The sequence below is a fragment of the Microcoleus sp. Pol1C5 genome (assembly GCF_036701115.1).
In the GTDB taxonomy this organism is placed as follows: Bacteria; Cyanobacteriota; Cyanobacteriia; order Cyanobacteriales; family Microcoleaceae; genus Microcoleus.
Window position 1 is genome coordinate 1 of sequence record NZ_JAUBQE010000031.1, and the last position, 57360, is coordinate 57360.

General features: G+C 46.0%; 56 protein-coding genes and 1 riboswitch (1 of these 57 only partly in view). Of the genes, 28 read left to right on the plus strand and 28 right to left on the minus strand.

From position 1 onward, the window contains the following. Nucleotides 1-150 precede the first annotated feature (150 nt). Both QUA23_RS17940 and hpsJ-B read right to left on the minus strand, forming a co-directional pair. Nucleotides 151-1068, minus strand: coding sequence for a glycosyltransferase family 2 protein (locus tag QUA23_RS17940; RefSeq protein WP_333077435.1), 918 nt, complete (start codon nt 1066-1068; stop codon nt 151-153). Between the two features lie 86 nt (nt 1069-1154). Further along, entirely contained in the window at nt 1155-1985 is an 831-nt protein-coding gene (hpsJ-B, locus tag QUA23_RS17945; protein ID WP_333077436.1) for a hormogonium polysaccharide biosynthesis protein HpsJ, read from the minus strand. 788 nt (nt 1986-2773) lie between these two features. On the opposite strand from hpsJ-B, the gene rfaE2 reads away from it, so the two are divergent. The 7 genes from rfaE2 (at nt 2774) to QUA23_RS17980 (ending at nt 10199) form a co-directional block, all read left to right on the plus strand. Next, nucleotides 2774-3277, plus strand: coding sequence for a D-glycero-beta-D-manno-heptose 1-phosphate adenylyltransferase (gene rfaE2 / locus QUA23_RS17950; protein ID WP_333077437.1), 504 nt, complete (start codon nt 2774-2776; stop codon nt 3275-3277). Nucleotides 3278-3419: 142 nt separating this feature from the next. Next, a complete protein-coding gene (locus QUA23_RS17955; protein ID WP_333040028.1) occupies nt 3420-4289 on the plus strand; it encodes an STAS domain-containing protein in 870 nt (289 codons plus the stop codon). Nucleotides 4290-4344: 55 nt separating this feature from the next. After that, nucleotides 4345-4722: an STAS domain-containing protein gene (locus tag QUA23_RS17960; RefSeq protein WP_333077438.1), complete on the plus strand. Its 378-nt coding sequence runs from the start codon at nt 4345-4347 to the stop codon at nt 4720-4722. Between the two features lie 264 nt (nt 4723-4986). Further along, nucleotides 4987-5385 carry an anti-sigma regulatory factor gene (locus tag QUA23_RS17965; RefSeq protein ID WP_333077439.1) on the plus strand — a complete coding sequence of 133 codons (399 nt, stop codon included), beginning with the start codon at nt 4987-4989 and terminating at the stop codon, nt 5383-5385. A gap of 210 nt (nt 5386-5595) precedes the next feature. Beyond that, complete coding sequence (locus QUA23_RS17970) at nt 5596-6615, plus strand: ATP-binding SpoIIE family protein phosphatase (protein WP_333077441.1); 1020 nt, start codon at nt 5596-5598, stop codon at nt 6613-6615. Beyond that, nucleotides 6612-8150 (plus strand): ATP-binding protein, encoded by a 1539-nt coding sequence (locus QUA23_RS17975; protein WP_333077442.1) that lies wholly within the window; start codon nt 6612-6614, stop codon nt 8148-8150. Before QUA23_RS17970 ends, QUA23_RS17975 begins: the two co-directional genes overlap by 4 nt. Nucleotides 8151-8726: 576 nt before the next feature. Then, the gene (locus QUA23_RS17980) at nt 8727-10199 is read left to right on the plus strand and encodes an MBOAT family protein (RefSeq protein ID WP_333077443.1); all 1473 of its coding nucleotides are present in this window, start codon (nt 8727-8729) and stop codon (nt 10197-10199) included. Between the two features lie 211 nt (nt 10200-10410). Here QUA23_RS17980 and QUA23_RS17985 read toward each other — a convergent pair whose 3' ends face one another. Then, on the minus strand, nt 10411-11235 hold the full coding sequence (locus tag QUA23_RS17985; protein WP_333077444.1) for a sulfurtransferase: 825 nt from the start codon (nt 11233-11235) through the stop codon (nt 10411-10413). 26 nt (nt 11236-11261) lie between these two features. Then, nucleotides 11262-12263 carry a hypothetical protein gene (locus QUA23_RS17990; protein ID WP_333077445.1) on the minus strand — a complete coding sequence of 334 codons (1002 nt, stop codon included), beginning with the start codon at nt 12261-12263 and terminating at the stop codon, nt 11262-11264. Between the two features lie 476 nt (nt 12264-12739). Here QUA23_RS17990 and glmU point away from each other — a divergent pair, with 476 nt between their 5' ends. Continuing rightward, nucleotides 12740-14128 (plus strand): bifunctional UDP-N-acetylglucosamine diphosphorylase/glucosamine-1-phosphate N-acetyltransferase GlmU, encoded by a 1389-nt coding sequence (gene glmU / locus QUA23_RS17995; RefSeq protein ID WP_333077446.1) that lies wholly within the window; start codon nt 12740-12742, stop codon nt 14126-14128. A gap of 179 nt (nt 14129-14307) precedes the next feature. Here glmU and QUA23_RS18000 read toward each other — a convergent pair whose 3' ends face one another. From QUA23_RS18000 to QUA23_RS18015, 4 genes are all read right to left on the minus strand, one after another. Then, on the minus strand, nt 14308-15051 hold the full coding sequence (locus tag QUA23_RS18000) for a hypothetical protein (protein WP_333077447.1): 744 nt from the start codon (nt 15049-15051) through the stop codon (nt 14308-14310). A gap of 445 nt (nt 15052-15496) precedes the next feature. Next, complete coding sequence (locus QUA23_RS18005; RefSeq protein WP_333077449.1) at nt 15497-15706, minus strand: hypothetical protein; 210 nt, start codon at nt 15704-15706, stop codon at nt 15497-15499. Between the two features lie 295 nt (nt 15707-16001). Next, the gene (locus QUA23_RS18010; RefSeq protein WP_333077451.1) at nt 16002-16376 is read right to left on the minus strand and encodes a hypothetical protein; all 375 of its coding nucleotides are present in this window, start codon (nt 16374-16376) and stop codon (nt 16002-16004) included. Continuing rightward, nucleotides 16367-16624, minus strand: coding sequence for a hypothetical protein (locus QUA23_RS18015; RefSeq protein WP_333077452.1), 258 nt, complete (start codon nt 16622-16624; stop codon nt 16367-16369). The genes QUA23_RS18010 and QUA23_RS18015 overlap by 10 nt, the downstream gene beginning before the upstream one ends. Nucleotides 16625-16821: 197 nt before the next feature. Here QUA23_RS18015 and QUA23_RS18020 point away from each other — a divergent pair, with 197 nt between their 5' ends. From QUA23_RS18020 to QUA23_RS18030, 3 genes are read left to right on the plus strand one after another with little or no spacing between them, the layout of a single operon-like run. Next, nucleotides 16822-18078 carry a WD40 repeat domain-containing protein gene (locus tag QUA23_RS18020; protein ID WP_333077454.1) on the plus strand — a complete coding sequence of 419 codons (1257 nt, stop codon included), beginning with the start codon at nt 16822-16824 and terminating at the stop codon, nt 18076-18078. 36 nt (nt 18079-18114) lie between these two features. After that, on the plus strand, nt 18115-18453 hold the full coding sequence (locus QUA23_RS18025) for a type II toxin-antitoxin system ParD family antitoxin (protein WP_333077525.1): 339 nt from the start codon (nt 18115-18117) through the stop codon (nt 18451-18453). Beyond that, nucleotides 18419-19165, plus strand: a complete 747-nt coding sequence (locus QUA23_RS18030; protein WP_333077455.1) for a metallophosphoesterase — start codon at nt 18419-18421, stop codon at nt 19163-19165. The genes QUA23_RS18025 and QUA23_RS18030 overlap by 35 nt, the downstream gene beginning before the upstream one ends. Before the next feature lie 197 nt (nt 19166-19362). On the opposite strand, the gene QUA23_RS18035 is transcribed toward QUA23_RS18030, so the two are convergent. Together QUA23_RS18035 and QUA23_RS18040 are read right to left on the minus strand one after the other, a co-directional pair. Continuing rightward, on the minus strand, nt 19363-20298 hold the full coding sequence (locus QUA23_RS18035) for an isoaspartyl peptidase/L-asparaginase (RefSeq protein WP_333077456.1): 936 nt from the start codon (nt 20296-20298) through the stop codon (nt 19363-19365). 72 nt (nt 20299-20370) lie between these two features. Next, nucleotides 20371-20526, minus strand: a complete 156-nt coding sequence (locus tag QUA23_RS18040; RefSeq protein ID WP_006631540.1) for a DUF2256 domain-containing protein — start codon at nt 20524-20526, stop codon at nt 20371-20373. 288 nt (nt 20527-20814) lie between these two features. Here QUA23_RS18040 and QUA23_RS18045 point away from each other — a divergent pair, with 288 nt between their 5' ends. From QUA23_RS18045 to QUA23_RS18060, 4 genes are all read left to right on the plus strand, one after another. Beyond that, nucleotides 20815-21771, plus strand: coding sequence for an RNA methyltransferase (locus tag QUA23_RS18045; protein WP_333077526.1), 957 nt, complete (start codon nt 20815-20817; stop codon nt 21769-21771). Between the two features lie 262 nt (nt 21772-22033). Further along, nucleotides 22034-23656: a serine hydrolase gene (locus QUA23_RS18050; RefSeq protein WP_333077457.1), complete on the plus strand. Its 1623-nt coding sequence runs from the start codon at nt 22034-22036 to the stop codon at nt 23654-23656. 65 nt (nt 23657-23721) lie between these two features. Further along, nucleotides 23722-24123, plus strand: a complete 402-nt coding sequence (locus QUA23_RS18055; protein ID WP_333077458.1) for a hypothetical protein — start codon at nt 23722-23724, stop codon at nt 24121-24123. 411 nt (nt 24124-24534) lie between these two features. After that, nucleotides 24535-25200 (plus strand): DUF1295 domain-containing protein, encoded by a 666-nt coding sequence (locus QUA23_RS18060; protein ID WP_333110452.1) that lies wholly within the window; start codon nt 24535-24537, stop codon nt 25198-25200. 372 nt (nt 25201-25572) lie between these two features. Here the strand turns inward: QUA23_RS18060 and obgE are convergent, their stop codons facing one another. From obgE to QUA23_RS18080, 4 genes are all read right to left on the minus strand, one after another. Next, entirely contained in the window at nt 25573-26613 is a 1041-nt protein-coding gene (gene obgE, locus QUA23_RS18065) for a GTPase ObgE (protein WP_333077460.1), read from the minus strand. Nucleotides 26614-27127: 514 nt separating this feature from the next. Next, complete coding sequence (locus QUA23_RS18070) at nt 27128-28024, minus strand: Mo-dependent nitrogenase C-terminal domain-containing protein (RefSeq protein WP_333077461.1); 897 nt, start codon at nt 28022-28024, stop codon at nt 27128-27130. 417 nt (nt 28025-28441) lie between these two features. Further along, a complete protein-coding gene (locus tag QUA23_RS18075) occupies nt 28442-29515 on the minus strand; it encodes a class I SAM-dependent methyltransferase (RefSeq protein ID WP_333077463.1) in 1074 nt (357 codons plus the stop codon). A 380-nt stretch (nt 29516-29895) separates the two neighbouring features. Beyond that, nucleotides 29896-30207 (minus strand): 30S ribosomal protein PSRP-3, encoded by a 312-nt coding sequence (locus tag QUA23_RS18080; RefSeq protein WP_333056906.1) that lies wholly within the window; start codon nt 30205-30207, stop codon nt 29896-29898. A 177-nt stretch (nt 30208-30384) separates the two neighbouring features. Here QUA23_RS18080 and QUA23_RS18085 point away from each other — a divergent pair, with 177 nt between their 5' ends. Together QUA23_RS18085 and QUA23_RS18090 are read left to right on the plus strand one after the other, a co-directional pair. Next, a complete protein-coding gene (locus QUA23_RS18085) occupies nt 30385-31185 on the plus strand; it encodes a TIGR01548 family HAD-type hydrolase (protein WP_333077464.1) in 801 nt (266 codons plus the stop codon). Between the two features lie 429 nt (nt 31186-31614). Then, complete coding sequence (locus tag QUA23_RS18090) at nt 31615-31851, plus strand: hypothetical protein (protein WP_333077465.1); 237 nt, start codon at nt 31615-31617, stop codon at nt 31849-31851. A 277-nt stretch (nt 31852-32128) separates the two neighbouring features. Here QUA23_RS18090 and QUA23_RS18095 read toward each other — a convergent pair whose 3' ends face one another. Beyond that, complete coding sequence (locus QUA23_RS18095; RefSeq protein WP_333067581.1) at nt 32129-32947, minus strand: tetratricopeptide repeat protein; 819 nt, start codon at nt 32945-32947, stop codon at nt 32129-32131. A gap of 192 nt (nt 32948-33139) precedes the next feature. On the opposite strand from QUA23_RS18095, the gene QUA23_RS18100 reads away from it, so the two are divergent. Further along, entirely contained in the window at nt 33140-33898 is a 759-nt protein-coding gene (locus tag QUA23_RS18100) for a cobalt-precorrin-6A reductase (RefSeq protein ID WP_333077466.1), read from the plus strand. A gap of 287 nt (nt 33899-34185) precedes the next feature. Here QUA23_RS18100 and QUA23_RS18105 read toward each other — a convergent pair whose 3' ends face one another. The 4 genes from QUA23_RS18105 to hpsA all read right to left on the minus strand — a co-directional run bounded on the left by QUA23_RS18105 (nt 34186) and on the right by hpsA (nt 41750). Beyond that, on the minus strand, nt 34186-34809 hold the full coding sequence (locus QUA23_RS18105; RefSeq protein ID WP_333077468.1) for a GspH/FimT family pseudopilin: 624 nt from the start codon (nt 34807-34809) through the stop codon (nt 34186-34188). Nucleotides 34810-34867: 58 nt separating this feature from the next. Then, nucleotides 34868-35914 carry a hormogonium polysaccharide secretion pseudopilin HpsC gene (gene hpsC / locus QUA23_RS18110; protein WP_333077469.1) on the minus strand — a complete coding sequence of 349 codons (1047 nt, stop codon included), beginning with the start codon at nt 35912-35914 and terminating at the stop codon, nt 34868-34870. Between the two features lie 63 nt (nt 35915-35977). After that, a complete protein-coding gene (gene hpsB / locus QUA23_RS18115) occupies nt 35978-36607 on the minus strand; it encodes a hormogonium polysaccharide secretion pseudopilin HpsB (RefSeq protein ID WP_333077470.1) in 630 nt (209 codons plus the stop codon). A gap of 40 nt (nt 36608-36647) precedes the next feature. After that, nucleotides 36648-41750 carry a hormogonium polysaccharide biosynthesis protein HpsA gene (hpsA, locus tag QUA23_RS18120; RefSeq protein ID WP_333077471.1) on the minus strand — a complete coding sequence of 1701 codons (5103 nt, stop codon included), beginning with the start codon at nt 41748-41750 and terminating at the stop codon, nt 36648-36650. 413 nt (nt 41751-42163) lie between these two features. On the opposite strand from hpsA, the gene QUA23_RS18125 reads away from it, so the two are divergent. Beyond that, on the plus strand, nt 42164-42286 hold the full coding sequence (locus QUA23_RS18125) for a hypothetical protein (RefSeq protein ID WP_333077473.1): 123 nt from the start codon (nt 42164-42166) through the stop codon (nt 42284-42286). A 12-nt stretch (nt 42287-42298) separates the two neighbouring features. Beyond that, entirely contained in the window at nt 42299-43063 is a 765-nt protein-coding gene (locus QUA23_RS18130; RefSeq protein WP_333077475.1) for a sulfotransferase domain-containing protein, read from the plus strand. A gap of 58 nt (nt 43064-43121) precedes the next feature. On the opposite strand, the gene QUA23_RS18135 is transcribed toward QUA23_RS18130, so the two are convergent. Genes QUA23_RS18135 through QUA23_RS18145 form a run of 3 tightly spaced genes read right to left on the minus strand, consistent with a single transcriptional unit; the run spans nt 43122 to nt 44005 of the window. Beyond that, on the minus strand, nt 43122-43532 hold the full coding sequence (locus tag QUA23_RS18135; protein WP_333077476.1) for a hypothetical protein: 411 nt from the start codon (nt 43530-43532) through the stop codon (nt 43122-43124). Continuing rightward, nucleotides 43519-43734 carry a hypothetical protein gene (locus tag QUA23_RS18140; RefSeq protein WP_333077477.1) on the minus strand — a complete coding sequence of 72 codons (216 nt, stop codon included), beginning with the start codon at nt 43732-43734 and terminating at the stop codon, nt 43519-43521. The genes QUA23_RS18135 and QUA23_RS18140 overlap by 14 nt, the downstream gene beginning before the upstream one ends. A gap of 55 nt (nt 43735-43789) precedes the next feature. After that, nucleotides 43790-44005, minus strand: a complete 216-nt coding sequence (locus QUA23_RS18145) for a plasmid partition protein ParG (RefSeq protein WP_333077478.1) — start codon at nt 44003-44005, stop codon at nt 43790-43792. 597 nt (nt 44006-44602) lie between these two features. On the opposite strand from QUA23_RS18145, the gene aroF reads away from it, so the two are divergent. Both aroF and QUA23_RS18155 read left to right on the plus strand, forming a co-directional pair. Next, complete coding sequence (aroF, locus tag QUA23_RS18150) at nt 44603-45463, plus strand: 3-deoxy-7-phosphoheptulonate synthase (RefSeq protein WP_333077480.1); 861 nt, start codon at nt 44603-44605, stop codon at nt 45461-45463. Between the two features lie 299 nt (nt 45464-45762). Then, nucleotides 45763-45960, plus strand: coding sequence for a heavy-metal-associated domain-containing protein (locus tag QUA23_RS18155; protein ID WP_333077481.1), 198 nt, complete (start codon nt 45763-45765; stop codon nt 45958-45960). A 114-nt stretch (nt 45961-46074) separates the two neighbouring features. Here QUA23_RS18155 and QUA23_RS18160 read toward each other — a convergent pair whose 3' ends face one another. Beyond that, a complete protein-coding gene (locus QUA23_RS18160) occupies nt 46075-46485 on the minus strand; it encodes a metalloregulator ArsR/SmtB family transcription factor (RefSeq protein WP_333077482.1) in 411 nt (136 codons plus the stop codon). A gap of 146 nt (nt 46486-46631) precedes the next feature. Here QUA23_RS18160 and QUA23_RS18165 point away from each other — a divergent pair, with 146 nt between their 5' ends. Together QUA23_RS18165 and QUA23_RS18170 are read left to right on the plus strand one after the other, a co-directional pair. After that, entirely contained in the window at nt 46632-46799 is a 168-nt protein-coding gene (locus QUA23_RS18165; protein WP_333077483.1) for a metallothionein, read from the plus strand. 288 nt (nt 46800-47087) lie between these two features. Beyond that, nucleotides 47088-47348: a DUF7219 family protein gene (locus tag QUA23_RS18170; RefSeq protein ID WP_006631574.1), complete on the plus strand. Its 261-nt coding sequence runs from the start codon at nt 47088-47090 to the stop codon at nt 47346-47348. A 113-nt stretch (nt 47349-47461) separates the two neighbouring features. Here the strand turns inward: QUA23_RS18170 and QUA23_RS18175 are convergent, their stop codons facing one another. Further along, nucleotides 47462-48538, minus strand: coding sequence for a metal ABC transporter solute-binding protein, Zn/Mn family (locus QUA23_RS18175; protein ID WP_333077485.1), 1077 nt, complete (start codon nt 48536-48538; stop codon nt 47462-47464). Between the two features lie 90 nt (nt 48539-48628). Between QUA23_RS18175 and QUA23_RS18180 the strand changes: the two genes are divergently transcribed. After that, entirely contained in the window at nt 48629-49348 is a 720-nt protein-coding gene (locus QUA23_RS18180; RefSeq protein WP_333077486.1) for a metal ABC transporter ATP-binding protein, read from the plus strand. A 96-nt stretch (nt 49349-49444) separates the two neighbouring features. Beyond that, complete coding sequence (locus QUA23_RS18185; protein ID WP_006631577.1) at nt 49445-50281, plus strand: metal ABC transporter permease; 837 nt, start codon at nt 49445-49447, stop codon at nt 50279-50281. Nucleotides 50282-50399: 118 nt separating this feature from the next. On the opposite strand, the gene QUA23_RS18190 is transcribed toward QUA23_RS18185, so the two are convergent. From QUA23_RS18190 to QUA23_RS18205, 4 genes are all read right to left on the minus strand, one after another. Next, entirely contained in the window at nt 50400-51455 is a 1056-nt protein-coding gene (locus tag QUA23_RS18190) for a WD40 repeat domain-containing protein (RefSeq protein ID WP_333077488.1), read from the minus strand. Nucleotides 51456-51644: 189 nt separating this feature from the next. After that, nucleotides 51645-52616 (minus strand): GTP-binding protein, encoded by a 972-nt coding sequence (locus QUA23_RS18195; RefSeq protein WP_333077489.1) that lies wholly within the window; start codon nt 52614-52616, stop codon nt 51645-51647. A gap of 182 nt (nt 52617-52798) precedes the next feature. Then, nucleotides 52799-53833 (minus strand): cobalamin biosynthesis protein CobW, encoded by a 1035-nt coding sequence (cobW, locus tag QUA23_RS18200; RefSeq protein ID WP_333077490.1) that lies wholly within the window; start codon nt 53831-53833, stop codon nt 52799-52801. Between the two features lie 390 nt (nt 53834-54223). Continuing rightward, the gene (locus QUA23_RS18205) at nt 54224-54634 is read right to left on the minus strand and encodes a DUF1636 domain-containing protein (protein WP_333077491.1); all 411 of its coding nucleotides are present in this window, start codon (nt 54632-54634) and stop codon (nt 54224-54226) included. A gap of 22 nt (nt 54635-54656) precedes the next feature. Next, a riboswitch (cobalamin riboswitch) is annotated at nt 54657-54803 on the minus strand. Nucleotides 54804-54937: 134 nt separating this feature from the next. Between QUA23_RS18205 and QUA23_RS18210 the strand changes: the two genes are divergently transcribed. Then, nucleotides 54938-56926 carry a serine/threonine-protein kinase gene (locus tag QUA23_RS18210; protein WP_333077492.1) on the plus strand — a complete coding sequence of 663 codons (1989 nt, stop codon included), beginning with the start codon at nt 54938-54940 and terminating at the stop codon, nt 56924-56926. Nucleotides 56927-57013: 87 nt separating this feature from the next. Then, nucleotides 57014-57360 carry the beginning of a serine/threonine-protein kinase gene (locus tag QUA23_RS18215; RefSeq protein WP_333077493.1) on the plus strand. The gene runs 928 nt beyond the window's last position, so only the first 347 of its 1275 coding nucleotides appear in the window; it begins with the start codon at nt 57014-57016; the stop codon falls past the right edge of the window.

Below are 57360 nucleotides of genomic sequence, written 5' to 3' on the forward strand. Positions count from 1 at the left end.
TTTTCTTCTTTATATTTGGGAACTAGCTCACAAAAACGATACCTACTAATTGTAGCACTATTTTATGAAATTGGTATAAGTCATGTTCTTTTTTAAGTGGTATTAATTACCACTGCCAATTTTTAATGCCCAATTTTTAATGCCCAAATTTTAATTTCGAGTATCGGAAGCCCCAAGATTATAAGAAACTTTCGACGGTTCAACAGTTACTACTTCCGAAATAGATTGTTCGGCTGCTACCTCTAAAGTTGGCAGTGGTAGATGTTTCATTTCCCACACTTTCAACAAAATTAGATATTCATAAAAAGCTTGCAGCGTGCACCAAGCCAATCCCGCTTGGCCGTCAAGAAATCCGCCCAGTAAAATATACATATAGAAAAAGCGCACCACAGGCCGCAAAGGCAAGCGCAAAGAAAAATCTTTCAAAGCGCGGCGCCTTTCCACCTCCGACGCGCCAAACAATAAATCCCACCAATTTACTTGACCAGCTTCTAATTGACGGAGAGTTTCAGCCGCCTCGTCAGTCGAGTAGCGGTTGTGCTTTTCAATCCAGCGGGAAAGACCTTTGCTGCAAGTATAGTGAGGGTAAGTTTCTTTCAAAAAGTGAGTAGGCCCGTTGCAGACTTCCCGTTCAGTGTGACCGTAGTCCGTAAACCACACTCGGTCTTTGCGAAAGAGACGCATTTGATAACGGGGATATTGAGTGCTGCGACGAATCCAGCGCTCCATAAATATTACTTTTTCAGCTACGTAATAGCCGATATATTCTTGACTTTCGATCGCCCTTAAGCATTCAGCAAACAGTGCAGGGGTCATCCGCTCGTCTGCTTCGAGGATGTAAACCCATTCGTACTTGCACGGGACTTCTTGGAGCATCCAAGTCCGCTGGCGTCCGTGAGTTTCAAAGCGGTGCTGCACTGTTTGCACGGCATAGTTCTGAACAATCTCAAGGGTGCGATCGGTGCTGAAAGAATCAACTACAATGATATCGTCACAAAGCAGTGCCGATTCAATGCAACCGGCGATATCAATCTCTTCGTTGTACGTCAGAATATAAATTGAGAACATTCCCAGCTTTCAGTAAGGGCAAACTATTTGGTAAACAAACTATTTCTCAGGGATGTCTCGACCAGCGCGATCCCTGCCAGCGCTGGTCAATTTTTGCGGCGGCCGAACCGCAGAATTCCCATACTTCTCAATCCCGTCCAACCAACAGTAATGTAGCCTATCGCTAACAGCAAACTGGTGATTCCCGTCTGCAAACTCGAATTTCTCGATCGAGTTCTTAACTCTTTCTCTTTTTGTTGCTTGCGGGTGCGAATCTCGTTACGAGCTTGAGTCGGAAGTGCTTGAGCTTGCTGTTCCAGGAACTTGTCAACGGCTTTCGGGTCAGTTTTCGACTCCTCAAGCACAGCTTTCAATTCCTTGGGAACCTCTGGACTCTTGAGTGCTTGTTGCAGCTTCCCGTTGTCTTCCAGCAGCGCCCCTATCTGGGTGCGACGCTGGCTTTTGAGCTGTTCTACCTGAGCTTTAAATTGAGGGCTTTTAAGTTGTGCCTCAAGTTGACCTTCCGCTTGTCCCGCTTCTTGATCGACTTGAGCCAGAGCATCCTTGAGTTCCAAACGAGTATTGTTGAGGTGAACGGGAACCAGAGATAGGTAAACTAGACCTAGCAAGCTGGAAATCAACAGCGCCCAGAATCGCAAGTCAAGCCAAACCTTGCGTCGCTCAATAGAGACTCCACTGCTGCTGTCAACCCAAAAGCCAGTCATCAGGAGGGCGATACCGATCAAAGGAATAATGCCCCTGTCAACTATCTGAGTTGCTGCAGCCAACTGCCAGCCTCGATTGAGAAGGTCTGAAGTTTCTCCTGGCAGCGACAGAACAATGCAGTCAAGCAAAGCAGAGAGAATCAAGATAATCCCGACTACTTTTAGAGTTCGAGCAGCTACTGAAGAAAATTGACGGCTATTACTTGCTTTCATAATTCGTGTTAGATAATTCTACACCGTTCGATTAAAGGGGGTAGTTGGGTGGATTTTGTTGAACGAGTTTTAAGCTATTTTCCACCAAAATAGCTGCTTCGGATACCGACCTCGACTTTCCTCTGGGTTTTCACCGGCTGCGGTTGCGAGCCAAAAGGTGTAGTTTCTGCACAGCTATATAGAGTTGGACACAGGAGGCTGTGCGCTTCTGGGTTGGCTGTAACACTTGGTCAACATGGCGCACAGAAACAGCAGCAAGCAACTGCTGGCTTCTTCTATAGTCTGACGAATCCAGCGTAAAGATGGGCTCTGCACGCTTAGGTTCCAGCTTTTAACTAGCTTTCGCTCGCGCGGCCGTGCCAGAAATAATAGACACACGAGGAGCGCGCTGCGTTGGGTTTCACCCCCTAGGGCTCCCACTACCCGATCGCCTGCCCGATGCGGTGGAACTCTCATCCCTTGTCTTATAGTAATTGATATAAGAGAGGGCGGGAATAAATAATTGTTTACCAACATTTTTAACCTCTAATTACCAACAGCAGGATACGGCAGTCACAAATACACGAGTAGCGTTTTTTCCTTAGTAATTCTGTTTGCCATATAAGCTTCATCGCAGGTAATTTTTACTTATCCTTTCTTGCTTAAGAATCACCCTTTACTAATCACTATTCTCTCCTTGGTCACTATTAATTATTGCCAGTTTGAAGGATTTATTATTCAATAGTAAAAGTGCAAAGTTTCACATTTTTTGGTAGAATAATTTTGATCGCTGTTCAAATTTGGTGGTAATGACTGCAATGATTTCTGATGTTTACACGTTGAGAGAACTTGAAAGATCGATCGCATCCGCTCCGGACAAGTGGCGTCCGATCGTGTTTACTAACGGCTGCTTCGATATCCTGCACTGCGGCCACGTCCGCTATTTGCAGGCGGCAAAAAAATTGGGGCGATCGCTCCTGGTGGGCTTGAATAGCGACGCCAGCGTGCAAGCTATCAAACCGCAGCAGCCGGGATTGCCGCCCCGCCCGATCGTACCGGAAAATCAGCGAGCCGAAGTGTTAGCCGCTCTCAAACCAGTAGACGCCGTAGTAATTTTTTCCGAGATTACAGCAACTAAACTGATAAATATCCTGAAGCCTGATATATACGTTAAAGGAGGTGACTATCAAGTCGAAACTCTGCCGGAAGCACCGGCAGTTATCGCCGGAGGTGGCAAGATTTCCTTAATCGAAATAGAAGTTCCGAGTTCTACCAGTGCGATCGTCAAACGCATTTTACAATTAGGTACTTAACCCTTGATCGCAAATAGCAAGCAGTGAGCTAAACTCAGAAGTTGCCCCATCAAAAAACACGCTTGGTACGCGCGGCGAAGCTATCCCGTAGGGAATCGCTCGTACAACTTCAATCCCAATTCCTAAGCAGGAGAGAATTTCAATGGAACTCACAAGCAATAACACGATCGCGGAAATCCTACAAAGACACAAAGCAGAGTTACTAGCAGACTGGCTCAAAGAACTGCAAAATACCGGGCTGCGGCGGGACGACTTGATGAGAGCCAAAGAATTGCGCTCCGAGTGTCAAGAGTTCCTGCAATTGCTCCACATTGCAGTCGGGAACGGTAACTTTAGCGACATCCAGACACCCGAATGGGAAAATATGCGGGTGCTGTTAGCAGAAGTTTCACGATCGCGCGTTCAGAGAGGCTTTACTCCCTCAGAGATAGCGAGTTTCATTTTATGCTTCAAAAAGCCATTGTTCGATCGGCTTTGTCATGAACTGACAGAAAACCGCGACGCACTTGTGGAACAACTTTGGCTTTCCACCAGTTTATTAGACCAGCTTGGCCTTTGGGTAACAGAAATTTTTCTCAAAGCTCGCGAAGAAGTCATTGAACGCCAGCAGCAAGAAATGCTCGAGTTGTCAACACCCGTAGTCAAACTTTGGCAAGGCATTCTCGCTTTACCCATGATCGGGACTCTCGACAGTGCCCGCACTCAAATAGTAATGGAAACTCTATTGCAAGAAATCATGGAAACAGGCTCAGAATTTGCGATTTTAGACATTACAGGTGTGCCGACTGTTGACACTTTAGTTGCTCAACATTTATTAAAAACTGTCGCCGCCGCCCGTTTAATGGGTACTGAGTGCATCATCAGCGGCATTCGCCCGCAAATAGCTCAAACCATAGTTCACTTGGGAGTTGACTTGCAGGATATTCTCACAAAAGCTACTTTAGCAGATGCTTTTAAAGTCGCGTTGCAGCGCCAAGGTTTAACTATAAAAAATCTTAAAGAGGAAAGATAAATATATTGCATTTTGACAGGTAAACCCAAGTAGAACTTAACGAATAGGTGAATTTGTGGAACGAATACCGATACTTCAAATGGGAGAATTTTTGCTAGTAACAATTCAAGTAGATATGCACGATCGCTTAGCAATAACGCTGCAAGATGACCTGACGAACCGCATCGTCAAAACAGGTGTTAAAGGTGTGTTAATTGAAATTTCTTCCCTCGAAATTGTTGATTCTTTTATCGGTCGTATTATCAACAATATCGCTAGTATGTCACGAATTTTAGATGCGGAGACAGTTGTAGTAGGGATGCAGCCAGCGGTTGCTATTACCCTCGTTGAGTTGGGGCTTTCCCTGACAGGAGTTCGCACAGCTTTAAGCGTTGAAAAGGGCATGATTTTGTTAAGAAACTCCTTGGGTTGGTCTCTTGACGAGCAAGGGTAAGCAGTCGATTAATTGTCCCCCGATCGAGGCACAGGCAGTCAAGAAACCTAATTTGTTTGTAGATACCTTGTTGACAAACAGAAGATTTCTTAGGAAAGGGCTTACGCACTCAAGGGGGTTAAATCAAGGGTTTAAGATTCCTGCACTATGTTCTCTTTTGAGAGAAAATCGTAGTAAGTGCGTAAGTCCTATTAGGAGAAACTAAGTTGATGAGCGTAAGTCCTATATTTTGGGGAGAAGTTCTATTTTGGTACAGTAGCCGCCATGTCAAAACGTGAGATACTAGAAATCCGATCGTCATCCGATATAGTCCACGTCCGGCAGCAAGTGCGAGCTTGGGCTGTAGCAATGGGATTCGGTTTATTAGACCAAACAAAAATCGTTACCGCAGCCAGCGAACTCGCCCGCAATACTGTAGACTACGGCAAAGGGGGAACTGTAACTCTCGAAATGCTGCAATTAGGAACCCGCAAAGGGCTGAGGCTGATATTTGAAGACAAGGGCCCGGGAATTCCAGACATCGAATTAGCACTGACCGACGGTTATACTTCTAATCACGGTTTGGGTTTGGGGCTGAGTGGTTCCAAGCGGTTGATGCACGAATTTGAGATTGTTTCCAAAGTGGGTAAGGGGACTAGAATAGCGATCGTCCGCTGGCGCTGAAGAAGTAATACGATTTGAGAGTTGAGATTTTAGATTAAAGCATTGGGAATGAGTGAGGACGATCGGGGTTTGGAGCTTGCGTATAGTTGTATTATTTTTTAAATTGGTATAAAGAGCAACCAGCAAAGCCAAGAAGTGATTCTTGGAATCCCACACCATACCCGGAGAGGGTTGGCGTATGGAGGATTTCATTATGAGAGCTGATAAAAAATGATAGATGCCGTAGCCCTGCCCGTAACAGAAGAAAGTCAAGTCGGAGAAGCGCGGCGAATCGCAGTGGCCCTGGCGGCCGAAGTCGGATTTAACGAGACCGATCGCGGTAAAGTGGCAATTGTTACCACCGAAGCAGCAAAAAACGTGGTCAAGCACGCGGGCGAAGGAGAAATTTTGCTGCGAACATCAAAAACAGCGGCAGGATATAGCATTGAAATAGTAGCGCTAGACCGGGGTCAAGGAATGACAAATGTCGCGCTTTGTCTGCGGGACGGTTTTTCTACAGCGGGAAGCCCTGGAACTGGACTGGGGGCAATTAAACGCCTCTCTACTTTTTTTGATATTCATTCTGTACCAAAACTGGGGACAGCCTTATTAGCGCGGCTGGAACCGACCCAAAATAGCCGGGAAGCATTCCAAAACAGCAATTACTTGGAATTTGGGGTCATCCACTTGCCGAAAGTAGGAGAGCAAATTTGCGGCGATTCCTGGGCGGCGGAAAATCACCTTGACAAAAACCTGATATTAGTTGCAGACGGGCTCGGATACGGGGATTTGGCGGAGGAAGCGTCTCGCGAAGCAGTGCGCGTATTTGAGGAAAACGCCAAACTCGGGCCCAAAGCAATTTTAGAGAAGGCCCACGCTGCTTTAAAAAATACCAGAGGAGCGGCTGCGGCGATCGCCCAAATCGATCGTACCCAACAAACAATTTGTTTTGCCGGAATTGGTAACATCAGCGGTGTAGTGGTCACAGATAACCAAAGCCGCACCATGGTTTCCTACAATGGCACAGTTGGACATATGATGCGAAAAGTAGCAGAATTTGTTTATCCTTGGTCGCAGCAGTCCCTACTCATCATGCACTCCGACGGTTTGGCGGGGCAGTGGAATTTAAACCGCTACCCGGGTTTAGCCTCCAGACATCCTGCTTTAATCGCAGCCGTGCTCTACCGGGACTTCAAACGCACTCGCGATGACATGACAGTTATAGTAGCCAAGGTGAGAGAAGCAGCGTGAGTTACCCAATCCTGACGACGGAAGTCCGCTTTGAACAAGACATCGTACAAGTACGCCAAAGAGCTCGCCAAATTGCTAAAGGGCTGGGATTCGATTCCCAAGTACAAACCCGCATCGCCACAGCAGTTTCCGAAATTGCCCGCAATGCTTTCAAATATGCCGGCGGTGGCAAAGTAGAATTCATTGTGGAAGGGGAATCGCCCCAAATTTTTCGGACTCGGATTTCCGATACGGGGCCGGGAATTGCTGATTTACCGGCTGTGTTAAGCCCCAATTTTCGATCGCAAACCGGCGCGGGACTCGGTTTAGCAGCAGCCAAACGGTTGATGGACGAAGTGCAAATCGACTCTCGGCCCGATCGCGGAACGGCTGTACAATTAGTTAAGCAGTTTTCCAAAAATATGCCTGCGCTGAGTGCGATCGAACTAAATCAATTAGTTGACAAACTAGCGCGCCAAATTCCCGAAGATCCCTATGCCGAAATTCAGCAGCAAAATCAAGAATTACTACGCACTTTAGACGAACTCCGCCAGCGTCAAGAAGAACTCGTACAATTAAATCAACAACTAAAAGATACCAATCGCGGAGTCCTGGCACTTTACGCTGAATTGAACGACAAGGCCGAATCTCTCCGGCGCGCCAGCGAACTCAAAACCAGCTTTCTCTCCAATATGAGCCATGAGTTTCGCACTCCGCTAACGGCAATTATGAGCCTTTCGGAAATATTGTTAAATCGCCTCGACGGAGAACTTTCAGCGGAACAGGACAAGCAAGTAAATTACATTTACAAATCCGCCGAATCTCTCGCAGAACTTGTCAACGACTCGTTAGATTTAGCCAAAGTGGAAGCCGGAAAACTAACTGTTCGGGTGGCTGATTTTGAAGTCGAAGATTTGTTCAGCGCGCTGCGAGGAATGATGCGCCCCCTGCTTCCCGCAAACTCTCCCGTTGCTATAATTTTTGAAGATCCTCTCGAACTTCCCATCCTCACAACCGACGAGGGAAAAGTTTCTCAGATTTTGCGAAATCTAATTTCTAATGCCCTAAAATTTACCGAAGCAGGTGAAGTTCGAGTGGCTGCGGAAATGGGAGAGGAGGGAACAGTTACTTTTTCAGTAGCAGATACGGGCATCGGCATTCCTCCAGCCGATCAAAGGCGGATTTTTGAAGAATTTGTCCAACTCGAAAACCCCTTGCAGAATGGCGTCAAAGGCACGGGATTGGGATTGTCTCTGTGCAAAAAACTGGCGGAATTTCTAGGGGGAAGTATTGAAATCACAAGTTCACCCGGAGTTGGTTCGACTTTTTTTGTCACACTGCCGATTCTGTATCCTGAAGAGGAAGAAAATCCTTTGGAAATGTCCGCTGGTAAGGCAGATGAAATACCGCACGCGATCGCAAATTCTCGATCGCCAGTGCCGGATTCAGCAACAAAAGTTTTGATTGGGGAGGATGAAGATAGTTTTTCGGTATTTGCTGAAAGACTTGCTGGCAGAAATTCCTTGTACTGCGATATAAGTCGCCCACGGTGCTGAAAGTTGGGGTTCGGCTGTGCTTTGCCGAACCCAATTTTTATGGACATTATGATGCTGGATCTGACTGAATTTGACGTTTGGGAAGAGTTGAAATGCGATGGGGCTACTTGTCAAATACCTGCGATCGTGAGAAATTCCAAACATTTTCGGTTACATCACTTTTTTGCTGTGCGGGATGCTAGGACTGTAAGATAAAAATTATTATTCCGATGCGAAGGGAAACGATATCAGGAATTGTAGCTTTTGAGGACTGAAGTCGGATGCTGCGAACCTAATTATATTTTTTCAGCGATTTTTATATGGTTCGTAAGATAGATAATTTATAGCAGGCAAAATTTATTTAATTTGCAACAGCATTTAACCTTTGTGCTGTAAAATGTAGCAGTTCTCAGTTGCCGACTATATAGTAGGGACTTACGGAGGGCCTATTTTCTTGTCGGCGATCGGCTAAAATCCATGATAAATCTTGTTCTTAGCAATGTCTCGATTAATAAAAAGAATGCAACTGTAGGCGCGTAATTCAAACCCATACAAAATAAGCCATTCCCAATTCTAAAATCTCAAATCTAAAATGGTATGACTTTCATCTCCCTTCAATATGCCCTGTTTCTATTAGTTATGTTCGCGGCTTACTGGTTGGTTCCGCTGCGGTGGTGGCGGCTGTTCATCATGTTGGCGGGTAGTTTAATTTTTTACGCTTCGCTGCAAATTTGGTACATCCCTCTGCTGTTAGTCGGTGCTTTGTTTAATTACTGCTTGGCGATGGCGATTGGGGAACCTCTGGATTGGCGGATTGCTAATGAATCTTGGAACCGCCGCCGTTTGTTGCTGCTGTGGATAGGCATCTGCCTGAATGTGTTGCTGCTTCTGGGCTTTAAGTATGTGCCTTTTTTATTGAGTTCGATCGGCACTTTGTTCAATTGGCCTTTAGCTATCGACGGGGCTGACTGGGTAAAAAGTCACGTCATCGCACCCCTGGGATTGAGTTTCTTTTGCTTTGAGTGCATTGCTTATTTGATTGACGTGTACCGAGGCGCGCCTGCTGCTACTTCGCTGCTGCACTTTGCTGCTTACAAGCTGTTTTTTCCCAAGCTGATTTCCGGCCCGATTACTCGGTATCACAACTTGATCTATCAACTGAAAACCCAGCAATTTCCGACGCCAGATCGCATTTCTGAGGGACTTTGGACGATCGCCTTTGGTGCAGTAAAAAAAGGTCTTTTCGCAGATAACTTAGGAATTTATGTCGATTTAAGTTTTACCAACTTGCAGCGGGCGGGTAGCGAGGATTTGTGGCTGGCTATTTTTGCTTACGGGCTGCAACTTTATCTCGATTTTAGTGGCTATGTTGACATGGCGCGGGGTACTGCTTTGCTGCTGGGTTGGTATTTGCCACCAAATTTTGATTTTCCTTATTTTAGTGCCAGCATAGCTGATTTTTGGCGACGCTGGCACATGACTTTAGGCGATTGGCTACGCAATTATTTGTATTTTCCTTTGGGCGGTTCGCGAGTCGGTTTGTGGCGCACTTGTCTGAATTTGGCGATTGTCATGTTAATTGCGGGAATTTGGCACGGAGCAGCTTGGGGATTTATTGTGTGGGGAGGTTTACACGGTTTAGCTTTGGCGGTTCACAGGCTGACTGATGTGCTGTTTAAGCGGTTGCGGATCGAGTTTTTGTGGGAAAATCCGATCGGTATTGCGATCGGTTGGCTGTTGACTCAGGCGATGGTTTTTGGTAGCTGGATATTTTTCCGTCTTCCAGATTTAAAGGATTCTGGATGGGCGATTTCGCATTTGTGGGGACACACTGCTGACGTGCAGTTTGCTGAGAAAGTTTATGGCGAAGCTTTGGGTTTGGAAAGAGTGCATTTAACTTGGATGTTGGCGGCTTTGGCTGCGGCGATGCTGGGGAATTATGCGTTGAGTCGGGGTTTGAAATTGGAGTTAAATTGGCCGCTGAAATTGGTGTTAGTGCCGCTTTGTTTGTATGCGGTTTGGGTGTTGGCTCCCGAAGGGGGTTTGCCTTATATTTATTTTGATTTTTAGGGTATTATAGCAGAAGGAAGAAGGAAGAAGGAAGAAGCAATAAAATCATTCGTTTCAGCCATTAACAACGTCCTAAGCGTCTTCGCTATTGCTATATTTGATTTTCCTGTTATTCCCTGTAAGGTGCGCCGAAGTGATTCCCCGCTTTGGTGCGCGGTGCCCACCCTAGAAATCACAGTCAACAGTCAACAATCATATCGAGGAGTTCACCCTACAATTGATAAGAACACCAGTCACTCCAGCTACCGACATAAAGTTTAGCATCGGGAATTCCGGCGATTTCTAAAGATAGTAAATTAACGCAAGCCGTCACCCCGGAACCGCAATAAACAATAATTTCTTCGGCTTTTTCTAATTCCGTCCACCGCTGTTTTTGTTCGGATGCCGAGCGCACTTTTCCAGTTTCATCCGTTACCCCTTGCCAAGGATAGTTAACCGCACCCGGAATGTGACCTGCAATGGGGTCGATCGGCTCCCGCAAACCTTCATATCTCTCGCTTTCTCGCGAATCAACCAAAACCTTTCCCGGCAAGTCTTTACGCTCTTTCACAGCCTCAATATCTACCGCCAAATCCGGCTGCAAGTGAGCAACTAATTTACCCTCGCGGGCTTCTGGCAAAGTATTTGTTACCGGATAGCCCGCCGCTTTCCATGCGCTGAAACCGCCGTCTAACAAAGCGACTTTGCTGTGTCCCATATATCGCAGCAGCCACCACAAACGAGCCGCAAAAGCTAGTCGCGAATCGTCATAAGCTACGACTAAAGTTTCTTGTGAATTAATACCGATCGCGCTCAATTTATCCGCTAATTCTTCAATATTTGGTAGGGGATGTCTACCGCCGTGTTTGCCCACTGAACTCGCGAGGTCGCGGTTTAAATCTAAATAGAAAGATCCGGGAATGTGACTTTCTTGATATTGTTTTTGTCCCCATTCAGGGTCGGCAAGGGAAAACCGACAGTCAATGATTACAACTTGCGGATTGTCGGTATTGGTGGCTAACCATTCAGGAGAAACGATTAAAGTGTTGTCAGTCATAATTATTTAAATCTCTATTTTAACATCTATCTGGACGGAGATTTTTTCTCTGATTCTCTTTTTTCTACCGGAGATTTATTAGAACTTGCTTTCTCGGAAGTTTCTTTTTGCGAATTGGATTTTTTAGGAGTTGCTTTCTCGGAAGTTTCTTTTTGCGAATTGGATTTTTTAGGAGTTGCTTTTTCCAAAGGTGATTTTTCGGCTGGTGCGGGAGTTGGAGTTTGCAGAGGGGGAGTTACTGCTGCTTCTTGAGCGTAAAGTAGATATTTCTGATACTCGATCACTTTTGCTTGAGCTAGTTGATGGTTGGGGCTAGAGACTGGTACTCTTCTCATTAATGAGACCGCTTCTTGCCAGCTATCGGTAACTGTTGTCCAATCTTCCTTGGTTTTCGCCGCTCGCCCTAATTCTGCTGCTTTGAGTGCGCTGTTAACGGCTTCTCGAAAAGTATCTGGTGCAGTTGCTACATCTACTGTTTCATCGGGATTATTCCCCGCAGTTGCTGTCGGCTCGTTTAAAATCTTACCGACAAACGCCACTACCGCGATCGCCAACATACCCGTCACCAGCCCGACTACAATGAAAGTCGATCGCAGCCGATTCTCAAATGCAGCAAGTTCCGGCGATTTTTCCTCCTCAAAATTGTTCTCCATCTCTGTGCGATCGTCCATATTAGCAACCGCAGTATTTGGTAAAGCTTCTCCTGCAAAGCTCTGTGCTTCAAAAGTGCTATTCTCCAAACTAAACTCTTGACTCCAAGCAGCAGCAATCTGACCGCTTTCTCGGCCCTCAACCTTCACTTTGGGAATCGAATCCGGCTGCAAATTCGTCAGCTCGGTGCGAACAAAATCAACTAATGTATCTTCTATGGGTACCTGCTCGGCCTCAAGAATTACATCCAAACAATCGCCGTCGAGATTTGCCGAGGCTGTGATGCCTTCAGATTGCAACTTGCTGTTTAGCCAAGATGCGATCGCAGTGGCGAGATTTCCCTGCTTGGCAAGTTCCTGAAAATTAAGCTCTGTCATAGCTGGACACCTGATAATGCACAAGGTAGAAGGCAGAAGGAATGAAAAAGTCAGAAATAGTTTTTTTAAAGTTGAAAACACCCTAACTGAAATTCAACAAATAGTATAATGTATCGTGGCAAATCCCAGCCCTAAGATGCAAATTATCACTCTCGCTCCCCCTCCCAGCCCTTGAGAAAAGACTCGCAGTCCTTACTCCCAAACGAACTCAGGTTTGTAGTGAGGAATGCAAGTCGTTTTGCTCAGCCGCCAAATACTGCTGCAATCAGGTTTTTGATACCGGGCGCGCCAGTCCAGATATTGCAAGCATCGCTCCTACAACCAGCATCCGGCTGGAAAAATCCTCGATCGCGCGGATGCGAGATAGGAAATTTTAGATGAAAAATTTGTGCGATCGCAGTGCCATCGGCCGGCAGCGAGTGATATCATCAGTTAGTCAATATTCAAGTTTTTATAGCAAATAACTCGATCGCACAATGGTAGCAATAGCAATTTTAGCGGCTGGACGCGGCACGCGCATGAAATCTGACCTGCCCAAAGTTCTACACGAATTGGGCGGTCGATCGCTAGTTGAGCGAGTCCTGCAAAGTTGTCAAGAAATTCAAATTACCAGGCGACTTGTCATCGTCGGTTATCGAGGCGAACTCGTTAAAGAATCCCTGATTCGAGGTCAAGAAATATCAGGGGAAAATCTTCAATCTCCTCCCCTAGAATTTGTAGAACAAACCGAACAATTGGGCACCGGTCATGCCATCCAACAATTGCTGCCTCACTTAGAAGGATTTCAAGGAGACTTGCTGGTATTAAATGGGGATGTACCTTTGCTGAGGGCAGAAACTATCAAACAATTGATAGCAATTCACAAACAGCACCAAAACTCTGCCACTTTGTTGACAGCTAATTTGCCAAATCCCCAAGGGTACGGACGAGTATTTACCGACAGTCAAAACTTAGTCCAGCAAATTGTCGAAGACCGCGACTGCACACAAGCTCAAAAGCAAAATCACCGCATTAATGCAGGTGTTTACTGCTTTCATTGGCCGGATTTAGAGAAAATTTTGCCAGAATTGAAGGCAGATAATGACCAAAAAGAATATTACCTAACTGATACGGTAAATTTCCTCAGTCCGGTGATGGCGGTGGATGTGGAAGATTATCAAGAAATATTGGGAATTAACGATCGCAAACATTTAGCCACAGCTTGCGATATTTTGCAAACGCGGATCAAGGACAAGTGGATGACGGCGGGAGTGACGCTGCTCGATCCCAACAGCATCACGATCGACGATACGGTAGAGTTGCAGCCGGATGTGGTAATTGAACCGCAAACTCACTTGCGGGGAAACACTTCGATCGCCTCTGGGAGTCGCATCGGCCCCGGCAGTTTGATCGAAAACAGTCAAATTGCAGAAAATGTGACTGTGCTTTATTCGGTGGTTTCTGACAGTATAGTTGCTGAAAATTCGCGAATTGGCCCTTACGCACACTTGCGGGGACACGCAGAAATTGGGGCGAACTGTCGCGTCGGCAATTTTGTAGAATTGAAAAATACTCAAATAGGCGATCGAACTAATGTTGCTCACTTGTCTTATCTAGGCGACGCGACTTTGGGAGAAAAAGTCAACATCGGTGCTGGGACAATCACGGCGAATTATGACGGAAAAAACAAGCACAAAACTCAAATAGGCGATCGGAGTAAAACAGGTTCTAACAGCGTGCTGGTGGCACCGATAGCTTTGGGGGAAGATGTTACTGTAGCGGCGGGTTCTGTGGTGACAGAAGATGTGCCGAATGATTGTTTAGTAATTGCCCGTTCCCGGCAAGTTGTCAAACCAGGTTGGAAGTTGAAAGAACCTAAAAAGTGAACGATTGTTCACTTTTTAGATGATGAGTTTCCACCCGCGAGTTTCGCACTAAATACCAAATAAACCGGGTTTTTATAACGGAAGCGATGGCACTTTAGAAGAGATTTTGGTTAAAAACCCGGTTTCTGCGTAAGCCGGCAAGCTTGAGAAATCGGGTTTGTGGCATCGGCTATTTTGTCTTATTTTTGCTCGTGCAGATAGTTATTAATCGCTTTGGCGATTTCTGCTTGCTCGTAGGGGCTCATAGTGTTGGGCAGGGATATGCGATCTCCTCCACAAAGTAACAGTCTGACTTGGTACCAAGTGTCATTTTGCATATCTTTGGTTCGATCTACTTCCACGCCATAAATCTCGCACAGAGAGTATTCAATTACTTTACGTGCCAACAAACCTCGCTGTTTAACAGTCAAGGTGTTTAAATTTCCATCGAAGCTGTAGGTTTCATTATTTCTCAAGACGATCACTGCGGCTGCTGCGAGCAAAAATATGCCTCCTGTCCATCTCAACCAGCGATCTTCTTGGCTTAAGCGCAGCAATCGATCTTTGGCATTTTTAACATAAAAATTGATGTCCGAAGCAACAGCGTCTTGGGTTCCCCAATTAGTCGAGTTAGCAGTGAAAGGAACATTGCCAACAGAAGTTAGAAGTACAACTCTGGTTTTATAGCCGCATCTTTGAACTTTAGCTCCCTGCAAAGAAGCCAGCTCAATTTCTTGGATTTTTGAACCCAGTAAATTCGATCGCACAATCTGGCAACTGCCTTGTTTTGCCTGCAATCGCTGGCAGCTCAGAGTTGCTTTATGATAATCAAAAGCCAGCCCGAACAGTCCAAAAGCCATGAATAAACAACTAGGAAACCAAAAATCAAATATGCTTTGAGTCTGAATTATTAATTCACCTGCTGTTTGCTTGATTATTTTCATTTACCTGGCCCTTAAATTCCAAAAATGATGTTACAGATCGCCTTACTAACCCGATCGGCCGAATTGTTAACTTATATATTATTTGAAGTCGTCTTCTGCCCTGACCCCTTTTCTTTTGGTAATAGGTTAGCACTAAAACTTCTAACCGACAACAAATCTCGCGAGTTTACCTGCTGGGTTTAAGATAGCTTTCTATGATTTAAAATAGATGAATCTTAAAAATATATTAATTATGTGATCGGGAATAAAACGTTAGCTTCCCGATCTGTAGGAAAGTAATCACCCAGGTGAGTACAGGTTTACATTTTGTTACATTGTCAAGTTTATTTGCACCTGCTTAATTATCGTTAGTTATTAATTTGGGCGATTCCCCACAGGATAGCTACGATTCACGGCTTTGCAGGGCAAATACATTGCTAAGGGTGCGATTATCGCTAATCGAGATCTAGCTGCGAATCAAATCAGCAATTTTGTGTTGTTCTGTTAGTGAATAGCTTCTTAAACAGATGATATCGCCCCCGAACATCCACAAATCAACATAATAGCTACGATTTCCATCGCTATCTGCCACTTCCTCTAATTCCACCGCAGAAATCTCGTGAGTTGAGCATTCGGTAACATCATGAAACCATACACCCCGTCGTTTAATGGTCATTTTGCTAAAAGTTTTATCAAAAATGTATGTTTCATCTATCGCGCCGTCCAACAAAGACAGCGAAAACAACAGAAATATGCCTCCCCCTATCCAATTTGATGCTAAAATAATCTGCAATAATCTAATGATGATGAAGGGATAAATTAATAGCAATTTATCCCAGGAACTCGCAGTTTTAATTGTTAGCTTATTTTGTCTTTGCTTGAGATTTTTTATGAGTTTAATTGTTGTTGAATTTAAAAACAATGTAAATTACTTATCTATCCGCTGTAGGCAACTTTTAATGCACGGATTATTATTTGACATTGCTTTGGACGATCGCACTTTTGGTGTTGTAAACAGCCTTGACAGCATAAGCATCGCCCGGACGTACCTGTAAAGCTCTGTTAAAATTGATTAAAGCGGTTTGATAGTTTCCCTGCCCGTAGTAGATATAGCCGAGTTTCATCGATTGTGTGAAGTGATCTTTTTGAGCAGCAACAGGAGCAGAGTTAGGGTCAGTTACAGGTGCAGCAGAAGTAGGAGATGGCTCGGCAGCAGGAGATTGCTCTTGATCGAGGGATGGATAAGTGTTGAAATCAGAAAAAAAAGAAGATGGCGATTGCTCGTTATACCCCTGATCTACATTAGGCACAGAACCATCAGTTTTGAGAAAACCTATTACAGCCATAATGCAATAATAATACCTAACAAGAAATACATGAGAAATCCAGCAAGTTGAAGAAAAAATGGTTTTCTAACTTTTTTATTACTCCAATTTTTAATATGAAATACCCAGGAAGCAAATGGAACAAAAAAGTAAACCAATCCCCACATAGTTTCTTGCTCAATAGCTTGAAATAATCCCCAGATATAACCAACCAAAATTAAAATAAAGCCCAGACCGCCAAAAAACAAGACGATCGCAATAATAGACATTTTCTGTTGCTCCCCTTGGTGTAAAGTTATTTGACACACTGTCAAGGTAAGGATTGAGGCACATTTTCAACCTGAAAGTCTTTCCCCTGTTTGCTGTGTTAAAAATAGATTAGCGGTGACAACAGTTCGATCGCGCACAGCCAATGTTAGGATTTTGGTTAGGAATTTGACTAGGAACTCGATCGCGACTGCCGCAAATGATACCCTCTACCCTCGATCGACCCGAAGAACCATTTGCACGGGCAAGCAACGGCTGGGACATCCAAAAGCTTTACACCGACTTGGCAAAGGCCAAACAAGAATTCGCCCCCCACACCAGAAGAGGGCTGACACCCGTAGAAAAGCGGCATCTCTGTGGCTTGTTGTGCGGCTACAGCCCAGCAGAAATTGCGGTTTTTCTCAACAAACAAATCAAAGGTGTCGAAGTTGATTTATCAAAAACTTTGTACCGATACATAGAATTATTGACAAATCGGCCCCGAAATGCTGTCAAAAATTGGAGAGATGCGATCGACTGGCTGGAAATAGCCGGATATAAAACGCAGCCAAAAACCTCAACCGGCGCCATCTTAAAAGCCACTCTTCACCATTCAGACAGGATTTTATCTGCGGCTATCAGTCCCGACGGACAATTAGTGGCAACGGGCTCTGACGACAGTACAGTGAAAATTTGGAGTTTGCACAGCGGGGAACTGCAGCAGACAATTTTCGGACATTCAACAGCAGTATTGCTAGTGGCTTTCAGCCCTGCCAGTAAAACGCTGCTGACACGATCGCGCGCGGGCACAGTCAAACTCTGGAACCTGCAAAATGGCGAACTGCTGAAGCGTTTGGCAGACGTGCACCGCCACGAATCCGTTGCCGTCAGCCCCGACTGGCAAATTTTGGCGATCGGCACCACCCGCGGCACAATCAAGCTTCTGCACCTCAACAGCGGCCAATTGCTGCAAGTTTTGGAAGGCTATCAAGGGGATGACATAAGTGCGATCGCCCTCAGTCCCAACGGCAAAATGCTAGTAGCCAGCGGCCTCAATGCAGCCAGCGGTTTCTGTCGCGCCACAGTCACTTTGTGGGAATTGCCGGGAGGCGAAGTGAGACGAACATTTGGCAGCGAAAATTATGTAGCGATTTCTTCCGACAGCCAAATTCTTGTCAATCATGGTGGCCAAACTATCAAACTGTGGAACTTGCAAACAGGCGAATTATTGCATTCGCTGCATACAGGAATTCGCATCACTTCCGCCGCCGTAATTAGCCCCGATGGGAAATACTTTGCCGTGGGGTGTTTTGACGGTACTGTTAGACTTTGGAATCTTCGCGGGGAATTGCTGCACACTTTAGATGGACATTCTAGCCCTGTTTCTGCGGTGGCGATCGGGCTTTTGGGCGAAACTCTCGTCAGCGGCGGGGAGAACGGTACAGTTAAACTTTGGCAACTGCGGATTGAAGATTAGAGAGGTGACGAGCGATGATTAAATTATTGCAGTATAATTGATTTAAGGTTTTTTAGAGGGGCCCCGACAAGGAATGTTACCCTAACACCAGAACAGGAAAATTACGTGCGATCGCAACTACAAGGCGGCAACTATGACAGCGTTCAGGAACTAATTAGCGAAGCATTGCAACTGCTAGAAGAAAGAAATCGTGCACTGAAACAGCAGCGTCTGGCAGAACTCAGACACAAAATTGCTAGCGGCACTGAGCAAATTGCTCAGGGAAAAGTGACTGATGGTGAAGTAGTTTGTGCCATATTGCAGGAAAAAATCCGATCGATTATAGAGTTTAACTGCAGCCATGAAAATTCAAATTCTAAGCGACCTTCATATTGAATTTCAAAATTTTAATATTACTGATACGGATGCTGATGTTATTATATTAGCCGGAGACATTCATGTTGGAAAAAAAGGAGTTATTTGGGCTCTTGATCATATCCGACACAAACCTGTTTTTTATGTTTTAGGCAATCACGAATATTATGGCAAAGCGTATCCTAAACTCATCGCTAAACTGAAAAATATTTGCCAAGGAACAAACATTCATTTATTGGAAAATGATTTAGTCTCGATCGAAGGTGTAGTTTTTTTGGGGTGTACTTTGTGGACAGATTACGATCTTTTTGGAAATCCCAGTTATGCCGGTTATGAAGCCAGCCAAAGAATGACGGATTTCAAAAAAATACGCCTCAGCCCTAGCTACTCAAAATTAAGAGCGATCGACACTACTATAATTCACAGAAGATCGCTAAGTTGGCTAACAAAAGCGGTAGCTGAAAATAACTCGAATAAAACTATAATTATCACGCACCACGCCCCAAGTAAAAAATCAATACTGCCGCCCTACGAACAAGATATCTTGAGCGCTGCCTATGCCTCTAATCTTGAGGAGTTCGCGGCAAAATCTGGTGCTAAGCTATGGATTCACGGTCACACACACAAACAACTCGATTACAAAATTGATTCAACGCGAGTAATTTGCAATCCTCGCGGATATCCCGATGAACCCAACGATCGCTTCGATCCTGAATTAGTCATAGAAATTTAAAGATCGGGGTGCGGGCACAAGACCTGCATAAAATTTCCCCAATTCAGTATATTTAACTTGCTAAGATCGAAGCTAAATTTGCATACCCTGAAAAAAGCAAATACCCCTTATTCCGTAGGGACACAGCAGTGCTGTGTCCTGATGTTTGTCGCCGATCTTTGTCGCCGATTTTTGTCGCCGAAATTCACAGCTCTTTTTTAAGCAATAAAAATCAGCGTTCCCTTGCGCATTTCCAAAGTATCGCCCATTTCCATACCGTTGTGAAAAGCACCCAAAATCACCTCGCTAGTTTTGCCGAAAGCGATCGCCCCGCTAGCATCAATTCCAATTGCGCCAAAATCCCGTTGACGTTCGTCAGCTTCAGTAAAAGAACGCTCAAAAGCAGCTTTTAAACTCAAACCATCCGTTACCCGAATCACAATTCGCGCGGCCAAACACTCGTCCATAATGTGTTCGCCAATCCCCGTACAGCTTACCGCCGCACTTTGGGCCGCGTAATTACCCGCCGGCATCGCCGAGTCGCTAACCCGCCCGATGCGCTCAAAACCCTTGCCACCAGTTGAAGTCCCAGCAGCCAAGCGTCCATGCACATCCAAAGCTACAACTCCGATGGTCCCAACACCGGCCGGTTCGGCAACCACGTCAGCCATTGCTTTACTAAAATTGCCTTGGCGTTCCTGCATCCACTCGTGCAAACGCAAATCCGTCATCGGATCGTAAATCGGCAATTGAAGTTCTCGCAGCAATTCCGCCGAACCAAAATCAGAGAGAACTCGATCGTCCGAATGCTGCAAAAATTGAGCAAGTTCGATCGGATGTTGAACGCGAGAAACATTAATCGCCCCGCTGAAACGCTGCATCAAACCGTCCATCAGCGAAGCACTCATCCGAATTTGACCGTCCGACTGCACCACAGAACCAGTACCGGCATTGAATCGCGGGTCATCTTCCAACAATTGGCAGCCCCGCACCACTGCATCTACGGCACTTGCACCGTCTTTCAGCAGCGGATAAACTTCCTCCAAAACATCGTAAAGCGATTTCCGCACCGCCTCAATTCCGCCTTTACTATGTAGAGAACTGCCCGCACCGCCGTGAATAACTAACTTTGGTTGCACTTGTTGCGATGCCATAATTTATAACCTAATAACCTAAAATTTTTCCTTTGCAATCTTAGCTTTGATCGAGCAACTTGCCCTAAATTCTTAATCTTGAGCCGCCAAACGGCGGCGACGACAACGTTCGGAGCAGTATTTGACCTCATCCCAGCAGTCCGCCCATTTTTTGCGCCAAGTAAAAGGTCGATCGCACACGGGGCACATTTTTGTCGGTAAATCAGATTTCGATCGCTGCTTGGCCATGCTAATTTGGAAAGTACATTACTAACTCAGATCTTGTACCATTTTCAGGAACAGGCAAGATGCCTGTTCCACAAGAGTTAAATTTGATTGTGGAACAGGTATCTTGCGATTATGAACAGGCAAGATGCCTGTTCCACAAGAGTTAAATTTGATTGTGGAACAGGCATCTTGCGATTATGAACAGGCAAGATGCCTGTTCCACAAGAGTTAAATTTGATTGTGGAACAGGCATCTTGCCTGTTGCTGAGGAAACAACCCAATTTCTGCCTAACACCTCCCCAAATAAAAATGCTCGAAACGGCCGACGCCAACATCCGAATAGTCTTAGTCGAACCTGCTGGCCCATTGAATGTCGGTTCAGTTGCCCGCGTCATGAAAAATATGGGTTTGCACCAATTAGTTTTGGTAAATCCTCAATGCGATCATTTAGGGGAAGAAGCCCGACTGATGGCAGTTCGCGCCGCCGACATATTGGAAACTACCAAAGTAGTCGAGAGTTTGCCCGCTGCTTTGGTTGGGTGTGTCAGAGCGATCGCAACTACAGGGGATGATTGTCGATCGTTGCCAACACAACTAGAAGAGCCCGCAGATGCCTTGCCTTGGCTCCTTGAAGCCCCCAGCGCCCTAATTTTCGGCCGAGAAGACTGCGGCTTGACCAATGCCGAATTAAACCGCGCTCAGCGCCTGATCCGCATTCCCAGCAGCGATGCTTACACTTCCCTAAATCTCGCCCAAGCCGTCGCTATCTGCTGTTACGAACTATACCGGGAAGAAGGAAGAAGGAAGAAGGAAGAGGGAAGAAGGAAGAGGGAAGAAGGAAGAGGGAAGGAAGAAGAAGATGGCTCGTTCCCCGGCTCAGCCGGGGAACGCATATCCAGAGGCTCTGCCTCTTCAATACCCGATGCCACAGATAATTTATCAACTTGTTACCAAGAACAACTTGCCACCCGCCAGACAGAAAATCCCTCAATTCCCCTCGCCAGTGCTCCCTTGGAAAATTTAGAGGGATATTACCAGCAACTAGAAACTTTGCTGTTAAAAATAGGATATTTGCAGCAGCACACAGCAGCAAGCCGGATGGAAAAATTTCGGCGTTTGTACAACAGAGCCTATCCGACAATTGATGAAGTCGCCATGCTGCGGGGCGTCCTCCGCCAAACAGAATGGGCAATCAAAACTTACCCACGAGAGGCAAATTCTGATACTCTGGATGGGGCGTTGCCGGAAAATCCAACGGATAGCTAGGAGAAGTGCTGATAATTGGGGATGTGAGATTGAGGATTTTTTTCAAAGAGAACTTTCCCGCACCCACTTGTCACCTTCCTAACCGGGTTTCTTGACTAAAAACCTAAGCTTTGCGATAATTTGCGAGCAATAAACCCGGTTGCTGATACCATGCAGCGTCTGGGGTAAATCTAAAATCTAAAATCTAAAATCTAAAATTGATTGGCTGGCAAGCTGAAAAATCTTAAACTTGAACTTTACATTAGTGATGAAGGAGTAAGACGTGGCAGAGCGGTTTCCCAAAGGATCGATATTATCGGTGATATCCTCGATATCCTCTCCCAACTCCGGCTCAAAGCAGCCTAAGTCCGGCAAAGCAAGTCAGTCTGGCAACTCGGGCCGCCGCCGCCCTCCGCAACCGCAAAACGGCAATTCAGAAATTCGATCGCCCGAATCTGCGACTTTGCCACTGCAACAGGGTCGCGGCAGCAGAATTGGAGCCAATTCTCCCACATCTTCGGAAGAATTTACTACACAAGACTTTTTATCCGATCCCCGATCGGCAATTAACCCCAGAAAACCCAGAACCAGCAAAACTCCGCAGTCGAAGACTCGCCAACCGCGCAAAAAAGGCCTCGCTGCTGTCGATATGTTCGAGTTTCCGGACCCGACTCTGGAGCGGGAAAATGTAAGTTCGATCGCCAGCAATCCCAACAGCCAGCTCCCAACAGCCACTCCCCCTACAACCCGTGGAAGTCGTCCCAGTTCACCCCCAGTTCGCATTCAAGACACCGTAATCCCCGCAGATGCCAAAAAACCCCCCGTGCCTAAACTGCGCCCACAAGCGAGTGAGAGAACGGGTAAACGCTCTGCACCTCGGAGCGTACCGCCGTTGGTGTATGCTACTCGCTTGCTGATTTTGGGAGTTGGCATAGCGGTGATTTGCGGTACGCTGCTGTCGGTGGTAAATGCTGTGAGTCGAGCATCCACTGTAGCGGCAGAAGAACAAACCAGCGCAGGGCAGAACAACCCAGCCGATAGCGCATCTGCTGCACCCGCGACCCCAGAAGTGCTGCAACTGAATCAAGAATTAGGAGCTTTGAAAACCCAAGTTCAGGTTTTAGCTACAGAAAATCCTAGTTTGACAGCCGGAATATTTCTAGTCGATTTAGATACTGGAAGCTACCTAAATTTTAATGGGGATACTGCTTTTGCTTCAGCTAGCACGATTAAAGTGCCAATTTTAGTAGCTTTTTTCCAAGCAGTAGATGAGGGAAAAGTGCAGTTAGATCAGATGCTGACGCTGAAGTCCGAACACATTGTCGGCGGTTCGGGAGAGATGCAAGACGACTCTCCGGGTAAGAAGTATTCGGCTTTGGAAGTTGCCCAAAAAATGATTGTTGTCAGCGACAATACGGCGACAAATATGATGATTGAGTTATTGGGAGGTGCTGAGGTTTTGAATCAGCAGTTTGCAAGTTGGGGTTTGAGTACCACGGTTCTGCGTAATAATTTGCCAGATTTGGAGGGAACTAATACTACCAGTCCGAAGGATTTGATTAATATCATAGCCCAGGTCGATCGGGGTAATTTGGTATCGGTGAAATCGCGCGATCGCATTTTGCAAATCATGCGCCAAACTAAAAATGATTCTTTGCTGCCGAAAGGTTTAGGCGAAGATTCAGTTATTGCTCACAAAACCGGCAACATTGATACAATGCTAGCGGATGCGGGGATGGTGGATTTGCCGAACGGTAAGCGTTATTTGGTGGCGGTGATGGTGAAGCATTCGCCGGAAACCGAGAAGCCTGCTCAAACATTGATTCGGGAGATTTCTCGGATGAGTTACCGCTATTTGAACGGTGGGGAAACGCCAGCAGATTCACAAGTGAAAATTAAAAATTGAAAATTCAACCGGGTTTTTTCGGACAAGTCTCGTAGACTTTATCAAACTATAAATCAGTTTGTATTATGAAACTAAGCATCCGCCTTGCTTGTCTGGTAGCGCTCTCAACTTTATCCGTTGGAGTCTCCCCCTCCTTGAGTAATGCTAATCCTGCTCCTGAATATGAGACCGACGGCGTGAGAGCGATCAACAATAATATCGAACTCAATCGGGCAAAAAACTTAGCTCGTCAAGCAGCAGAAAGGGCTAATGGGGGTTTAGGCAACTATCGAGCTGAAGCTTCTATGCACGGTACTTCTAAGGAATCGCCGTTCGTTGACAATGGCGATGGAACTTGGACTTTTACTTTTAAGGGTTCCAAGCCGGGTTCGTCTGTCTTTACTGTAGAAACGGTTGTTACGGTTTCCCAAGATGGGAGGGTGAGAGTCGATTACAACGGGCAAATTCGCGACTCAAACGGAATTTAACAAGACTTAAGACTTACTCATCGGTCCTCAGAAACCTGGTTTTTCACGAAATACTTTGTTACAGCCCCAGAAACTGTAAAAAACCCAGTTTCTTGCTGTTGATGCGTCCAGGACTGAACTTGTGGAGTAGCGATCGCCCGATTAGAGAAATCATTGATTAAGCTTTCGTCGCGGGTGATCCGCGCAACATTCTTTCGGTAATGAGAGCGCGATCGATTTTCTTTGTTAAGCCGAGAGCCGGAGCTGTCAAATAAACGAACGAGCGCCCTCCGGTCACGCTTTCAAGTTGCTTGTTACCGCGTCAGGCAAAATAGAAGCAGGTTGATAAGTTTGCTCGTGATAAGTAGTTAGATATAAAAAAGTGTAATATAAATAGAGATAGACTTTACTAGATAGAGATTAGCAAAAGCTATGAAAGTCAAGCACTTTATCAATCTGCACAAAGGACTCAGCTTTCCATTTATTTTGACACTGATGCTCATTTACCAAAATTTTAATTTTGGTGCTTGGGTTTATCTCGCTCTGCACGGTACTTATGGTTTGTTGTGGCTGCTCAAAAGCCTGATATATCCAGATAAGCAGTGGGAACAAGAAATCTCTGTCGGAACGGGAATATTCGGCTTTGTGTTAGTTAGCCTCTATTGGGTAGCACCTTTTATTTTGATTAGCAGTGGCTCACAACCACCTCTGCCGTTAGTGGCAGCAGCAATTTCCCTAAATATCATCGGTGTCTTTCTACACTATAGTAGTGATGCGCAGAAGTATTACACCCTTAAGTACCGTTCGGGACTAATAACTGAAGGATTTTTTGCCAGAGCGCGCAATACGAATTACTTAGGAGAAATCCTCATCTACGGATCGTTTGCGATGCTAGTTCAGCACTGGCTACCTTTTTTAATTCTGGCAGCTTTTATTGCTGGTATGTTTATTCCTAACATGATAAAAAAAGATCGTTCACTCGAACGATATCCTGAATTTGCCGACTACAAAACTAGGTCTGGACTTTTACTACCTCGACTATTTGTATCGACAGCTCTCGAACAAAAAAAAGACAGTTTAGAGGAGAAAGTTGGTTAAAAATAGTAATTTAGGGCGTTGCGGAATTACAATATGAGTTCATAAGGGATAATAAGGCGATTTTTTAGGAGATGCCCTGAATGCAGCTCAACTCATATCCGCAAAATAAGATAAAGCTCCTAATAAGATAAAGCTTCTAATAATAAATTTCCCGCCTTGGCAGCACAGCCTTAGCGATTGCCCCATACCCCTTTGGGAACTTTCACCGTCACGCTTGTAGGCGATTTAAAGCAGTCAGTAGATATTTTTAAACTATCGTTTTTCAAGACACAGAGGCTCAAACCCTTGCCGCACCAGTCATACAGCCGAAAGATTTGACCCCCTCAAGAAAACACTTACCCTTTCACGGAAATTTCAGGAACCAGAAAGCGATTACACACTCGCGACGGCTTCGAGTTCCGCTGCCTCTTTCTCGTTCATCTCGTCGAGTTTTTGCCAAACTTGCTGCATCAATTCATCCAATCCAAGTCTACTAACGGCGGAAATCAACAACACAGGAGCGCCACTCATTTCTTTAAGTCGGCTGATTAAATTACCTATTTCTTCGCTTTCGAGATCGATCGCATCTACCTTATTAAAAGCCAAAATCTGCGGTTTATTGGCTAAACCACGCCTGTAAGCCTTCAATTCTTCCTGAATTGTGACGTAATTGGCGATCGGATCTTCATCAGTAATATCGATCAAATGCAGCAACAACCGAGTCCGCTCAATGTGCCGCAAAAACTCGTAACCCAAACCAGCACCTTCGTGCGCTCCTTCAATCAATCCCGGAATGTCTGCAAACACCGTACCGTCGCCGCTGGGTTTTCTGACTACGCCCAAATTCGGGACTAAAGTTGTAAACGGATAATCTGCTATTTTGGGGCGGGCGGCAGATAAAGCTGAAATTAATGTGGATTTGCCAGCATTTGGCATTCCAAGAATTCCCACTTCCGCTAATAGCTTCAATTCCAAACGCAAAAATTTGTGTTCACCTTCTTTACCCGGCATCGCATAATCGGGAGCGCGGTTAGAATTGGTCAGAAAACATTTATTCCCCAAACCGCCTTTGCCGCCTTTGGCTACGCAAAAAGTCTGTCCGGGCATCACCAAATCTGCCAAGATTGCCTGAGTTTCCGCGTCGTAAACTACTGTACCGCAGGGAACTTCGATCGTGCGATCGTCCCCACCGGCACCGGTCATATTTTTCGGCGCGCCCCGCTTGCCGTCATCGGCTTTAAAAATCCGGTTGTACTGAAAATCTAGCAGCGTTTGCAGGCTTTCCACCGCTACCATATACACGGAACCGCCTTTGCCGCCCGTGCCACCAGAGGGGCCACCCGCTGGTACATACTTTTCTCTGCGAAAAGCTACCATACCGTCGCCGCCTTTGCCGGCTGCGACTTGAATATCTGCTCGATCGATAAATTGCATAATTTAGTCAGTAGTCAATAGTCAGTGTCAATAGTCATTACTTATTATGATACCAGATGCAAGTACCATATTCCCCTTTTCCTTTAGTCCGCGTCGGCGGATGGCAGCCAAATTTAGTCGCGATTTACAGTTGCCGGAAAAATATAATTATACCAATTCTGAAAAGTAGTGCAGAGCCAGAGATTGTAGGCGAGCATCTGTAGGTAAATGGCACTGCCCTGTCCGGCTCCGAAATCTTTTAATAATCTGTATAAGAATTTGAGGATTGTACCAAAAATTTTGTTGAATTAGTATTATCAAAGCAGATTTGATATTAACAAGACTCGCGCACGCAAAATGAATTAACCGGGTTTTTCTACTGGAGCGGATGAGCGTAACGATGTTTTGTCCTAGAAAACCCGTTTTTTGCATTCTGGATTAATTAGTAGTCATTGGTTAATAGTTACAGTCATTAATCTAAGATTTCACAAGAATGACCAATGACTAATGACTACTAACTAATGACTACTAACTACTAACAATATGACGATACATCTTCCTTACATTCATCTGCCAAATAGCAGAGAGCTCGAAAGCGCATCCCGACTAACTGTTCGTAAAGCGGGTTAATCTGGCACATCGCCGGAATATGGACGATTTTGTGACCAAATAACACGACATCTCGCTCAAACGGACACTGGGGCGGAATAATTTTACAGACAAAGTGTGCCAATTTTGGGTCGTGAATTTCCCAGCCGTCAAGCCAGTCTTTGACGGGTTGCAGGACATCTTTGTGGTGAGGTTTAGGTAGTCGAGATGAAAGGGGTGTTCCGGCGGCGGGGGGGACATTCGCATCAAAGACGATTTGGCTGCTGGGCCCCTGCGGCTCATCGCACTTGCAGTCTTCGATGGTGTGTCGCAGAGCTTCGAGCGCCTCTACATTGTGCCCCAAAGCTGTGCAAAACTTATAGATTACCTCGTCTTCGCTGAGCGAGTAGGTACCGTCTGCCAAAGCTACCATGACTGCTGTCCTCAAAAAATCCTCGCCTTTGGCGGTTTCTTTCCCTAATACAGCGGCTAATTCCTCTGCGGTAATGGGTTCAAAACCCGCATCAAAAGATACCGGGTGTAGTTCATCCTGAGTTAGATTTGCAATCATTTTTTGCTCGTCTTCGTCAAAGTTGCCGTCTGCCCAAGCAATTGTCAGCAATCCCCGCAGCCAAGCAGTAATCTCTTCATTGGTGCAGGAAGATTTAGCGTTACTCATTAGCATTTCCACTTGGATGTACCAGTCAATTTGTTCGTTTACAGCCAGTTCAATATTCCCCTCCCAATAATTTTTATTGGTTTTTTGGTCGATGGATGATCTATTTGTGGAAGGTTTGTGCCCGAAGATTGCTCCAAACGCTTGTAGTGGATGTGTTAAAAGCATATTTGTTTCTCAGCAGCATCGCTGACTAGCGAGCTAATCTATGGGGTAATCCTATTCCCTAAAAATTCATCTATCGGGAGGAATAGGTTTGTTGAATTCATCTTAACTCTAGTTGCACCCATCGAGATGGCGATCGAATTTTATGCAAGCCCGATTGCCATTAGCAACCCGATTTTTCGCAAGAAACAAAAGGTTGGCAACCGTTGGATCTAATCAGGCACTGGGTTTGTCACCCAGGGGCGATCGAACTTCGCTCTCTTTACATTTTAATATATATTTTTGTAAATTTTTCTGCGCAGGATGCACAATATTAACAGCGAGCCTGATTTAAGCTGTTGAAATAAAAATATTTGAGGAAAATGTTACTGCCGGTTAACAGTTTTGATTGCTGTGTCCGCCTAGAAATGACAAAATTTTTTAACTTCGGCGGCACAAAATCCAGCGCAATTCCATTGGCGGGCGGGCGTTTGCCATCGGGAAGACATCTCGACCGGTGGCCCAACTGGGGAACCAGGGCGTTGGTGGCCAGGCTTCTTCCGGCAGGTGGTGGCGTTCGTATTCAAACACCAATTCGTTCGATATTGGGACTAAGGGCAACCCTTCCATGGCGGTGGCGAGTTCTTGGGGCGTAAATAAAGTAGACCAGGAGAGTTGGGCAACTTGTCGCACCAGGGCATCTGGCTGGTAGTCGCCGACGGTTAAAAAGGTGCTGAACAGCAACAGACCTCCTGGACACAGGGAATCGCACATTTTAGCTAGGAAAAGCCGTACTTGATCGCTGTCTCGAAAATGTGAAATGACTTCGGCGGCAACTGCCAACTGGTAGCGGGCTGGTTTCATCCGCATTAAGGGGTCGAGCACATCGCCTTCTGTAACTGTCACGGGAAGATTTTCGGCTGTTACTGCAGCTTTCAATTGTTCTGCAAAAGCTGGAGTTAGTTCGATCGCATCTACAGAATAGCCCAATCTCGCTAGCGGCAAGGTATTGCGGCCGGTACCAGCGCCCACGTCCAAAATCCGCACTCGATCGGGTGTACCCAATTTAGCAGCCGTTGTCATCAATTTTGCATCGGGATGAGAGCCGAAAAGCGGAGGTTCTCTGGTGTCTACCCAGCTTTTGTACTGTTCTCCAACTGTTGAGGTAGTCACAATGACTTTGCAAGCTAAACCGGTTTGCGGTGGCTGCACTGATTCGTATTGCAGAATCAGCATCGATGCTGTGGAGGTGCGGTAGCCTTGTTCTAACTTGGTGGCTAAAAGCTTGCTGAGTTCGTCTCTGCGGTCTTCTGGCAGGGGTCTGTCAAGAGTGCTAAATAGCTTTTCTATCGACTTGAGATAGTGGCTTAGCATTCCCGGTATGCAGGGGAAAACTAATTCTCCGCGAGCGTTTATGCGAGTATTAATTTTGTAGAGGATAGCTTGCTGGAGAATGTCGGGATTTACTACCAGCGGTAGCTGTTCGGTCTGGTCGATCGTACTTTCGGCGCCCATAGATTCCGCGAAGAAGTCATTAGTTATTAGTCATTAGTCAGAGGGAAGGCTGTTGAGAGCTGACTGTACAATTCAAGAGTATAAAAAAGCCGATTTTAGATTTATTTGGTTTGGTTGCTTAGTCTTTTTAGATTGTATTAAATCTGATTTGAGAGCTTTATTTTGGATAAGTTTCAAATCTAAAATCTCACATCGACCCAGCCCAAAACCCGCGTAGGTTCCAAAATCGGAGTTAATATCAAAATAAGCTGTAGCGCATTTAAATTGTATGTTTCACGGCGAGGTGGAAAAAGCGTCAAATCCTCTCGCCTTCTCCCCTCTCTCCTTTCCCTTGTCAGCCATAACAGGCAATTTATAGGGGTAGCAAATTAAAGCTGGGCTTAGTTGCTGCCGGTAAAAGTCACTAGGGGGAACTTTGACTGAGCTTCAGTCATCGGGCGCCGTCTGCCTTCCTCTTGCCAGTAGTTGATGACTTCTGTGGCTTGGTTGAGGATTTCGACACGATCGTTATCAGCAATCCAGTGTTTGGCTTCGAGTTCGTTTTTGAGGTCTTCCCAGGCATCTTTGCGAGGCCAGAAAAAGTAGGATGTCAGCGGGCTAGTTCCTTTGCCGACAACTTGGTCAACGGCGAGGGCAACATTCTCTTCTAGCCAGAGAACTTTTAAGATGAACTTGGACAAGCAAACCTCCAGGGTTCCGATCGAACTTGTTAAAAATTTCTACAATCGCTAAGCGTAGCACACTCTGTTCGATAATTGGTCATCGGCCATGAAAAGTTTTGTGGCACGGCTGGTTTTAGCGCCACTCAGGGGCTGGGAACAGATAAAATTTGGGTTCTCACCCGCCCTAGGTACAAGGATAGTTAAGCTGTGAACAGAGTTATTTTAGTCTTCGACATTGACGGTGTGGTGCGGGATGTGTCCGGTTCCTACCGGCGGGCAATTGCGGATGCGGTGGAACATTTCACGGCGGGTGCTTTTCGCCCGAATTCTATCGATATCGACTCTCTGAAGTCGGAGGGAGTGTGGAATAATGACTGGCAGGCGTCTTTCGAGTTAGTTTGCCGTTATTTTGAGGGGATGGGGCGATCGAGAAACGAACTCGCTCTCAACTATGACGAATTAGTGGCTTTTTTCCAAAGTCGCTATCGCGGGCCCGATGAGAAAAATTGGACTGGTTACATTTGCGACGAACCGCTGCTGTTAAGTCCGGCTTACCTGGAAAATTTAACGGTTGGGGGGATTGTTTGGGGCTTTTTTAGCGGGGCGATGCGGGATGAAGCTGCTTATGTTTTGTCAGGGAAACTGAGTTTAAATTCGCCGGTGTTGGTGGCGATGGAAGATGCACCGGGAAAACCCGATCCGGCTGGACTTTTCGCGGCAATTGAACAGTTGGAAACTCTGCACGGTTTAGAAAAAAATTTGCCCGTGATTTACGCGGGAGATACTGTGGCGGATATTTACACGGTTGTGAAGGCGCGGGAAGTGGAACCAAATCGGGTTTGGCTGGGAATCGGAATTTTGCCGCCTCATGTTTTGGAGGATGCTGTGCGCTGCGAGGCTTATGCTGCGGTGCTGAAAAATGCGGGTGCAGCAGCGGTTTTCAGGAATGTCGAGGAGTTGACTGCTGCGCGGATTGGAGAATTAGTGCTGTTGACTGTTGACTGTTGACTGTTGACTGTTGACTGTTGAAGGAGGGGTCATACCAATTTTTTATGAGGTTGCATAGAATCCGATCCCCCCTAGCCCCCCTTAATAAGGGGGGGACAAGATTCTTCTCAAAGTCCCCCTTATTAAGGGGGATTTAGGGGGATCGAGATATGTGCAACTTCACATTAAATTGGTATCAAAAAAATGAAAATTGCGCGAATTATTTGTTGGCAGCTTGATTCGACTTTGCGCCCGACGATGAAGCGCGGATTTGACACCGTATTATTTACCAACAAATGTAATTTTGTTAAATAATTTTGCACTTTACCCTATTGACAAGTAAATGTAGTTTTGTTACATTTATTTGTCAATTTTTGCATCTTTGAGTTGACAATATCTGCTGCTGCGGCTTAGTACAGAGTAGAGGTCAATCTCTAGGAGAATGGAACTATGTTAGTTTCGCGATCGAGTGATAAACAACCTACGACGGAAGAAACTCGGCAACTAGAAAAGCTCCAAGTCCAAATCGAGCGAGCTGTTGCTGACGGTAAGATATCTAAGCAAGAAATGGAAGATATCAAGAGAACGATTTGGGCTGACGGAAAAGTTTCTGTTGAAGAACTGGAACTGTACAGAATATTTGTGACGGATAGGATTGTTGCTGGAGAAGTTGAATACGAGTTTTGAGAATAAAGAAGTTTGGCAGCGAGCGGTGTAGTGGTGAATATTGAGGAAAGAAGAAAGAAGGAAGAAGCGTTATAGCCTTTCTCAGAAAGATGAGGTACTATAGGGCATAGGGCATAGGGCATACCTCACTTTTTTGAGAACCGCTGTATAATTGTTCTTCAATAGTTTATTTACTGCTAGCTTCGGGTGATATTTGGCAATTTTTTGGAGCATCCCTTTTAGGAAAAATACCCCACAATTATCGGGATGCTCGCAATTTTTCATTGGCTTTGTGAGATTATTTTAAGTGCAAGAATTTGTCTAGGGCGCTGACTGCAAGTGGTGGCCAGCGGCGTGTGTTGGCAACCCAATCGAGGTCTTTGTAGCGGGAGTCGAGGCCGATGGCGGCTACCCAATTGCTCTCAGCTTCGCCGCGCTTTCCGGCTTCCCAAAGACAGGCGCTGAGGGCGGCTCTCATGTCGGCAAATTGGGGGTATCTGCGGACGATGTTTTTCATGTTGCGAATTGCTTCTTTGGTTTGCCCGTTTTGATAAAGTGCGAGGGCGTGGTTGGCGCGGGCAAATGCGTATTCGGGGGCTAATTCAAAGGCTTTGCTGTAGTCGGCAATTGCTTGTTCCCATTTTCCTAAACCTGCTTCGGCGTTGCCTCGGTTGTTGTAGGCGGCTGGATCTTGGGAGTCTAATTCTAGTACATGATTGTAGTCGGCGATCGCCTCTTCCCAGCGTCCTAAACCTTCTAAGGCGGTGCCGCGGTTGAGGTAGGGATCGGGGGCGTCGGGTGCTAGTTCGATCGCTCTTTCGTAGTCTGAAATAGCGGCTTGTAGTTTGTTTTGGCTGACTCTAGAATTGCCTCGGTTGCTCCAAGCGGCGGCTTGTGAGGGAAATTTGTCAATGATTTGAGTCCAAAAAGTTTCTGCGGCGGGAAATTTGCCTTCATTTGTAGCTTCAAAAGCTTTTTGAACGAGTTCTCCCAATTCCTGTTGAGGATCGGCGATATCTGTTGGTTGTACTTGTGCGGCAACGGGGGCGATATTTCCCAACCACACTAACCCGGTTACAATTAATACTGTAAAAAATGTGAAAAGTGAGCGAATCATCGTTGTTGGCAGTTTAAGCTTTACTAAACATATTATTAACCCAAATTGCGGGCGTTGCTTGGAGAGTACGAGTTTCAAAAAAGGATGTGACCGCAGGCAACCTTCAAACCCTTATTTCATCAGTCATTTACAAATCTCAAATCTAAAATATCAAATATCAAATCTCAAATGGCATAAGTTAGGGGTAATTTGGTGAAAAAACGGTTGCTAATTTTGGGCGGGACGGGGGATGCTGCTGAACTGGCGGTAAGAGCGTCTCAAATTGCTGAAATTGAGGTGGTATCTTCGCTGGCAGGACGCACTCAACAGCCTTTTACCCCAAAAACGGGTACGGTGCGAATTGGGGGGTTTGGTGGGGCGGCTGGGCTGGCGGAGTTTTTGCTCGATCGCCCGATCGACTTGTTGATTGATGCTACTCATCCGTTTGCGGCTCAGATTTCTGCTAATGCTGCTGTTGCTGCTGCTGAGTGTAATGTGCCGTATTTGATGCTGGTGCGTCCTGCCTGGGAGAGGGTGGAGGGCGATCGCTGGATTGAAGTTGCGGGCCACTCCGAGGCTGCAAGGGCTTTATTAGGGCAGTCTCAGCGGGTGTTTCTGACTATTGGCAGGCAGGAATTGGCTGCTTTTGCTGGTTTGGATGCTATTTGGTTTTTGATGCGGGCGATCGATCCTCCGGCACTCAATTCTCCTATTCCTAATGGGAAATTGTTCTTAGCAAGGGGGCCTTTTTCTTTGGAAGATGAGCGTCAATTATTATTAGAATATCAGATTGATACCATTGTTAGTAAAAACAGCGGGGGCGCTGCTACTTATGCGAAAATTGTGGCGGCTAGGGAACTGGGAATTCCGGTGGTGATGGTGCAGCGGCCGCCGATTGCGGATGTTGAAAAAGTGGCTGATGTTGCAGGGGCGATCGCTTGGTTAGTTAAGCAGTTATCAGGACTTTGGTAATTTCGTGTTGCATTAGCGGAACCATGATTTCTAATGTTCTTTTGCTGTATGAAAGTCGGGATGGGCAACTTTCTCCTAATTCTGTTAGTAGGATTTCACACATTAGCCAGGTTATGTCTTTGAGTTAATAGTTGGTTTCCTGGCTGGAGGATTATTTGTTTTTGTTTTAGCTGCATATTTTGACGGTTTTAATTTTATTTGAAATATACAATAATTTAAATTAATATATTTTAGCAATTCAGAACTTATTCGGAATTGATGCTATGGATTAAAAAATATCTAGGGGGCTACTTGCAACCCTTTCCTGTTGAGGTATCGAATGTCCCTTCATCTGTTCTCATTCCTCCTAGAAGAGTGTCCACAATTACACACTGTTTTGTACCGCCGCGAGATGGAGCAACGGTGACATAAAATGGAGTTATACCTGTGGTGAGATTGCCTTGGTAATCAAAAATGATCGAGTTTGGAGGCGTGGTAGGAGCAGGTGTATTAACGGTAAGCGCCATAGTGCCGGGTTTAATTTCGCCTCCACCATCTAACGTCTGCGTACTACCACCCGTAGCTAGTGGGGGGGTAAACGTAACTGTTGGCGGGTCAACAGGCGGAGTAGCACTAGGATCGTAATTGAATGTAACTGTGACACTACTCTTAGTTCGCTTTGCTTCGCTTTGTGCAAGTCGTAATGATTGGAAAACGCGATCGTTCACAGTGCGAACTCTTTGTCTATTGATGAATGCCAGCCAGCTTGGAGCGGCGATCGAACTTAATATACCTATGATTAACGCTATCGCCAGCACTTCAAGAAGGGTGAATCCTCCATCGCCCTTTCCGGATGCAGTTTTGTTGAAATTAGGGATGGGCTTGGCAGCCGAGTTATGCAAAAGTTTTAATAATATTGGTGGGGTTTTCATGGTATTATCCTATTGTTTATCAGCGGTCTGCGATTGGGAAATGTGTTTGATACCTAAGTTATTTTCCTAAAGAACCTAGACCTTGTACTTGCACGGTTGCTGTTGGGAAATATGCCGATTTTTTGGCATCATAAGTAGCATCAGTTTGAAGGCGGCGGAGGCTATTTCCTCGGATAGTAACTCTGGCTACATTTCTTTCTGTATCAACACAAGCGTAAAAGCTGTTGATATTGTTTGTTCTATCTGTTACTTTTAGAGTGTCTTCTGGAATTGGGGATGTTGTAGCTCCAGTTTGGGTAGTGGGGTTCCCCAAGGCGGTCCTACATTCATTCCCTGTGAATGCCGGGTTTGTGCCGTAGTCGAGGTAATTAACTAATACTTCACCAGACCCCAAATTAGTGTTTGCTTCCGTCACATTCTCCAGGGGCTTACTGAGGTCAAAAAGTCGATTGTAAGCTGGACTGCGTTCTTGTCCTGGCTTTACAGAAGCATAATAAGGAGCGGTAGCTGGACTTGCTGCTTTAGGGTCTTTCAGTCCGTCTCGAATTTGATACCGAACTATACGGGTAGGACAATTGGCTCCTGATGGTTGACACCAAATAGATGCAGAATTGTTATCATTAATTTGGTAGTAGGCGACTAACGATAAAACATAGGCGTCATTACATGGTGTATTTGTAGTATTGCAATTAGTTGGGTTAGGAGTGTCCGCGGCTGTTGGAATAACGGGAAGAGCAGTTGGCTGAAGCTGTCGCTTCCAAAATACGAGAATTGGAGTTCCTGCGGGCTCGCTATTAGGTCGAAGCAGGCTACCACTAATAGCATTAATTCCAGCGTTATCGTAAATATAAATAGCTTGGCTCAAATCTTGGGCAATGAAATCAACGGCGGCCTGAAGGTCTTGCTCGGTATTTGACTTGACTTGTTCCCTCCTGTCCGTATTCAGCATATCGACTACAAAACCGAGCATCGGCGTAATGATTAAAAACGCCATAATTGCTCCTACTAATAGCTCAACCAGAGTCATACCCTTGTCTGTTTGAGCTGTATCGGATCTGTTTTTATGGTGCTGACTTTTGAGAAGCAACCTGAGTAAATTTTTCATTTTGACTGTTTCCTTTGTCAAAGGGGGGAGCGATTTTAAAGTTAATAACGGGGACTTTGATTATTACTTACAGCCATTGGTGCGATCGCACAACGATTGATAGGCGGAGGTACCTCCTCGTGTAGTAGGGGGAATTTGTGTGTTCATTACCACCAACGGTGCTTTAGGGTTGCCAAGAGCGGAATTAGCCACGGATTGCTGTTGGGTTGTCATCGTACCTCCGGTAAACCCATCCGCCCGGTAAACCCGCACAGTAAGTTCGTAGCCTGTTGTTGTCGGATCGGCCGGATTAGCTCGATTTCGCCAAGTACCTTGAACAAAAAACTCTTTGCTGCCAGCACAACCTGCCGTTTCATCCAAGTTAACGCAGTACAAATTACTCTGAGGGTTTGTAGAAGCAGGAGGAGGAGCAACAGCAGGAGCAACAGACGTATCTTGGATAGGAAAACCAGGGTTTGTCGGATTGTTCGGCTTGAGCGCCCCCGTCCTGAGAGCGTCAATGTAAGTTCTAGCCGCCTGAGTGGCCAGTTCCATCCGCCGCGCTTGTACGCGAGTCGCTACTGAGAAGGCCATCACGGGGGCGATCGCAATCATCAGCACCGAAACTACAATCATCGCTACCAATGACTCGATAATCGTGTAGCCACCATCTCGTGACTGGGATAAATTTTGGTGTTGTTTTTGCTTAGTCATAAATAGGACTCCAGTAATTGCGCGGCGGAAAGTTAGAGGCTTAAGTGGGGCATTGAGTTGGATTGGTAGGATCAACGGTTTGGGTAGCCTGCGTGGCGGCAGCGTTGTCCGTCACCCCGCACATCAAAGTTTTTACCCAATTGTCATTGCGAGGTACTTCGCGGAAATACTCCGTCGGCTCAGTCTTGGGAGGAGTAGTGAACTTTTGGGTAAATAAGTCAGGTGGCTGAGATAGCAAGCCCACGTCATAACCCCAGTTCCGAGTGGGCGGGGTGAAGTAGGGAATTCTAGCTGGACCGTTCGTCGTGTTGTATGTAATTAGTGCCTGACTGTCAGTAAAAGGAGTAGGCGCTGTAGTAGTAGTGGGGGATAGGGAGAACAGAGTTGCGAGCTTATCGACTGCCGTTGTCGGATAGCCATCAGGCAAAATTGGCTGATAGGGCGCGGTACTAAAAGCGCTGCGGTTTTGCTGAATGAAAGACCCTTGGATGTTATTAGAAATTGAAGTTGTTCCGCTGCGCCACAGTTCCAAGAATCGGGGCAAGTTTTGCAAACCGCCGTTAAAGTCACCCGAGGCAGTGTCTAGCGCCCTCGAAGGAGTGTCGCCCGCTCCAACAATCAGATTGAATGTAGTCTCTACAGCCTTGGGTATCCACCCTGTTTTCTCTACGGTTTCAGTACCTCGTGGGTCGTATGATGGGCCTGAGCCTGTTACTGCTGTTACACCCATGAGCTGCGGAACTGGCAGCAATAGTGGCTGCGACCCACTGTATGATGTTGACCGTGCGGGCAGTGCTGGATTTACTGAGCTTGTTGCTGCTAAATTAGGTAGCAGTGTGGAGCTGCCATCTCTGATCGTGGTGTTTGGGGAGCTTGTGATGTTGCTGCCGCTGTTGACCACATAAGGAAGATTGGTAGCATTGTAAGCCACCTTACCCCCATCATTCGCTGCAAACCACAGAGCGTTAGTTCCTCTGACAGTGGCGACACTTGGTGCGATAGTTGTGCCCCCCGTAATCCCCAGAGGCTGTGGATTGGTGGGGTTTAGAGGTCTCTGAAACGCCACGCGGCGGGGGAATCGCTGCAATGCCGGCAATGGGGGATCGACCGTCGAGCCAGCTTGAAAAGAAGCGCCAACAGGGTTAGGTGCGACATAAGCCGTACCTGCAGTGAGTGCCGTCCGTTCTGCTCCCGGTGTCAGATCCACAAACCAGTCGGCATCCGTACACTCAGAAACCGGCAGTTTTCTACAAATTTCCATTACATACTCTCGGAAAGGCCCCCGCCGCTGTACAGGGGTGACAAAGTTGTTGAAGTAAGAACTTGTAATGGGGGGAGAGGTAGTGGTACTGGCGTAAGTAGCGTCTGTCACAGTTATCGGATCTGCTGGTGCCTTTAAATTGCCATTAGCTGAAAACGCTCCGCTGGACAGTCCATTAGTAACAAAGTTGTTGTTGAAAAATCCTTGCTGTCTGCGGGGCAATACAGCAGCAGCGCCCGCATTGTTTCTCAGGTCAAAATCTCCCTCGTTGCGGAAGCCAAAACGGTAACTTTGCGATAGAAGGTGGACTGCATCTGCCAGCACAGTTGCCGGTCTCCAAAAGTCGCCCTTACACTTCGGGAGCCTCGGATCGCCTTCACGACAGGCAAAGTTGTCGTTTAGGGTAGCGCGCTGGTAAAAATTTCCCCAACTTGGTTGCGTCAGGTTATCAGTAAACTCTTCCACTTTGACCAAAGTGGGTGTACCACCTGGAGGAGGAGTCGGGATGTTGCCGTGAAGGTTAAAGAATCCTTTGATGTAAACTGGCAAATTCGATACCAAAATCAGCCCTTTTTCTCTGATGATATCGTTTATGCTCGTTGCTGTTGTGGGGGTGGCGCCACCGCGAAATAGCTTCTGACCATTAATCAGGACTATGCCGTTAGGCTTGCGCGTGGGATCTAGCAGGCTGTCTGTAGGACTTTTTCTTTTGCTGCTGTCAGGATCTTCTCTATTGCTGCGATCGGGCAATGCGTCGTCCCGGGTAGCATAAATAATCCCGCTGTTCGGCAACAACCACTCGGTCGTACTACCTTTGGGTCTGTTGCCGCGCAACACGTCGATATCTAGCTGAGTGGCACGAATTTCTAGAGGTTCTCGTTCTTCTAGAGATTGGTTGTAATTGCCTGTTAATTTTGCTGCGCTTGTACCCACTGGACTGCTGAGGGTAAAGGCTTCGTTGACGATGGTATTCGGGTCGTCCCGATCGACCGCCTTGACTTCTCTGCCGTTCAAAAATGCTACTTCTTGAATAGCCCCGTGAGGAATCAATGTGGCATCGGGAGTACCCCCGGCAAGTATGCCTAGGGCACAAATAGTTGAGTCAATAGCTGCTTGTTGTGCCAAAGTGCGACTCTCTTTAGGCACTTGGAGAGCCGATCTCAAAGGCCCGTTGGCAAACCGACCGTCGGGGAATACTAAGTTGGCTTGATTATCCAAAACTGCATTGCCACCACTCAGCAAGCCGTTAGCCCCGATAGTGGAAAAACCCGGTCTGGCTGGTGTTGTAGGGAAGGGGTAGGCGATGCCGTTGTTGGAGCCGATAAATGCCTGCCGTGATCCCAATCCTGCCTGTCCGCTGACATCAAAGCTGGCATCATTGGTTAGGCTTCCCGTTGTGATGTTTTTTGCTGTGGAAGCGTGGCTGGGGTCGTAGTAGCTGCTGACGCAGGCATAGGGCTCTTGCGTTGGTTGGGTTCCAGCTAGTGGGTCATAGCCGCTGTTTGCGTAATGATACACTGCTGTTGCCCGCATCCGCAAGTCGCCTTTGGCATATTTGCGAGCTGTAGTGGCCTGCTCAACAATACCTGGAAGTAGAGTAGTAGATGCGACTGCTGCATCTAGACCCGTACCATCGGCTGCTGCTCCTGTTGGCCAATCTTCCCAATTCCCAGCGACGTTGTTGTATACCTTAGAACCCGGACCCAGCGGTGACATTGGCATGGAGTCGGGCCAGACCACTGGGTACTCCTCTACACGAGCAGTTGCCGGGTCGTCGTAAGTTGCGGGAGCTGTTACCAATCTGCCAGTAGCATCAATCCACTTAGGCGGTGGTAGGAAGGAATTAGTGCGATCGTAAACTCCTGCACTGGTGATCACGCGCAAACCGCCAACGCCATCGACTGCTGTTTTAGGTATTTGGGCTGCTGATGCTTCCCAGAAACCGTCTTTGAAAGGGCTTGCGGGGTTATCTTCGCCTAAACCGTTGCCGCGGTCTGTCGCCCCCACGTCAGCAAGTTTGGTCACTTGTGTGGTGCGGGTGCGTTTTACGGTAGTATCATCTTTCCATGTGGCTGCGCCGTCAACTTCTTGTGTGTCATTGCTACCGAGAAACTTGCTGCCGTCCCACCGCAGTGCTGGCAAGTTGTTGCCGATAGCGACTCGATTGCCCAATTCCGGTTCGCTGTCAGTGGGTTTTACGTTTGCGGGGTTGTTGGCTGGCGGCAGATTGGGTTCCAGAGTAAGTCCAGTCGATCCCGCGACAGCACCTACCGTCGCAGTTCCGGCGGTAGGAAGGCTCCAGGCATCTATGGGTCTGAGACTGTCCCCACTCCCTTGAAGGTAAGAACCCCCAGCCACTACTCCTCCGTCACTTCCGAGGGGTGCTTCTGCAAATGTAACTTTCCGCAGCCGATCTTTAAAATAGGATTCTAAGGCATCTTTGCGTTGCTGGTTGGTAGGAGAAAGCTGCGCTCGTTTAACGGATACTGGGTCGGTTGCCCCCGTTAGATCTGCATTAATTTGACCTTGTACTAGCGCATTTAACCGCTTGGAATAAGCGTCGCTGTTGTAAAGTACCTGAAGGCTCTTTTCTTTTACAGATTGAGTTGCGGTTGCAATTGCTGGCGGGCTTACATTTGGTTCCGGGTCGCTAGTTTTTTTGAAAAGATGTACATCCACGGCATTGATCTGTGCAGTGTTGCTAGTATTCCCCGCCCACCCATTAATAACATTGCCTCCAACAACTATTTTGCTATTTTCTTGATCGTAAAAACAAGATTTCTTACTGCTGACTTGAAAGAGTCGTGTCCTATTTACCCCATTTAAGTTTGTGACCAACAAATTACTATTTGTGAATACCCGCCCGTTTAGATTGAACTCAGGCCCGGGCGATATATCCAAGTCGTCTTCATATACAACCGCGTTGTTGCTGAGGGGAATGAGACTTTGGTCTTGCTGATATTCCAGAGCGGATATGCTGGTAGTTCCTGTGAACGGTTGATACTTGGTGGTGTCTAAGCCGTTCCCTGATATATCGGTCGATGTAATCGGTACATTAACCGTGTAAACAAAGAAACTTTTTTTAAGTTTGCCGTCTATTCTGTACCAGCCAGATTCACCTACCAAACTAGCGCTATTACCTGCAGCAGCCTCGCATCCTTCTTTCAATACCCCAAGCGACATCGGTGGCGTTCTTGCTTCCAGCGGTTTTCTTTCCCTCGTGAAGTCGCCTGAATTAGCACCTCCTTTTATCCGTGGGGGGCTGCGAAAGAATATGCCGTAGAGTGTAAAAGTGTCAAATTTACCATCGTTATTTGTATCGACGGGATATCTCCAAGCAGTGTTTATAGATTCATTTGTTTCGAGATTAAAACCTGGATCTGTAACTTTAAGGTCGATGTTGGCAGCAGGGTCTAGGTTAGCTTTAAGTTTTAGGCGCACCTCGTCCCCAAAGCTATACAAATCTGGGTTGTTAGGAGTTGGCGTGGCTGGGTAAGATGACATTGCCAGGTACAATTGTTGATCGGAGGGAGTACCCGTCACAGGCCGGCCTTCACCCAGCACATATTCAATTTTCGCCTTCGCCCGATCGAGCGCGGGAGTCGCGGCCGCCAGCACCTGCTGGTTCACGCGCACGTTACGCGCCGTATTCGCCCGATCGAACGATCGCAGCGTAATCGCCACTGTCAACAAAATCACTACCAGCAACACCATCGTCACCGTCGGCAGCACAAACCCCGCCATCGGTAGTCTTGCCCTGCGGCCCATAGCCATCAGCGCTTGCAGCATTGCTCTCATCAGCCGCTTGGCCCCGGATCTGGTAACACCAGCAATCCGCCGCAGCAGGGATACGATAACTTTGGATAATTTGCTCTTAAACATTGACGCCTTCCTGAATAATTTCAGAGATGGTATTGCAGGTAGTTACTGCTCGACATTACAATCCCATCTTTATTGTTCCCATTTTCCCCAACTTGCATATCACCCTGTTGCAAAAATTTAAATCTGTACTTTGGCTGAAAAATAAAACCCACAAACCCCCAACCAAAACCACCGCCGATCCTATATTTTTCAGCGAAAGATTTGCCCATCAAGAATGAGAGTTCCCTAAGTCCACTCTAATCGAGTTAAATAGAAATGTCAGTACCAAGAGCGAGAGTGAATTCGATCACCCCAAAACAGTGATCGCGATCTTATCCGACATATTGACCAGCCCTTGTGGGCTTTGTTTGTGTGCTCGCCTTGCTAGCGGTTTCAATCACCGGAATCTACAATCAAGATCGGGCAATGGAATTATGGTTAGGCGTATCGGTGCAATCAAATATAAATTGGGCGATCGAATTGCCGTAATGCCCCCAAGTGCGATCGAATTGCCGTTTTACCCTCCGGGGCACTGTCAGTACAACTGCAAAATATAAAACATACAACCCATGAAACAAACTCCCAAACCCCCCGACTTCATCATCATCGGTGCCCAAAAAGGCGGAACAACATCGCTTTATGCCTATCTCACCGAACATCCCCAAATCGCCCATGCCACCCAAAAAGAAGTACATTATTTTGACTTAAACTTCGACAAAGGCCCAGACTGGTACTATGCCCAATTTCCCCTGCCGAAACACGGCCCCAAAAGAATCACCGGAGAAGCCAGTCCTTACTACATATTTCACCCCCATGTTCCCCAGCGAATTTATGATTTATGTCCGAAAGTTAAAATCATCGCCCTGCTGAGAAACCCAGTCGATCGCGCCATTTCCCACTACTATCATTATATCAGAATAAAATACGAAACTCTCTCATTAGAAGAGGCGATCGCCGCCGAGCCCGAAAGACTCAAAGGCGAAATGGAAAAACTCCTAGCCAACCCCAAATACTATAGTTACGAACACCAACACCACAGCTATCTAACCCGCGGCATTTACGCAGATCAACTCCCCGCCTGGATGAAACTTTTTCCCAAATCACAAATCTCAATCATCAAAAGCGAAGACTTGTATAGCAACCCAGCAAAAATCTGCAACACCGTCCTCGAATTTTTAGACTTACCCCCCCACCAACTAAAAACCTACGGAAAGCTCAACTCCAGCGAATATCCGCCCATCAGCGAGGCAGTATACGAGCAATTGAGAACATATTTTCGATCGCACAACCAAAGACTAGCCGAATTGTGCGATCGAGATTTCGGCTGGGATTAACAGCGCTTAAGCGCAACTACGTACCTTTTTTGTGCCCGTTGCACTCAGGACTAAAATATTAAGCAGCGGCCGTAGCATTTGCTTCCAGAGGCTCGATTTCCTCCGGCGTAGCGTGACGGCGCGGATCATTAAAGCTGCGTGCCGCTAGCCAGTTAGGATTTTGCGCCATCTCGCAACCAATCACGTAAAGCGAAGATTGGTTAAAAGCAGCCCATAGAGCATCACAAGCCTGTTTATCCATCAGTGAATCGGCGATCGGGCGATCGTGAATCAGAGCAAATAAATCAAACTCATTTCGTTTTGGATTCCACTGATATTGCAAAGTAGGAGCATAACCCATTTCGATCAATTGTGCGATCGCGCGATCGGGCGTATATCCGTCCAAATGCACCCGATTGAGATAGATAGACACTTGAACATACTCATCTCTGGCAGGTAGCAGTCGGTAATTCGAGTTAGTCATCATCATTTGTCTCCGTGCAGTAGTAATAAGAGCGGCCTGCAATATCGGGGCGTTTTTCAGCCTTCATTTTATGCTGAGCACATCGTCGCTTAGCATAAAGGTCTTTTTCAATTTCAGTCTCGCCGGGGGCATAAAAAGGACGGTTAGGAAGCAGTTCGGCTTCTAAATCCTCCCAAGATTTCTCTGGGTTGTCTGCATCTCTCAGCATTTGTCCCTCGCGGTTTGTTCGAGGATGCCGTTTATTCGATATAGTCGATCGGTCATCAGTCTGTTTCCTCAGTTTTGGCGATCGTCTTGACGCGCTGGGGCTTTGGCTCTAAAACGGGTTCGTTTTCCTGTAACCAAGTTTCGATGTACTCCAACAGAACCTCATTCATGCTGAGGCTACGCATGGCGCAAGATGCTTTGAACTTGGCTCTTGTCTCTTCAGGTAGATAGATTTTTACGGACACTGTTTTACTTGTAGTCAAAGTTTCCATATCGCTATATCGATTTGTCTATGTGTCTAGCCTGACACACAGGCGCGGGATTCGGATAGGGTCACTTGTCGATATAAGGACTTATAGACTTATCCCTATATCGACATAATAACAGACATACCCAAAAAACGACAACCGCGCCGAGTTAAACGCCATTGCCGTTTCCATACATTTTGCAAAAAAAATGCTTGACATTCCTACCAGTCTGTGCTAGGTTATCGAATAGTATTGTGTTTAACCCACAAATCGCAGCACTTCAACTATGTTCACAGCCAAGTTCACAGCCAACAGCAATTTTTATTTTTGGTGCAGCCAAGTTCGCCCGGAGTGAATTGGTAATTCACTGTGAACATCCGGGCGAACCGCAGATTAACACCTGCGGTTTTGTTTTTTCTACTTCTTTACCCAACAACCAATCCAGTACAAGCGAAAACAGCAATGACATTATTCAGTAACTGGTACGACAGCTTTTATTTTTGGCCCAACCAAAGTTCTGGGTAAATTGTCGCGCTGTCTTTTCGCACGAACCCGGAACTCCTAAAAGTTCCGGGTTTTTTGTTGTCAACCACCCACTTAAATTTCCAGGAAAATACCCTCATGTTAGAAGCCAAACTCGTAACCAAATCTCATCCAGAACACCAAACAATTGTCAAACTCTCAGAAACAGTCTCAGTCGGCGCCACAGAATTATTAATCATCGGTGGCCCCTGTACCGTCGAAAGTTCCCAACAAATGGAAACCGTCGCCCGCCAACTATCCGCCGCATCAGTGCAAGCTTTGCGAGGCGGAGTCTACAAACCCCGCACTTCTCCCTATGCTTTCCAAGGAATGGGAATTGAGGGACTCGAAATTTTAGCCGATGTCAGCCGGCGTTACGGTTTACCCGTGGTGACAGAGGTAATGTCGATCGCCCAAATCGAGCCAGTTGTCACCTATGCTGATATGCTGCAAGTAGGCAGTCGGAATATGCAAAACTTCGAGTTACTAAAGGCGATCGGTCAAGCCGGAAAACCAGTCCTCCTAAAACGCGGCTTATCAGCCACAATCGAAGAATTTGTGATGGCCGCCGAATACATTCTCAGTCACGGAAACCCTCATGTAGTTCTCTGCGAAAGAGGCATCCGCAGCTTCGACAATTACACCCGAAACGTATTAGATTTAGGTGCAGTCGTCGCGCTGAAACAGTTAACTCATTTGCCAGTAATCGTAGACCCTTCTCACGCCGTCGGCAAGCGAGAATTAGTCGCACCACTAGCCAAAGCAGCAGTTGCTTGCGGTGCAGACGGATTAATTATTGAGTGTCACCCGCAACCCGAAAAATCTGTTTCTGACGCGCGGCAAGCTCTTTCTTTGCCAGATATGGTAGATTTAGTTGTTAGTTTGCGGTCTGTAGCCGCCGCCGTTGGGCGGTCCATACCGGATACTAATTTATATTCAAAGGTATTAAGTTTGAAGTGATATTTTTAGAACTAATGCCAACTGTCACAACTAGGGGTTAACTGTTAGGTACGTAGTTGCGCTTCAGCAATCTTAGCTTAGGAAAGAGCGCCCAAGCGCAACTACATACCTTTGTTTAATCTGCCAGTTGGCATTAGTGCTAAGTGATAACTTTTAACGTCAAACTCTACAGTCGGTTTTAACCGAATTGAGCTTTGACACGGGGTTTAAACCCCTGCCGAAATCGGGAAAAGCGCGTATTTCACGAATTTAGATTAAAATAAAAAATAATACTGTCATCTACGAAAATTTGCTGAATTATGGCAATACTACTTAACGTTCCCTCGATCGTCTGCTCTGGTTGCGCTGATACAATTACCAAAGCCATCAAAACTGTTGACTCCGATGCTACTGTCAATGTGGATGTCGCAGCTAAGACTGTTACAGTAGAAGCTCAAGCTTCTGAAGAGTCAATTACACAGGCGGTTGTTGCTACGGGCCACACCGTCGAAGATTGATATTGAGTTTGGTGAGGGCGGGTTTACGAGATTATTGGTCTTAGGCTGAAATTATTGGTAAAAGCCGCCCCTACACAATTTTAAATCCATTATCAATGCCCAATGCCTAAAAGCTTAATCTGCTTCGTCTAAGTGTTCGGCGACTGCTTGGTAAAGTTCAAAAACGTGGCGATCGAGTAAACTATAAAAAACTTGTCTCCCAACCTTGCGGTAACTTACCAACCGCATCGCCCGCAATGCCCGCAACTGATGCGATACTGCTGACTCGCTCATACTCAACGCCGCCGCCAAGTCACACACGCACAGTTCTTGTTTGGCCAAAACCGACAGCAGCCGCAGGCGATTCGCATCTCCCAAAAGACTGAAAAACTCTGCCATCCGCTGGGCTTTAGCGGTGTTGAGAACTTGTGTTTGGATGTCCCCGGCCCGGAAACAGTCAACTAAGTGCGATGGATCGCACGTTGGTGTATCGTTTTCTTGGTGAGACTGACTTATCGCTCCATTAACAGCAGAGTTGGGTGACATCTTTTCCCGCCTGGTTTTAATTCTCATTTTCATTTTAGTGCGATCGGCAAACCTTTTGTAACAAAGTTTTTACATTCCCTTGACTAATATCTGAATATGTGTTCATATGTTAGTACGGACAAACAAACCCACGAGGAAAATTTAAAATGACTACTGCCACCCAAACAAAATGTGCCTGTCCTTCATGTTCGTGCGTTGTCAGCCCTAGCGAAGCCATTGAAAAAGACGGCAAAACATACTGTTCCAGTGCCTGCGCTGAGGGCCACCCCAACGGTCAAGGGTGCGGCCACACTGGCTGCGAGTGCCACAAGTAAATATCCACCTTCACAAAAGGTTAATCAACACTTTAAAATCTAGCTAAAGGGAGATGCGAAAAGCGCATTTCCTAATTTTTTTGCTTTTAGGTTAAAGAAAAGTTAAAATAAAGCTAACTTAAGGTTAAGACTGTATTAATAGACTAAATACAGAGCGGAAAAGCACAACTGCTATTTACGCAATACAATAGAAGCAAGTTAGCGCCGCGATACTGAGTACCAATAGTGCTATTAAAAACAGAGACCGAACCAAAAGTTGAATACCAAAAGTTTAATTAGGAGGGGGCAATGAAAGAGCGGGAAGATTTTTTACATCCTCGCAATCGCTACTACGGCGATTTCACGCCAGAAAACTTGGCGTTTAATGCCAACTTGCAGGAGTTTGCTCAGAAAATAACTTATATTTGCTCGCTGGAAACTGGGGGGAAAATTAGCGCTGAGAAAGCCTATAAAGATATTAAGATGCTTTGGAAAGACTTAAAATCCTCTAAGAAGCAATTGGGAATTGGCCAAAAACCCCCCAGTACCGAGGAGCAAAATTCACCTTAAAGTCATCGCTGGAAACGCAGCGTTTGCAATCGAAAACCCCTGCAATTGGGAGCGCTGCGTTTGGCTGTGTACCCCGCAAATTTAAGGTGCTTGCTAGGCGCACTTTAGAAAGTCTATGGTTTGGGATTTGGTGCAGTTTCTCCTGCAAAGGAAGTACAATTGCCACCGAGGCCAGAAATAATCGCGCAAGTATTAGTTTTCAGCATTCCCTGATATGTATCAGCACCGGTGCCGGGGCCGCCCAACTCGTCGCTGTAAAGTTCCTTGTCGGAAATTTCGACATTTGCCTCCCTCGCCACAGTCTCCATCAACTTGGGATTAGTTGTAGTTTCAGCAAAAATTGTCGGCACTCCTGCAGTCTTAATTTCTGAGGACAATTCGGCAATTCTTGCTGCGGTGGGCTGTTCCTCTGTCGTCACACCCTGTAAAGCTCCAGCCATCTCCAAACCGTAAGCATCGGCATAGTAACTCAAAGCATCGTGAGTTGTTACTAACTTCCGTTTTTGGGCTGGAATAGTCGCAATCTGAGCTTTGATCCAAGTATCTATTTTTTGCAACTCATCTGTTAATCTTGCTGCATTTTTTGTATAAAGTTGAGCATTGTTGGGGGAAACTTCGATCAATCGATCGCGAATTATTTCTACCATGCGTCGGCCATTTTGAGGATTATGCCAAACGTGAGGGTCAGGGACTTTTTCACCTTCTGCATGGGGTTTGTTTTCCGCTTTCTCTTCACCGTGTTCGTGCTCGTGTTCGCCCATCAGCGGTTTGGGAACGGCGAGTTCGTGGACGGCGATTTTGGGCGCGGAATTACTGCTAGATTCAATTAACTTAATGATGCTGGGTTCGTGGTTGTAGCCGCCGTATAAAATCAGATTTGCTGTTTCAATCGCTTTGCGGTCTTCCGGCTTGGTTTGGTAGGCGTGGGGGTCGTCTCCCGGCTTGATCAGACAGGTGGTGTCGATCGAACTTTGAGCAATTTCTTTAGTTAGGTCGCAGATAACACCAGTCGTGGCGACGACTTTTGGCAAGTTGCTGCCGGGACTGGCTTGAGTTGGAGTTGTGGCGGGACTCTCCGGCGCCCGATTGCTTGCGTTCTGTCCTCCACTGCACGCAACCAGCCCGCAGCCAATTGCCAAAACAGCCGCAGCGCATAATCTGCCGGTTTTTCCAGCCAAGTTCGTTAACATTTTTACCTTTGGAACGATAATCGTTATTGCTTTTTCGAGTTATCCTATTCTAGTAGCTACGAACAAGAATCGTTCTCAAAATCTCTAATTATGCTAGAAGTGCAAGACTTGGCTGTCAATTATCGCGGAATTGCGGCCCTCAACAGCGTGAATTTCCAGTTAGATCCCGGACAATTAACTGGTGTGTTCGGCCCCAACGGCGCGGGGAAAAGCACGATGGTGAAAGCGATGCTGGGATTGATCCCGGCCTGTCGGGGTTTGGTGAAATATCAGGGACGGCTGCTGAAGCAACAGTTGTCGCGGGTAGCTTATGTGCCACAGCGATCGCAAATTGACTGGGATTATCCGATTACGGTGTGGAATGCGGTGATGATGGCGCGAACCGTCCAGACTGGTTGGTTTCGCAGCCCCTCGAAGCAGTCGCAAGAATTGGTGAAAGCTGCTTTGCTGCGGGTAGGAATGTGGGATTTGCGCGATCGGCAAATTGGCGAACTGTCTGGCGGACAGCAGCAGCGGATTTTCTTAGCAAGGTCGATCGCCCAACAAGCCGATTTATTCTTCTTCGACGAGCCTTTTAACGCGATCGACAAAGCAACCGAAGAAATTATTTTCGATATTTTTGCCGAACTAAAAGCCCAAAATAAAACATTGCTAGTAATCAGTCACGATTTAGGCGAAACTTTAAAACAGTACGACAATTTATTATTGCTAAATAAGCAGTTAATTGCAAGTGGTTCCTGCCGGGAAGTGCTCACCGCAGCCAATATTCAAAAAGCCTATGGATACGATTTAAGTTTAGTTGCTGCCTAAGCAAAAAAAGATTTATCTTTAAAATTGAAAGTGGCACGGGCGTCCCGCCTGTGCAGTGGATTGTAGTTAAAAAAATCCTATTATTGACCTAATTCAATGTTAAACCTACTCATTGAGCCACTCAAATTCGAGTTCATGCGAAATGCGATCGCCGTCGGCATTTTGCTAGGAATTCTCTGCGCCGTTGTCGGTTCCTATTTAATTGTACAGCAAATGGGAATGATGGTTGACATGATAGCCCATTCGGTATTAGCAGGATTGCCAGTAGCTTTTTCTTTAGGTTTCAATATTTCGATCGGCGCGTTTATATCGGGAATTATCAGCGCGGTAATTATGGCGTGGATTCAATCGCAATCGCGCCTAAAGATTGATGCAGTTATGGCATTAATCTTGTCTACATTTTTAGCAATTAGCGTCACACTGATTAGCCTGTTGCGGACAACCAAATTAGACTTAGACGGTTTTTTGTTTGGGAATATATTATCAGTTGCACCTGCTGACGTGCAGCAGACTTTTGTCATAACTTTGATAATTTTGGTGGCGGTTAAACTCCTTTACAAAGAACTGCTATTTTATACTTTTGACCCACTAGGAGCGCAAGCGTCCGGTTTGCCTGTAAACTGGATTTATTTGGGGATGATTTCGGCGATTACACTGACGATTGTTGCGAGTTTGCAAACTGTAGGGGCGCTGTTAGTAATTTCGCTGTTAATCGGGCCGGGAATAACGGCGTATTTGTTGGTAAAAGAGCTACATTTAATGATGGGATTAGGAGCAATTATTGGGATTACAGCTAGCGTGACTGGTATGTACCTCAGCTATTATTTTAATATGCCGTCTGGGGCAGCAATTGTATTAGTTATTTTTGGGTTATTTTTAGGGGCTTTGCTGTTCAGTCCCAGTCAAGGAATTTTGACAAGAAAGAGAGGATAACAGTCCAGGACGCACAGGCTCTATCTGTTGTACGTTTTTTACGCTTACTTACGCAAAAAGTAATTTAACGCCTACTTATAACAGCTTGCTCAGCCCGAACTCTTTGCCGCGCATAAATTTATGACCAAACCAGCAATTCGCCACCGCATCCGCCAGCGGCGAGAAACTGGCCTTCGGGATGCCATGCCAAACAGGAAAAACCCCCCTCTGCACCTTCTAGAATTTGCAGCAATTGTTCTGCTTCGGCCCACAAACAAACTTGACCATCTGCGGCGGCGGAAGCTAATAAAAATGTGCTAGGTTGAAAGGCGATCGCATTTACCACATTTTCATGCACCTCTAACGCCCAAGAATCCCAACCGACTCTTTCATCAGCGTCTCTTTCCCAAACAGAAATACCTTGAGAGCTCGAAGCAGCTAACAAAGGTGCACCCAAAGAATTAGTTTTATCCGACCAAGCTAACTCCCGAACTTTCCCCGGAAAACCCTGCATTACCCAGGGTTCAAAATTGCCCCATTCATTAACAATTAGAGTATTGTCCATATTGCCGCAAGCTAAATATTCCCCTTGTGGCGACCAAGAAACTGCACCTGTTGCGGAGGGTACTGATAAAATTTCCGGGTCTTCGTCCCAGTCTTCTCCATGCCAAACTTTGACACCTTGATAGCCGCTAACTGCCAGATATTGAACCATCGGATGCCATGCTAAATCGAGAATAGATGATGACTCGAAATTCAGCGTTACTTCAACAACATTATCCTCAACATTCCAGACTTGAACGTAGCGGCCCATACTGAAAGCTAACTGGTTGCAGTTGGGACTCCAAGCTAACTTATCAACCCAAACGCGCTGGTTATCCAAATCAGCAATTAATTCCCCAGAATTAACCCGCCAAATTCGTACTTTTCCATCTTGTCCGCCAGCAGCTAGGAATTGACTGTCGCGGGAAAAAGACAAGCAATCCGTTGATTTCCCCGTAGCAGTTTGTAGCGTTTGCAAGGACAATTCATTAACGGTCCCTACTGCCGCCAGCATCACTTCGCCTGCAGCAGAACAAACTGCTAAAGTTGTACCATCCGGCGACCAAGTAACAGCAGTTACGTAGTCAGACAGCATTTCTTTAGCATGAAATTGCAGGGTTTGTTCACTTTTATTTGTCTTTTCGTTACCCATATTTATTGAATCTGAGATGTTGTACTCTTCTTAAGAACGGGCAAGATGCCCGTTCCACAAAAGATGAATTTTATTTTTGTGGAACAGTCAAGATGCCTGTTCCATTCCACAAGAAATGAATTTTATTCTTGTGGAACAGGCATCTTGACTGTTTCTAAAAGGCTTATTAAAAATGCTTCAATATGTCAGTTAAACCAGACATTTCCGAAAATCCTCTCGCAATTGATTTTCGTTTAAGTTGCGACCGATGAATACGAGTTCATTTTTCGGAATTTCGGTAGCTTTCCAAGGTCTATCCAGTCGGCCATCGAATACCATATGTACTCCTTGGAAAACAAATCGCTTGTTGTCTCCGGCGACATTCAAAATGCCTTTTGTCCGAAAGATATTCGGGCCTTGAGTTCGCAACAATTCCTCAATCCAATCGCTAAATTTGTTGCCATCAATAGCACCGGATTCGACTATTGCCACTGAGGTAACAGTTTCGTCGTGTTCGTGAGTGTGTTCGCCCAAAAAGTCGGGTTCGATTTCTAATGCCCGGTTCAAATCAAATGCTTTCACGCCCAACAAAGCCTCCATTGCTAATTCAGCGTTGCGGGTGCGGTGAATTTTAGCCATTGCATTCATGGCGCGAATTCGCTTTTCTAATTCGGCCAATTCTTCCTCACTCACTAAATCAGTTTTGTTGAGCAAAACTACATCGGCGAAGGCAATTTGTTCTTGAGCTTCCTCGGCATCCCAGTGCTGCCAGATGTGTTTGGCATCGACTACCGTGACAACTGCGTCTAGCAGCAATTTGTCCCGCATATCTTCGTCTACAAAAAATGTTTGAATTACGGGTGCGGGGTCGGCTAAACCTGTGGTTTCGATGACTATGTGGTCGAATTTGTCTCGCCGCTTCATCAAGTTGCCGATAATCCGAATTAAATCGCCTCTTACTGTACAGCAAATGCAGCCGTTGTTCATCTCAAAAATTTCTTCGTCGGCATCTATTATGAGTTGGTTGTCAATGCCTACTTCGCCGAATTCGTTGACGATGACTGCAACTTTTTTGCCGTGTTCCTGTGTTAAAATGCGGTTGAGCAGCGTGGTTTTGCCTGCACCTAAATAGCCTGTGAGAACGGTAACAGGAACTGATTCGATCGCCCCAGCAGTCACCATACTTGACCTCGATTATTGTACAATAATAACCATTATCGCTATTTTACACCCGACCTGCTGGCAGCGCCCACCATATTCAATAATGTTAATAAATTGTTCGTGAGAGCTTGGAGGAGCGAGTTTTACCAATAATATTTGCTGCCCTTCAAAATATCGATCGGCCCGCCCCTCTCAGATGACAATTAATTGTTAATCATAGCTGCAATTCGATCGCGCTCTAACTCTCGACCGATCAGCACTAACTTGGTTTGGCGGATCTCGGAAGGTTGCCAAGGACGATCGTAAAAATATTCTATGCGCGATCCCACACCTTGCAACACCATCCTCATCGGTTTCTTGGGAACGGCCACAAACCCTTTAATCCGATAGATTTCCTCCTGCTGCATCAAGGATTGCAGTTTTTTCACCAAAGCTTCAGGTTCAAATTCGCGATCGGCAATAAAGAAAGTCGAGTTAATATGATCATCGTGTTCGTGTTCCTCCTCAGTGTCGTGGTGACTGGGGCGAGACTCCAAATCATCCTCAACCGCCGCATTAAATCCCATGAGCACATCAGGGTTAATTTCGCCACCTTTGCAGGGCACAATTTTTACACTCGGACGCAACTCTTGCTGCAACCAGCTTTGGACTTTCTTGTGAGTTTCAGCATCTACGCGATCGACCTTCGTTAAAAGTACCATATCGGCACAGGCTAACTGGTCTTCAAACAATTCCTCGATCGGAGTTTCGTGATCCAAACTATCATCAGCCTGTCGCTGTGCCATCAAAGCATCGATATCACCGACAAAAGTACCGCTAGCAATAGCTTCGCAATCGACAACAGCAACAACACCGTCCACAGTAGCACCGGTGCGAATTTCCGGCCAGCGAAAAGCTTGAATCAAAGGTTTAGGAAGTGCGAGGCCAGAAGTCTCTATTACAATACAATCAATTTGTTCTCTGCGCTTCAACAGTTCCTGCATAGTCGGCAAGAATTCCTCTTGAACAGTGCAGCAAAGACAACCATTTGTTAGTTCTACAATATTGCTGCTGACATTTTCTTCTTCGTCGCAAACTTGACAATCGCGCAGGAGTTCTCCGTCAATTCCGATTTCGCCAAATTCGTTAACCAGAACAGCAATGCGGCGACCGTGATTATTTTGCAATAAGTGGCGAATTAAGGTAGTTTTGCCGCTACCAAGAAAACCAGTGATGACAGTAACAGGAATTTTGTGCATTGATAATTTTGTGCTTATTTGATGGTGGGATATATCGTTCCCAAGCTCTGCCTGGGAATCCTGATCTAGAGGATCTGCCTCGCTGGAATAAAGGAGCGCTTTTAATACGAAGCAGATCCTCTGAGTATGCGTTACCAGGCCGATATCTTAGGTAACAACTTAAGACTGAAACCTACAATAAAAGTCGCTTTTAGGCAAAGTCTAGATCCCCCTAAATCCCCCTTAAGAAGGGGGACTTTGAGAATATTTCTTGTCCCCCCCTTAGTCGGGGCGGTGCCCCCGTGCCCGCCCGCTCGTTAGGGGGGATCTAGATTTCGATAAAAACAAGAGAGACGATCGGTTTGACGTTAAGTTGTCACCAATGGACAGAGTATGGTAACGAGAAAGGCTCTAATTTGCCAGCGGTGGAATCTTTGCTAAAACGCCTTTTTTCAGAGCTTGAGGACGCTCAGACCAAGGCAACAAACCGTCCGGTTTAGCATAGTATTGACCCGCGCATTCGAGTACCGCCTCGATGCTTTCCGCCTCATTTGCTGGTAAATCGCCAAACAGATAAGTGTACTTTCCTACAGCAGCAAAAGACACCGCACAAGAGTGACTGCAAGCACTCATGCACTCAACTTCTTGAATCTCAAACTTATCAGAAAACTCCCAATCTTTAGCGAGTTGCGACAAATTTTCCATAAATTGTTGGCCGCCGCTTTTGCCTTCGCGCTTGCCGTTTTTCCAAACACTAGCGCAAGCAGTGCAAACAAACAGATTGTGCTTTGTGCGTACAGCCGCATTAATTCCATCCATCATCCGTACCTCGCAGATGCGTTCAAAAGTGAGTTAGATATCGGCGGGCATTCTGACTTTAGAAACAACAAGCGTTTCATTACAGTTGCGGGACAGCGCCGGACTTGCACCGAACTTTCCCCGTTTCCTCTAACGGCTGCTCCCCGCTAGAACCGATCGCGAAATCACATCATACCGCACTTGCCGCCTTTTTTCAAAAAAGTTATGTTTGTAGGAGCGATCCTTTCCTTCGTAGTAAGGACTTTAGTCCTTATAAGATAACGGCTTCAGGACTAAAGTCCTTACTACCAACCATAGTAATTACCTATGAACGCTTTTCCTGACTTTTCCCAACATGGCTATCAAATAAGTCGCGAACTCGGATACAACAGTTTGGGCGGCCGCGTCACCTATCTCGCCACAAAAATTTACACAAAAAAATCTGTTGTAATTAAGCAATTTCAATTTGCCCAATTAGGTGCTAGCTGGGAAGAATACCAAGCTTATGAACAAGAAATTAAAGTTTTGCAAAATCTTGATAGTCCTGGCATTCCACGCTATCTAGATTCTTTTCAAACTGACAGCGGTTTCTGCATGGTGCAGGAATACAAAAATGCCGAATCTGCTGTCGCCCGGACTTTTTCGCCGCCGGATATCAAACAAATTGCGATCGCAACTTTAGAAATTCTAGCTTACCTGCAATCCCAAAAACCGCCCGTAATCCACCGCGACATCAAACCGGAAAACTTGTTAATCGATGACGAGTTAAATGTTTACCTAGTAGACTTCGGTTTTGCGCGCTTGGGAGGCGGAAACATCGCCGCCAGCAGCGTAGTCAAAGGCACAATGGGATTCATGCCACCAGAGCAAATGTTTAACCGGGAATTAACACAAGCATCCGACCTTTACGGCTTGGGTGCGACGCTAATTTGTTTGTTAACTGGTACGAAATCTGGGGATGTCGGCAACTTGATCGGTGATAATTATAGCATTCATTTTCGGCATTTAGTACCGCCGTTGCAGCAGGGTTGGATGAACTGGCTGGAAAGGATGGTAGCACCGAGATTGCAAGACCGATACAAGTCAGCCGCTAATGCTTTAGCCGTTCTGGAATCTCTCGATGTTAGCCGCTTGCCGAAAGTCAGAAGTAATCGCGATCGCCTGGAATTAACCGCTACACAATTGGGAGAAACAATAACAGAAACAATCGAAATTAGCAACCCAATTCCAGATACAATGCTTGCGGGCAGATGGGAAGTTGCCGCGCATCCGAACGACCCGCCACACACACCTTACGACCACCCTTGGATCTCGTTTGAGCCGCAGAAATTTGAGAACAATAATGTTGCTTGCAAAATCATAGTTGATACCAAACAATTGCTGGCAAGTCAAGCTTATGAGCGCTATATAATCTTGCATACTAATTCTGACCCCGACACTTATAAACTCAAAATCAAAGTCACAACAGCTCCCCTCCCTATACCAGAACTAACTACTTTATTGTCTAAACGCAACCTGATTTTTATCTGCTGCTTGGTGTTATTCGGCTTTCTCTTTAATAGGGGCGACGCCTATAACATTGCTTTCGGTATTATTATGAGCTTAGTCTATGGATTTGCAGTTGCTGAAATCACGCTCTTAGCCGAATCAAATGGAAATAAAAAAACTTGGCTAGGAGGATTATTGGGGTCGCTACTAGGATTAATTTTATATTTTTTTGGTCGGTCTTTTTTTATTGAAGTTATTGGTAATTTCTCCAAATCGAACAATACAATTTTATCAATTGCTGCCTCGCTCTGGATGGTAATTGCGCTGATATTCTTTAGTTTATGTGGAGCTGCACTTGGAAGTATGATTAATAGGGCTTTGGCTATGACTATTGCTATTATAGGGCAATTTTTATTATTTGCATTGCTTATTATCGGGGCAATGATCGAGGGTGACTTTTCCTGGGCAGCAATTTTTATTTTGCTAACCAATTTGCTAACTAATTTGTCTTGCATGATAGTTTATAAGATTTTTCATAATCCGATTGACAAGCAGACTACCCTGAGAAGAATGATTAACATATATCGCAACAAAATAAATTTTCTAGTTGCTGGATTTTGTACTAGTTTGGTAGTAGCATTTCGACTGTTTTTAAACGTTGTCGATCAACGAGAATGGGTGGAACCAATGGAAATAGTAGCTGTAGGAGGAGCGACAATCGCCTCTTTAGCTGTCACGGCTATTCCATTACTTGAGATGATTGTTTTTAAACCGAATAGAATTATTGCTAATTATCGCAAATTACAAGCAAGTTTAATTAAACCTTAAATAATGGCTCGCTTGTTTTACTGATTTTTTGAGGACTGAAGTGCTTACTACAAACCTTTTTGGAACTGAAGTTGTGATTGCCAAGCTATGAATGATTTTCCTGATTTTTCCAACTACGGCTATCAAGTAACTTGCGAACTCGGACACAACCGCGCGGGCGGTAGAGTTACCTATCTCGCTACCGAAATTAATACCAAACGTTCCGTTGTTGTCAAACAATTTCAATTTGCCCAGACTGGTGCTAATTGGGCGGAATATCAAGCTTATGAAAAAGAAATTCAGATTTTGCGGGCCCTCGATAACCCGAACATTCCCCGTTATTTAGATTCTTTCCAAACTGCATCGGGTTTCTGCATGGTACAGGAATACAAAAATGCTAATTCCCTGGCAACTTCGCCGCAGCAAACACCGAAAAAAACCAAGCAAATTGCTAT

Bases quoted from the DNA above. Each gene is read 5' to 3' on its own strand.
- QUA23_RS17940 (WP_333077435.1), bottom strand. From the start codon at position 1,068: ATGTTCTCAATTTATATTCTGACGTACAACGAAGAGATTGATATCGCC.
- hpsJ-B (WP_333077436.1), bottom strand. From the start codon at position 1,985: ATGAAAGCAAGTAATAGCCGTCAATTTTCTTCAGTAGCTGCTCGAACT.
- rfaE2 (WP_333077437.1), top strand. From the start codon at position 2,774: ATGACTGCAATGATTTCTGATGTTTACACGTTGAGAGAACTTGAAAGA.
- QUA23_RS17955 (WP_333040028.1), top strand. From the start codon at position 3,420: ATGGAACTCACAAGCAATAACACGATCGCGGAAATCCTACAAAGACAC.
- QUA23_RS17965 (WP_333077439.1), top strand. From the start codon at position 4,987: ATGTCAAAACGTGAGATACTAGAAATCCGATCGTCATCCGATATAGTC.
- QUA23_RS17970 (WP_333077441.1), top strand. From the start codon at position 5,596: ATGATAGATGCCGTAGCCCTGCCCGTAACAGAAGAAAGTCAAGTCGGA.
- QUA23_RS17980 (WP_333077443.1), top strand. From the start codon at position 8,727: ATGACTTTCATCTCCCTTCAATATGCCCTGTTTCTATTAGTTATGTTC.
- QUA23_RS17985 (WP_333077444.1), bottom strand. From the start codon at position 11,235: ATGACTGACAACACTTTAATCGTTTCTCCTGAATGGTTAGCCACCAAT.
- QUA23_RS17990 (WP_333077445.1), bottom strand. From the start codon at position 12,263: ATGACAGAGCTTAATTTTCAGGAACTTGCCAAGCAGGGAAATCTCGCC.
- glmU (WP_333077446.1), top strand. From the start codon at position 12,740: ATGGTAGCAATAGCAATTTTAGCGGCTGGACGCGGCACGCGCATGAAA.
- QUA23_RS18000 (WP_333077447.1), bottom strand. From the start codon at position 15,051: ATGAAAATAATCAAGCAAACAGCAGGTGAATTAATAATTCAGACTCAA.
- QUA23_RS18005 (WP_333077449.1), bottom strand. From the start codon at position 15,706: ATGACCATTAAACGACGGGGTGTATGGTTTCATGATGTTACCGAATGC.
- QUA23_RS18010 (WP_333077451.1), bottom strand. From the start codon at position 16,376: ATGGCTGTAATAGGTTTTCTCAAAACTGATGGTTCTGTGCCTAATGTA.
- QUA23_RS18015 (WP_333077452.1), bottom strand. From the start codon at position 16,624: ATGTCTATTATTGCGATCGTCTTGTTTTTTGGCGGTCTGGGCTTTATT.
- QUA23_RS18020 (WP_333077454.1), top strand. From the start codon at position 16,822: ATGATACCCTCTACCCTCGATCGACCCGAAGAACCATTTGCACGGGCA.
- QUA23_RS18030 (WP_333077455.1), top strand. From the start codon at position 18,419: ATGAAAATTCAAATTCTAAGCGACCTTCATATTGAATTTCAAAATTTT.
- QUA23_RS18035 (WP_333077456.1), bottom strand. From the start codon at position 20,298: ATGGCATCGCAACAAGTGCAACCAAAGTTAGTTATTCACGGCGGTGCG.
- QUA23_RS18040 (WP_006631540.1), bottom strand. From the start codon at position 20,526: ATGGCCAAGCAGCGATCGAAATCTGATTTACCGACAAAAATGTGCCCC.
- QUA23_RS18045 (WP_333077526.1), top strand. From the start codon at position 20,815: ATGCTCGAAACGGCCGACGCCAACATCCGAATAGTCTTAGTCGAACCT.
- QUA23_RS18055 (WP_333077458.1), top strand. From the start codon at position 23,722: ATGAAACTAAGCATCCGCCTTGCTTGTCTGGTAGCGCTCTCAACTTTA.
- QUA23_RS18060 (WP_333110452.1), top strand. From the start codon at position 24,535: ATGAAAGTCAAGCACTTTATCAATCTGCACAAAGGACTCAGCTTTCCA.
- obgE (WP_333077460.1), bottom strand. From the start codon at position 26,613: ATGCAATTTATCGATCGAGCAGATATTCAAGTCGCAGCCGGCAAAGGC.
- QUA23_RS18070 (WP_333077461.1), bottom strand. From the start codon at position 28,024: ATGCTTTTAACACATCCACTACAAGCGTTTGGAGCAATCTTCGGGCAC.
- QUA23_RS18075 (WP_333077463.1), bottom strand. From the start codon at position 29,515: ATGGGCGCCGAAAGTACGATCGACCAGACCGAACAGCTACCGCTGGTA.
- QUA23_RS18090 (WP_333077465.1), top strand. From the start codon at position 31,615: ATGTTAGTTTCGCGATCGAGTGATAAACAACCTACGACGGAAGAAACT.
- QUA23_RS18095 (WP_333067581.1), bottom strand. From the start codon at position 32,947: ATGATTCGCTCACTTTTCACATTTTTTACAGTATTAATTGTAACCGGG.
- QUA23_RS18105 (WP_333077468.1), bottom strand. From the start codon at position 34,809: ATGAAAACCCCACCAATATTATTAAAACTTTTGCATAACTCGGCTGCC.
- hpsC (WP_333077469.1), bottom strand. From the start codon at position 35,914: ATGAAAAATTTACTCAGGTTGCTTCTCAAAAGTCAGCACCATAAAAAC.
- hpsB (WP_333077470.1), bottom strand. From the start codon at position 36,607: ATGACTAAGCAAAAACAACACCAAAATTTATCCCAGTCACGAGATGGT.
- hpsA (WP_333077471.1), bottom strand. From the start codon at position 41,750: ATGTTTAAGAGCAAATTATCCAAAGTTATCGTATCCCTGCTGCGGCGG.
- QUA23_RS18125 (WP_333077473.1), top strand. From the start codon at position 42,164: ATGGTTAGGCGTATCGGTGCAATCAAATATAAATTGGGCGATCGAATT.
- QUA23_RS18130 (WP_333077475.1), top strand. From the start codon at position 42,299: ATGAAACAAACTCCCAAACCCCCCGACTTCATCATCATCGGTGCCCAA.
- QUA23_RS18135 (WP_333077476.1), bottom strand. From the start codon at position 43,532: ATGATGATGACTAACTCGAATTACCGACTGCTACCTGCCAGAGATGAG.
- QUA23_RS18140 (WP_333077477.1), bottom strand. From the start codon at position 43,734: ATGCTGAGAGATGCAGACAACCCAGAGAAATCTTGGGAGGATTTAGAA.
- QUA23_RS18145 (WP_333077478.1), bottom strand. From the start codon at position 44,005: ATGGAAACTTTGACTACAAGTAAAACAGTGTCCGTAAAAATCTATCTA.
- aroF (WP_333077480.1), top strand. From the start codon at position 44,603: ATGTTAGAAGCCAAACTCGTAACCAAATCTCATCCAGAACACCAAACA.
- QUA23_RS18155 (WP_333077481.1), top strand. From the start codon at position 45,763: ATGGCAATACTACTTAACGTTCCCTCGATCGTCTGCTCTGGTTGCGCT.
- QUA23_RS18160 (WP_333077482.1), bottom strand. From the start codon at position 46,485: ATGTCACCCAACTCTGCTGTTAATGGAGCGATAAGTCAGTCTCACCAA.
- QUA23_RS18165 (WP_333077483.1), top strand. From the start codon at position 46,632: ATGACTACTGCCACCCAAACAAAATGTGCCTGTCCTTCATGTTCGTGC.
- QUA23_RS18170 (WP_006631574.1), top strand. From the start codon at position 47,088: ATGAAAGAGCGGGAAGATTTTTTACATCCTCGCAATCGCTACTACGGC.
- QUA23_RS18175 (WP_333077485.1), bottom strand. From the start codon at position 48,538: ATGTTAACGAACTTGGCTGGAAAAACCGGCAGATTATGCGCTGCGGCT.
- QUA23_RS18180 (WP_333077486.1), top strand. From the start codon at position 48,629: ATGCTAGAAGTGCAAGACTTGGCTGTCAATTATCGCGGAATTGCGGCC.
- QUA23_RS18185 (WP_006631577.1), top strand. From the start codon at position 49,445: ATGTTAAACCTACTCATTGAGCCACTCAAATTCGAGTTCATGCGAAAT.
- QUA23_RS18190 (WP_333077488.1), bottom strand. From the start codon at position 51,455: ATGGGTAACGAAAAGACAAATAAAAGTGAACAAACCCTGCAATTTCAT.
- QUA23_RS18195 (WP_333077489.1), bottom strand. From the start codon at position 52,616: ATGGTGACTGCTGGGGCGATCGAATCAGTTCCTGTTACCGTTCTCACA.
- cobW (WP_333077490.1), bottom strand. From the start codon at position 53,833: ATGCACAAAATTCCTGTTACTGTCATCACTGGTTTTCTTGGTAGCGGC.
- QUA23_RS18205 (WP_333077491.1), bottom strand. From the start codon at position 54,634: ATGATGGATGGAATTAATGCGGCTGTACGCACAAAGCACAATCTGTTT.
- QUA23_RS18210 (WP_333077492.1), top strand. From the start codon at position 54,938: ATGAACGCTTTTCCTGACTTTTCCCAACATGGCTATCAAATAAGTCGC.